Genomic DNA, 57,671 nt, shown 5'->3' with positions numbered 1-57,671 from the left:
GTATCAACATGGCTGGTGGCACATTCACTAGCACAGGTAGTGGGCTTACCATCAATACATCAAGTGCAACTGGTAGCAACTGTTTCAACTTAGTTGGTGGTACAAATGCCATCAATCTTAGTTGCACTAATACCACTCCATTCATAGCACTTGCTGGAAATAATGTAATTTTCCAAAACACTACTAGTGCCATTACAACCCTAGGTGGTAGCGGCTTCACACTGGGTACTGCATCTACAGGTGTGGCTTATGGGATATTTAACGTAGGTGCTGGTAGCTTTACCATTGGCAGTACGGTTGCCATAACAGAATACTTCGGTTATACTGCCGCAGCTGGCTCTGCTGCATCAGTGTTTACGAATGCTAGTGGAACAGTAACAGTAACGAATAATGGTAGCATTACAACAACCCAGGCTACTAACAATACGCAGACTGTTTATGGCATGTCATTGTCGGCAGCAAGTCTTGCAACAGCAACATTAAATAACAATGGTACTATTGCGTTGAACAGTAATTCTGTAGGCTTTGAATTCCGTGCAAGCGGCACGCCTACTAGTTCAAGCACCATTGGTACTGTTGTGTTCAACAATAATAGTGGGGCAACGCTTAATTTGAATTATAGTACTTCAAGCACTGGCGGCACGGGTAATCCATTCAGCAATTTTGCAGGGCAACAGAAGATAGCTTTCAACAATGCAGGCACTATCAATTTGGGCAATACAGGTGCCACAGGTAGTGGATCAAGCTTAGATAACAGTGGCTTCGTTAGCCCCAATAATTTAGTGTCATCAAGCAATGCCTTGACCAATACAGGCACCATTAATTTTTATGGCCAGGGCATATCTGGTAATTATAACCCAGCTTATGGCGGCTCCACACCATCTACTATCACCAATAGCACCAATGGCGTGATGAATTTCCAATTCGGTAGTTTTTCAAGAAACACAATTTATGTTGGTAGCAATTTCATTGCATCGAATGCTTACGTAATAGGAAATTTGGTTTATGCAAACAATAACCAGTTTATTTGTACCACAGCAGGCACATCGGCTGCTAGTGCGCCTAGTTGGCCAACAACTGCAGGCAGCACTGTAACAACTGGAGGGGCTACATTTACTAATATCACATTACCTACAATAACCAATAATGGGGGCACGATAAAAGGGTATTTAGCTACCTTCTTGCCAGGAACGCTAAACAATACGGGCGGTATATTGGCACCTAGCGCCAACGGCAGCGGCCAGGGTATCATAACCCTCCCTGATAACTTTGCCCTTACAGGTACTTTTGCGCCGCAAGTAACCAGCTTTACCGCTTATGGTAAAATTGCTGGCACAACCTTGAACCTAAGTGGTGCAGCTTTAAAGGTTACTACATCGGCAACCACCACTGCGGGCAATATTATTTATTTAACTTCTGCTAACCCAACAGGCAGCAATTTTGCCAGCACCGATTTGTCTGGGGCAAGTGGTTGGGGTGTTTACTATGCAACACCAGCCAGCGGCTGGGGCATTAAATATTTCACTACCCCTGGTGCGCCAACTGGCGTGGTAGGTACTGCTGGCGCTGGGCAGGTTTCGGTAGCCTTTACTGCACCTTCTACTGGTGGTGGCGTAACAAGCTATACTGTAACATCCAACCCAGGCAGCTTTACAGGCACAGGTGCTACCTCGCCTATAACGGTTACAGGCCTCACGAATGGCACGCCTTATACCTTTACTGTTACTGCTACCAATGCAGCAGGGACTGGTAGCGCAAGTGCTGCATCCACTGCTGTAACACCAGCAACAGTGCCTAATGCACCTGCAAGCGTGGCAGATACTGCAGATGATGCTAAGGCATTTATAACCTATACCGCACCAGCATTCAATGGCGGAGCAGCAGTAATAGATTACACTATCACTGCTATACCATCGTCTGGAAGCCCTATTGTAATGACAGGCATAACAGCCAACCCTTATACGTTCACTGGGCTTACAAACAATACCACCTATACCTTCACGGTAGCAGCCCGCAACAGTGCAGGCACAGGGGCAACAATTACTGCACCTGCAATTACGCCTTCGGCTAATACTACATGGAATGGTATTTCTTGGAGCGCAGGCGACCCTGACCCTACACAAAATGGTATTATTGCTGCCAACTTAAATGGCAACACTTTCACCACATGTAAGGCGCTTACCATCAAAAGCGGTGTAACGTTTACGCTTACACAGCCGCTTACAATAACTGGTGCATTGGTAGATACTGGTGCCATTAACGGGACTGGCACGCTGATATTTGGTGGTACAACCGCCCAAACTTATACCGGCACGGGTTCCGTAGGCAACTTCACGCTGAACAATAGCAATGGGCTTACTATAACAAGTGGTAATAAGCTGAATATCACGGGTGTATTAACCCTGCAAAGTGGTGTGTTGACAACCAATGGCAACGTGGTGTTCAAGTCTAACGGCATAGCCAGCAGCGGCACATTGGCCGCAGTGCCTATCTCGGGCAGCAGCATCAGCGGTACAGTAACCGTTGAACGCTACATACCTAAAGGCTACCGCAGCTACAGGGATATTGTTCCAGGCGTTTACAATGCTGCGAACACACTGTACAACACCTACCAAGAAAGCGGCAGCTACAGCAACAGTGGCTACGGCATGTTCATCACAGGTGGCACAGGGGTAGCGGGCAATACCGGCACTGCAAACAGTATTGATGCCAACCATTTTGACGTGAGTGCCAACGCAGTGAAAACGGCTTATACTTACACTAATGGCACATGGGCAACCGTTGCCAACACCAATGGCTTGGTAACGCCATTTACAGGCTACAGGCTATTGATAAGGGGCGACAGGTCTTTTAACCTTTATGGTACTGCAATAGACAACACGCCCCTAGGCTTGTTGATGTACAACGCCACAAGGCTGCGTGCAAGCGGAACATTGGTTACTGGCGATGTTACTTACAGCCCAGCAGGCGTGAGCAACGCAGTTACGGGTAGCACCTACGCCAATAGCACTTATGGCTTGAACAACCTTACAGACAGCAGCTTTAGCCTTGTGGCCAACCCTTATGTTTGCCCTGTTGATTGGCGTTTGCTTACCAAGGACAGCATAGAAAACTACTACTATAACCTAGACCCAACCCTTGGTGCAACAGGTGCTTATGTAGCGGGTAATTCAGGCAGCAACCAGTATATACAAGCTGGTCAGGCGATATTTATCCAGAACAAGAAAACGTTCCCTAAATACCCTGTGATTGGCTTCACAGAGGCATCTAAAGCACCAAGTTCTGGACATACGTTTGTATTTGGCAATATCAGCAAATTGCCTATTACCTTGTTTAGGGAGGAAGCAGCTGGCAAAGGTACTTATCACAAGATGGACGTGGCCAACATCGTGTTTGGCAATGGGTACAGCAATGGCTACAATGGCAACGAGGATGTGCCTAAGCTGACCAACAGTAGCGACAACCTGTCAATACACGAGCTAAGCACCAGCAAGGCACTAAGCATAGACGGCAGGCAGGCAGCCACCAAGGATGATATTATAGCTATTGAGTTGGCACAGGTATCAAAAGCCAACTACCAATTGCAAATAGATGCCACAAGCTTCAACAGCAATAACCTTGCACCTTATGTTTATGATGCTTACGCCAAGACCTACACGGCACTAAGCAGCAGCTTAAACACCATCAGCTTTGCGGCGGATAATACAGTTGCAGCAAGCTATGCAAATAGGTTCAAGATTGTGTTCAAGCCAACAGTGTTGGCAGTGAACAACATCAATGCTACTGCAATATTGAAAGACGGCGCAGCAACAGTAAGCTGGAATACAGTAGGAGAGGACAAGGTGGCAGGGTATGCAATTGAGAAATCAACCGATGGTACAGCATATACAGCAATAGGCACTGCAACAGCCAAGAACACTGCAACAGCGGCATACAGCTATGTTGATAACAGCGTAGCCAATGGTACTACCTACTACCGCATCAAAGCCACAAGTGCAGACGGAAGCATTGCGTACAGCAACATAATAAGTGTAAGCAAAGGTGTAGGAGTTATCTATAGTTTGTATCCTAACCCTGTAATAAATGGCAAGCTGAACGTGAAGCTGGATAATGTAAATGCAGGCAAATACACCGTAAGCATTTACAACAGCCTTGGTCAAAAAGTATATGCCGAAGTAGTAAGCCATAACGGTGGCACTGCAATGCATGGTTTGAGCATAACAGAAAAACTGGCCAATGGAGTTTATAATGTAACTATAAGTTCAGTAAGCAGCAAGCAAGTGGTTTATAATGGAAGTATAACGGTTCAGTAGTACACGCACCACAACCCCTATAGGAGGCTTTAGCCCTCTAATAAAATGTAAGGGTGTTAATGTGGGGCAGTTAAAGTTAAAGCATAAATCCTTCCGCCTTTTATCGGGGTCAAAGTCCCCCGTTAGGGGCGGAGGGGTTAATTTTTCTTCTTTTTTGTTCAATTATTAATATTAAATTAAAAAAAAATGCGTATCGTAAAATTTTACCTTTTAACAGGTTTGTTGGTTACAAGTTTTGTAGGGCTTAAAGCCCAGTTTACCGAGGGTAACTTGGTAGCCTTGAGAGTAGGCAATATCAATTCAGTAACAGGCCCAGTGTCGTTGCGTGAATTTAATACAAATGGTGACTCTACTTTTGCAGTAACAATACCCTCTGCCAACACAGCGGCCCCCAACCGTATGACTATCAGTGGCACAAACGCGTATGAAGGTCAATTGACATTGAGTGAGGATGGGCGTTTTTTAATTTTCAATGGCTACAATGCGCCCCCCTTTAGTGGCTACGGTATTTACACTACATCAAGCAAAGTAATTGGAAAAGTAGACTATACAGGTGCCGTTGATTTAACCAATAGGATTGGAGCTGATTCTGCTGGCCTAATTGTCAGGTCTGTAGTAAGCAGGGATGGACAATCTTTTTGGGCAGCCTCTAGTAATATGGGCTTGCGTTATTTAACTGTTGGTGATACTATTGGCACACGTATCAATTCCGGTGGTTATCGTTCACTTAATTTTTACAATGCCGTTTTGTATGCTTCTGCGGCAGGCATAGCCAAATTTGCTGGCGTGCCAACTACTTTTCAAGGCACAACTAGCACAGGTACCTACAATGCCACTTATACTGCCAACACGCAGTTTGTATTTGTGGATGCAGACCCTAATGTAGGATACAATGGCAGCCCTTACGATGTTTTGTACATGGGTGACGGTATAGGCAACAACAACAACGGTGAGGGCTTTGGCATCAACAAATATTATGTGAATGCTGCTGGCACCGCTTGGGTATATGCAGGTATTTATGATGTTAGTGGGGCTGGTTTAAAATTCCCTGCACTTACTGCAAAAGTAAATGCCCTTGGTCAACCAGTTATTTATGCAATAGAAGGCGACACACTAAACAACAGTATCATTTCAATAACAGATGCTTCTGGAAAAGCTAATATGTCTGCTGCAACTATTACTGTTAAAACCTTAGCTTCAGCTGGAATAACTGGCATATTTAAAGGCATTTCTTTTTCACCTTCTAAAACTGCCCTTCCTTTACCGCTTAAATTTGTATCCTTTACTGGTTCTGTTGTTAGCGGTAATGCATTGTTGAACTGGGTTACCACCAATGAAACAAATGTTAAATCGTTTTCTCTTGAGAAAAGTTTAGATGGGGTTAAATTTATGGCAGTAGGTACAGTTGCAGCAGCAAATAATATAGCTGGTGATAAATATACTTATACAGATAAATTAAACGAAGGAAAAAGCAATTATTACCGCTTGAAAGTGCTTGATAAAAACGGTGGTTATAGCTATAGCAGCGTTGTTGTTTTGAAAGCTGGCCTAGATAGCAAAGCATTAGGTATTTCTCCTAACCCGGTTATTGGCAATTCAATCACTGTAAAACACCCTGCAACCACTACCACAGGCGACATAATTTTAATATCTACGCTTGATGGTAAAAAGATAAAAGAAGTAGTTGTGGCTGAAGGTGCTTCACAAACAAGTTTTGATATCAGCAGTTTGCATACTGGCAATTACGTGCTTACATTCACCGATGGAAAAAATAGAACATCTACTGAATTTGTAAAATAAAAATAATAGTATCAAAACCCGATGTTTTCAGGCATTCAGTGCCTAAACATCGGGTTTTTTTGTACCCAAAATAAAGTGTAGCATGACAAAAGATTGTACAATTTTCAAATTGTAGATAAGAGAAGAAGTTTTTTAGTATTTAAAAGCCAATAATAACGACATCGGTTTTTTTCGTATCCCCAAATGTTGCTTGTCAATGGATAACTAAACTAGATCCGAAAACCACTATAATATCCACTATCGCCGAAATATATTAATTGCCATATAAATAAAAAATCATGCACTCTGCTTTTAAACTACTTATCTGGATAGCTTTTTTTACTATTATTACAGGGTTTAAAAAAACGAATCCTGAGGTTTCCCCGCTGAATAAGGAAAATAGATTTTTGGGTATAGATTCAACCGGAACGGGTACCCAATGGTATGTGGCTCCCGATGGTTCGGACAACAATAGCGGCTTGGATGTTATCCATCCCAAAAAAAATCCAAGAGTAGTTGGTGGCTTGGCACAGCCTGGGGATGTGATTAATTTAATGTCTGGGCATGGTGAATTTAAACGGATACCCCCCCAAGGCACATTAGTTACTTGCAATTCTGGCCGGGCAAATAATGCTATCACCATTAGAAGCTATCCTGTTGGTGGGGTTAAAACGGTTATTCGTGGCTACACTGTTTTTAGTACGGTTGGCTTTAACAATACTAGTTATCTAATTTTTGACAATATTGAAGTTGCTGGGGATATGAATGGTGTTTATGGTGGGCTTGTATTGACACAGGCTGGTGGCAATACAGTAGGCACAAATGCGCGTAATTATTATTTGGCACATGGCAATTCATTGTCGGGCTATGTTTGGGCGGATCCAGAGATTGCTTATCAAACATCTGGAATTGGCATTGACGGCAATTCTCACCATATCAAATTGTCAAATTGCATCATTCATGATTTTCCGGGTGGTGGTATTGGTGCAAAAAATGCCGACTATATTACCTTTGAAGATAATATAGTTTACAACTGTTCAAATTACTCTATTTATGGTAGTAGCGGCATCAGTTTCCTCACACCTTCTAATTTCGATGCCCATAGCCCTATAGGCGACAATGTATATGAAATGATTATCCGCAGGAATATTTGCTATAATAACAAAGGATTGGTAATATATTACACAACTGGTGCATTGTCAGACGGTAATGGTATCATTGCAGATGTCAACATAAATGGTGTTAGTGGATACACTGGCTCCTCCTATACAGGCGAAACCTTGATAGAAAACAATATCTCCTACAGGAACGGCGGGGGTGGGGTACATGCTGTTGGCGCCCAAAATGTGGTGGTACGCAACAACACTACTTTTGAAAATGGGCAGGTACTAGCTTATGCCGAAATGGATGCATCGTATGGCAGTAAAAACATGCGGTACACAAACAATATTGCTTGCGCCAAAAATGGTGGGAAGTGTATAGACAATGCCTATAGTCCAGGAGGGGCATCGTATTACAATGTGAATATCAATTACAGTAATAATATTTTTTACAATGGTAGCATCACACCAACATCAATGCAGGGGGTAACCAATATAAACTATTCAACAGGCATCCCCAATTTTGTAAATGTGGCTGTTGCACCATTTGATTTTCGGTTAAATACCGCCATCACTAGCCCCGTTAGTTCAGCAAAGAGTTTTGGATCAGCAGCTACAGGTTATTACTCCACAAGCGACATCCTAAATGTAACTAGGTCTGTTAGCAACCCCGATTGTGGTTCTTATGAATCTTTCATCCCTTCAGGTACCACTACATGGAATGGCACAGCATGGAGTGCTGGTTTGCCTACTGCCGCTTCAAGTGCCATAGTATCTGGAAATTTAACCACAGCCCAGTGGGGCGGGGCAACTTCTGTGGCATACCTTACGGTTAAAAGCGGATCAATATTTACGTTGTCAAATACATTAACTATTACCAATCCTACTTTCACCAACAATGGCACTATTGCTGGGAGCGGCACACTAATATTGGGGGGAACAGCACCACAAACCATTTCAGGCATTGGTACAGTCTCCAATTTTACTGTGAACAACAGCAATGGAGCCACTGTAACCAGTGGAAGCCAAACACTGTACATAACAGGTGTTTTAACCCTTCAAAGTGGGGTATTGACAACTAATGGTAATGTTGTGTTCAAATCGAATAGTATAGCCAATAGCGGCATATTGGCTCCAGTTGGCACTGGCGGCAATACTGGCAGCATCAGCGGCACGGTAACCGTGGAAAGGTTTATACCTAAAGGATACCGTGCTTACAGGGACATAGCCCCTGGGGTTTACAACGCATCTAACACGCTCTTCAACACCTGGCAGGAAAATGGCAGCTATACCAATACTGGCTACGGCATATTCATCACGGGCGGCAATAAAGACCTAACAGGTAACATGACCAACACGCCTAACAGGATTAATAGCGGCTCGGGTTTCGACAGCAGCCTGAACGCTGTGAAATCAGCCTACACCTACAAAGCAGGCGCATGGGCAACTATCCCCAACACCTATTTATCACTGAACCCATATCAAGGCTACAGGCTATTGATTAGGGGGGACAGGAGCTTTAATCTTTACACAACAGCTATAGACAACACGCCGCTAGGCCTACTCATGTACAATGCTACTAGGCTGCGTGCATCCGGTACTTTGATTACAGGCGATGTTACTTACAGCCCCGCAGGGGTTAGCAATACCGTTACAGGCAGCACTTATGCCAGCAGCACTTACGGGCTTAACAACTTGACAGACAGCAGTTTTAGCTTAGTTACCAACCCTTACGTTTGCCCAGTTGACTGGCGTTTGCTAAGGAAAGACAGCATACAAGGCTACTATTATTATATGGACCCCACTCTTGGCGCAACAGGTGCTTACCGTGCGGGCAACTCAGCTAGTAATCCTTACATACAACCAGGGCAGGCCATATTCATACAAAACAAGAAAGGCGTGGTTAGATACCCAGTTTTGGGTTTCACCGAAGCGGCCAAGGCATCAGGCAACCTAACAAGTGTATTTGGCTATAACAGCAAATTACTTATTGACTTGTTGAGGGAAGAAGCTGAAGGTAGTGGCAGCTACTATAAGATGGACGTGGCCACCATCTTGTTCGACAATGGGTTCAGTAATGGTTTTAACGGTAACGAGGATGCACCCAAACTGCCCAACAGTTCCGAGAACCTATTTATAAGGGAAGCCACCTTTGGCAAAGATTTGTGTATAGACGGCAGGCAGCATGCAACTAAGGACGACCAGATTTTTATACAGCTAGCACAATTAGCAAAGGCCAACTATCAACTACAAATAGATGCTTCATCTTATGATGGCGGAAGCTTAGTGGCATATATATACGATGCTTATACGAAAACCTACACGGCATTGGGCAATACTTTGAACACCATCAATTTTGTGGCAGACGATGTCGTAGCCGCAACTTACCAAGACAGGTTCAGCATTGTGTTTAAGCCTTCAGTCTTGGCAGTGAAAAGTATCGTTGCAAATGCAACATTAAAAGACAGCATAGCAATAGTAAACTGGAACACAGTAGGGGAGGATAAAGTTACTAGCTATACAGTAGAGAAATCAACCGATGGTACAGCTTACGCAGGAATAGGTACAGCTGCAGCTAAGAACACAGCCTCTGCCACTTATAGCTATAGCGACAAAACACCTGATGCAACCAACTATTATCGTGTGAAGGCAACCAGCGTGGAAGGTTCAATTAATTATAGTAATGTGGTAAAACTTACGACTTACGACTTACGACTTATGACTTGTTCCTTATACCCCAACCCCCTCGTTGGCAAAGTTCTGAACCTTAAACTGGAAAACATTGCGGCAGGCAAATACACAGTGATCATGTACAACAGCCTTGGGCAGATGGTGCATAAGGGAATAGCAGCACATACAGGCAGCAGTTCTGTAAATAAGTTGCGCATCAACAGACAGTTGGCAAAGGGCATTTACAAAGTAACCATCCGTTCGGCCAGCAATAAACAAGTTGTTTATGAGTCAAGTATAACGGTGCAATAATCACCCCCTTTAGGGGATGGGGGTATCTAGGCCTAAAGTCTCCCTTTAGGGGCGGAGGAGTAAGGCCATACAAGAAAAATACAACGAACATAGTACTTTAGATGTGTTTTTAGCGTCTATCTGTTACTTACCAAAAGGCCGAATACCTTGATAATTAGGGTATTGAAAATAAGCCTGATTAGTAACATATAATAGCTTAAATAAAACAATAATGCAATTTGCCGTAAAATTATTATTTAGTGTAGCTTTATTTGCTACTGTTTTTGCCTGCAAAAAAACAGACAACCCACCAGCCACCCCTGTTACGCCTACCCCAGTACCAGTACCAGTACCAATAGACTCCACAGGCACTGGCACTCAATGGTATGTAGCACCAGATGGCTCGGACAACAATAGTGGCAAAGACGATGCCCACCCCAAAAAAAGCCCAAGGGTTGTGGGTAGTTTGGCACAGCCTGGCGATGTTATCAACTTAATGTCTGGCCATGGAGAATTTAAAAGGATAGGAAGCCAAGGTGTTGTACTTGGTTGCAATTCTGGAAAACCATATAAAAACATTACCATACGCAGCTATCCTGTTGGTGGCCCAAGAACTGTAATCCGTGGCTATAATGTATTTAATACCGTTGGATTGGTAAATACCAGTTATGTAAATATTGAAAACATTGAAGTGGCTGGCGACATGAAAGGTATTTATGGCGGGCCTGCGTTAACACAGGCTGGTGGTGATGCCATAGGCGTCAATACACGCAATTATTACTTGGCGCATGGCAATTCACTGTCGGGCTATGTTTGGAAAGACCCTGAAATTGCCTATCAATGCAGTGGTATTGCCACAGATAGCCGTTCGCATCATATCAAAATATCTAACTGCATTATTCATGATTTCCCATGTGTTGGTATTGGTGGCAAAAATTCCGATTATATTACCGTGGAAGACAATATTGTTTACAACTGTGCTATATACTCCATTTATGGTGCTAGTGGCATCAGTTTCTTGGTGCCTTTTAATTTTGATGCCCATACACCCATTGGAGACGATAAATACGAAATGATTATCCGCAGGAATATTTGCTATAACAATAAATCGATAGTGAACTGTTACACTTCTGGCGGATTGACAGATGGTAATGGCATCATTGGCGATGTAAATATTTTTGATGTGAATGGCAGCACTGCCAATGCTTACACAGGCGAAACCTTGATAGAAAACAATATTTCCTACCGGAACGGAGGCGGGGGCATACACATGGTGAGTGCACAAAATTTGGTAGTACGCAACAATACTACCTTTGAAAATGGGCAAGTACTTAACTACGCCGAAATGGATGCGTCTTATGCTAGTAAAAATGTTAGATTCACTAATAATATTGCCTGTGCCAAAACTGGCGGTAAGTGCATAGACAACGGCTATACCAAAAGTGGGCCAGCCTATTATAATGTAAATATTTATTATTCTAATAATGTACTTTACAATGGTAGCATTACACCATCGTCTATACAGGGCGTAACCCTTGTAAACAATACAAGAGGTATCCCCAATTTTATAAGTGTGGCTACTGGAGCTTTTGATTTCCAGTTGAATACAGCTATTACAAGTCCTGTTAGTTCTGCAAAAGGTTTTGGTTCCACAGTGGCAGGTTATTACTCCGTAAAAGATATTTTGAATATCGGTAGGCCTTCCAGTAGCCCTGATTGTGGGGCATATCAATCTTTTTAGTAAAACAATGATATTCTTGCGAGGAGTATGATTTCAGAAAATTAAAATAGTGAGTTTTGCTATAATTTAATTTTCGTAATTCGTAAGTAGTAAAGCTATACATGTTACGTCATAGTGATAGATTATTTGGCATATCTTTTTTGGGATTTCCAATAATCACTAATGCCTTCTCTGTTTTTCTTGTCATAAACATTAAGTAATATGGGTATAGTAAAACGATTCTATTTTTTTATTCTCGGATCGCTTTTTTTCATTGGTTGCGATAAAATAGATTTGCCAAAGGATGTGGAGCAAGCAATGGTAGATGTTCCTGAAAAAGTGGACTATAATATTGACGTGAAGCCCATCCTTTCTGATAAATGCTTTAGTTGCCATGGGCCAGATGCAAAAAAACAAAAGGCGGATTTAAGATTGGATATTGCTGATTTTGCTTATACCAAAGTAACTGAAAGTGGCCTAAAAGCAATCAAGCCTGGCAGCCTAAGCAAAAGCGAAATCATACACAGGATACTAAGTGAAGATGCCGACTATCAAATGCCCACGAAAGAATCTCACCTGCAACTTACCCCTCAAGAAAAGGCTATATTGATAAAATGGGTGAAGGAAGGCGCAAAATACAAACCCCATTGGGCTTTTGTGGCGCCAGAAAAACCTGATGTGCCTTCTGTTCAAAACAAGGGATGGGCAAGGAACGATATTGACAAGTTTGTATTGAAAAGACTGGAAAAAGAAGGGCTGCAACCATCGGCTGAGGCAGATAAATACACTCTCATAAGGCGTGTAGCTTTTGATATTACTGGGCTGCCACCTACATTGGCAGAAATCAATCATTTTGTAAATGACACCCGCCCCAATGCATACGAATTGATGGTGGATGGGTATTTAAAATCGCCACATTACGGCGAAAGGATGGCAGCATACTGGCTAGATGTGGCCCGTTTTGCAGACAGCTATGGGTATTTGGACGATAGGCACCGTGATGCCTCGCCTTGGAGGGATTGGGTTATAAACGCCTATAACAAAAACCTGCCTTTTGATAAGTTTATTACTTGGCAACTTGCTGGCGATTTGCTGCACAATGCAACCCAAGAACAGATTTTAGCAACAGGGTTCAACAGGAACCATCGCCTCAATTCCGAAGCGGGCATTATAGACGAGGAATTTAGGGTAGAGTATGTGGTGGACAAAACAAATACCTTGGGTCAGGCATTATTAGCTACCAGCATTGGCTGTGCAAAATGTCATGACCACAAATATGACCCAATAAGCCAAAAAGATTATTACTCCTTGACAGCTTTTTTTAATAGCACCAACGAATCTGCAAACCCGAATATTGGTGATGACAATATTTTGCCTGGTCCAACATTATTGCTTACCAAAAAAGAAGACGACCAAAGGATAAAATATTTAAAGGGCTACATACAGCAACTAGAGGCTTCTTCAACAAACAAACCACTGTTGGCAAACACCAATATTGAAAATGGATTGAAAGAAAAATGCGTTGCTGCCCTCAATTTCGAGTCTATCAAGCCTGGTACAGCATTTAAAGATGCTTATGATTTGAAATCCCCTTTAGGGCCATATAGCAGTAAAGTATTTACAAACACTGCTAATCCTTCCCTAAGTGCAGAAGCAATATCGACAGAATCTGGGACAGGGATTTCAGGGAAAAGCTTGAAACTAAAAGACAATGACGAAACCTATGTGCATTTGCCTGCCTATAAGGTGGGTTACTTTGAACGCTACGAGCCTTTTGCAATGAGCTTTTGGTTGAAATTGCCCAAAAACTATGATGCTGCTACTGTTTTTTATTGTTCCGATTCAAGGCGTTATGGTTACCAAGGATATGATTTGATACTCAAAAACAACCATTTGGATTTTAGGCTAAGCCATGCTTTCCCCCATGATGCAATTAGTGTGTTGAGCAAAGATTCTTTGCAACCCAATACATGGTACCATGTAGCTATCAGCTACGATGGAAGCAGCAAAGCAGCAGGGGTTAATTTGTTCTTGGATGGGAAGAAAATACAAACGACAACTGAAATAGACCATCTTGTAAAAAACATCCGTTCGCAAGTGCACATTCAAAAGCAGCCTTACCCTTATCAAGGCTTTACGATAGGGGCAAGGGCTCAAGACAAAACTTTGCCAGGGGGTGAGATAGACGAATTGTTGATTTTTAATAACCAAATTGAACCAGCGGAAGCAGCTTTTTTGTATAACAGCAAAAAAATACTTTCTGGCAACATGCACGCAAAACAGAATGAAAATAGCCCATTGTTGATTGCAAGGAAACAATTGGCTTCCTTGTACGATTCTATACAAGAAGCGATGGTAATGGGCGATTTGCCTACACCAAGGCAGGCTTATGTGCTAAAAAGGGGATTGTATGACAGCCATGGCGACAAAGTGCAGCCTAGTACACCTAATGCTATCTTGCCTTATCCAAAAGATTTTCCACAAAATAGGCTTGGTTTGGCAAATTGGCTGTTTCTACCACAGCATCCATTAACGGGTAGGGTGGCCGTGAACCGGATTTGGGAACTGATTTTTGGAAGGGGTTTAGTAAAAACCACAGACGATTTTGGCAACCAAGGGGAAATGCCCACCCACCCAGAACTGTTAGATTATTTAGCAGTTACCTATAGGGAAAATGGATGGGACACGAAGGCAATACAAAAAATGATCTTGATGAGTGCCACTTATCGCCAAAGTTCAGTTATCACGAAAGAGCTGCTGGCAAAAGACCCTCAAAATAAATTGCTTGCAAGAAGCAGTCGATATAGGATGCCCGCCGAGATGATACGGGACAATGCCTTGGCCGTAAGCGGGTTGCTAGTAGATAAAATTGGCGGTAAAAGTGTTTATCCTTATCAGCCCGAAGGCTTATGGGATGCTTTGAACGACAAAAGGTGGCACTATATATATCTGCAACAAGATGGGGAAGGGCTTTACAGGCGCAGCATCTATACCGTGGTAAAGCGTAGCAGCGTGAGGCCATCCATGCAAATTTTTGATGCGCCCGACAGGAATTTCTGCACTGTGAAGCGCACCATATCGAGTTCACCATTGCAGGCATTGGTATTGCTAAACGACCCACAGTTTGTAGAAGCTGCAAGGCTATTAGCTATAAAATCGATGAAGGATGCTGGTGTTGAAAATGAGAAAAGATTTTCTTATATATTCCTAATGCTAACAGGGAGGCAGCCGACTAGGAAAGAGTTGGATGTTTTGCAAAATGTATATGCAGCAGAATTGGGGCATTACTCTAAAGAGCCAGCAAAAGCTAGCCAGTTCTTAAATGTTGGCTATCGCAAATTCACTATTAACCAGCCATCTGAATTAGCAGCCACTGCTGCTCTTTCTACACTTGCGCTTGACATTATGAATACAGATGAATTTTTAACAAGAAAATAAAACCCTTTTATATGAACGATTTGCAAAAAATGTTGATGCAGGAATCGAGGAGGAAATTCCTAAAAGGTAGTGTTTTAGGGCTTGGTGGAATAGCACTAAGCGGTTTGTTTGGCTGCAATTCAGCTTCGGACCATGTTGTTAAAAAAATAATTGCATCTACTGATGACAACCACCCTTTGGTGAACCCACATTTTTTGCCTAAAGCAAAGCGTGTCATATATATGTTTCAAAGTGGCGGCCCTTCGCAAATGGAGCTTTTTGATTATAAGCCAAGGCTAAATGCCATGCACGGGCAGGATATCCCACCCTCTGTTTTGGGCAATACCCGTATTTCCACCATGGTGAGCAACCAATCACATTTTCCTTTGGCAGGAGCCGCAGCCACTTTTTCAAAGCAAGGGGCAAATGGCACTTATATCAGTGATTTGCTGCCCCATACGGGCAAAATAGTAGATGATATATGCATTGTAAAAACAATGCACACAGATCAGATAAACCATGAGCCAGCCGTGCTTTTTACGCAAACAGGCAACCAAATAAGCGGCAGGCCAAGCATAGGGTCGTGGTTGAGTTATGGTTTAGGCACTTTAAACCAAAACATGCCCTCTTTCATCGTGATGGTATCTAAAGGAGGTGGCGACCAACCTATTTCCAACGCCGCTTGGAGCAATGGTTTTTTACCTACGCAGCACCAAGGCGTTCAGTTTATGAGTGGCAAAGACCCAGTATTGTACCTTTCCACACCCGATGGTATCGAGCAAATAGACAGGAGAAGGGCGTTGGATTTTATAAAGCAATTGAACCTGTTGCAAAATGAAACTTGGCATGACCCAGAAGTTGATAGCCGCATTACCCAATACGAAATGGCTTACAGGATGCAGATGGCCGTTCCTGAAATTACCGACCTAAGCAACGAGCCACAGCATATTTTAGATATGTATGGGCCTGATGTGAAAGTGCCTGGGTCATTTGCCCACAACTGTTTGCTTGCAAGGCGGTTGGCTGAAAAAGATGTACGCTTTATCCAGTTGTACCACCTTGGTTGGGATCATCATTCTTTTTTAACTTCTGGAATTAGAAAAGCCACTGCACAAACCGATCAGGCTTCCGCTGCTTTAGTAAAAGACCTTAAGCAAAGAGGCTTGTTGGATGACACATTGGTTGTTTGGGGCGGGGAGTTTGGCAGGACAAGCTTTTGTCAAGGTAAACTAACCCCAGAAGCTTTTGGTAGGGATCATCATCCAGCAGCCTATAGTATATGGATGGCTGGTGGCGGTGTTAAAAGCGGGTTTGTGCATGGCGAAACTGATGATTTTGCACATAATATTATCAAAGACCCCGTTCATGTACACGACTTTCAAGCAACTGTACTGCACTTGTTAGGTATTGACCATGAAAAGTTTACTTACAAAAGCCAAGGAAGGCGTTATCGGTTGACGGATGTTTCGGGTAGTGTTATCCATAACCTTATTGCTTAATATTTGGCGCATAAACAAAAAAGTAGAAAGGTAATATGGAACGCAAACAATTTATTCAACAGGCTGCTACGTTAGGTGCAGGCGCGTTATTGCTCCGTCCATTTTCGGTACTTGCCAAGAAAGCAGCAAACAGCGACATTATTGGGCATGGACATTTTAAATACAGGGTAAACAAGGAATGGGGCAATTTAAACCCATCTGATTACCCGGTAAACGATTGCCACGAAATGGTAATGGACAGCCAAAAAAGATTGTTCATGCTAACCAACGAACCTAAAAATAATATGCTTATCTATGATAAATCTGGTAAGCTTTTAGATAGTTGGACTTTGAAATTGACTGGTGCCCATGGTTTGACATTGCACAATGAAAATGGCACAGAATATTTATACATAACAGATTACGACCTTGGGGAAGTGTATAAAACCACTTTGGAAGGCAAAATTTTGCTTACAATACGCCATCCAAAATATGTGGGGGCCTACAGCGATTGCGATAAATTCAAGCCTACGGAAACTTGTATTGGCCCCAACGGCGATATTTACATTGCCGATGGGTATGGTAGCCAGTATGTACTCCAATACACAGCAAAAGGGGAATTTATAAGAAAGTTTGGTGGTGAGAGTATGGTGAAGGAAGACAAATTCAAGCAGGTGCATGGCATTGCCTTGGACACTCGGGATAAGGCTAACCCTACCCTTATTTGCACAGAAAGAATGAAAAACTGTTTTAAACGGTTCACTTTAGATGGGCAGTATCTTTCATCTATATATTTGCCGGGTGCATATATGAGCCGCCCAGTTTTTGATGGTGAAATGTTATATACTGGCGTATGCTGGTCTGCATTGGTGCATCATTACTTAACCCCCAATTCTGGTTTTGTAGCTATTTTAGATGGCAACAACAGGGTGGTGTCTAACCCTGGTGGCACTTATCCAAGATATGTACATAACGAATTGCAAGAAATGGTACAAGCGGCGCCCATTTTTAAACATTGCCACGATGTGTGCGTTGACGATGACAAAAACCTATATATACCGCAATGGAATGCTGGTAAAGTATATCCTTATAAATTGGAACGGGTATAAAGTGGGGCGGCTTGTCTATGCCTTTTCGAGCATAGTAACAATTACTTCATACTTCATACTTATCACTTCATACTTATCACTTCATACTTATCACTTCATACTTATCACTTCATACTTATCACTAATTGCAATATGTTTTTACTTGAAATAAATGCAGCCTCAGATTGGGAATTGTTTTTTGGACATTTCCATCCTGTAGTTGTCCACTTGCCTATCGGCATCCTCATTATTGCTTTCACGCTTGAAATGGTACGGATACGCGCCAAGAACGATTCTTTAAACAAAGCCGTAAGCATTTCGCTTTGCCTTGGTTTTATTTCAGCACTTATATCTTGTTTATTTGGTTGGTTACTTTCCTCCTCTGGCGGGTATAATGAAAGCACCTTGTTTTGGCACCAATGGCTGGGCATAAGTGTGGCTGTTGTTGCTGGCATTACTTGGCTACTGAAAAACAATGTTGCTTTTATTCAGGGCGCCATCATGTCAAAAGTATATGTTGGGTTGTTTTTGCTACTCATGTTCCTTCTCACTTTCACAGGCCACCTTGGGGGCAATATGACACACGGGGAAGATTATTTAACCATGAATACCCCCGAGCCATTCCGCAGTTGGTTTGAAATAGCTTCAAAATCGAGCAAATCGGCTAATAAAAAAATCACTGATATAAATGAAGCGGTTGTATATCAAGATTTAATTGCCCCCGTTATCGAAGCAAAATGTAGCAGTTGCCATAATGCCTCTAAAACCAAGGGTGGCTTGAGGATGGATACGGAAGTGCTGTTAATAAAAGGAGGCAAGCATGGGGCAGTAATTGTTCCAAAAGATGCAGAAGGAAGCGAATTGATAAAAAGGGTGCTTTTGCCAGAAAGTGATGAAAAAAGGATGCCCCCAAAAGGAAAACCAGCCTTAACCAATGAAGAAATAGCATTGATAAAATGGTGGATTGCCAATGGTGCTTCCATGAAAGCGAAAGTAAAAGAGTTGCCTAAAAAAGAAGAAGTAGCGGCTTATTTTAAAACCATGGGGGGCAATGCCACTTTGTCTACTAGTGCTGCTCCTAACGGCGACTCATCATCTAAAGAAACACCTGCTTCGGTAGTTTTTCAACAAAAAGTGTCTGAGGCAGCATCGGCTGATATAGATGCCTTGAAAAAGGAACACCTAATAGTTAGCCCCGTTTCGCAAAACCAACCATTCTTGGAAGTAAGTGCCGTGAATGATGCCAATTTGGATGATTCGAAAATGATGTTGATAAGTAAGATCCCGCAGCAATTGGTTTGGTTGAAACTTTTTAATACAAAAATTACAGATGGTGGGTTAAAGCAAATTGTAAACTGTAAAAATATCGTTAAGCTAAATATTGAAGGCACAGCAATTACTGGCAGTAGTGCTGCTACCATCAAGCAATTTCAAAATTTAGAGTATTTGAATGTGGTAAACACCAAGTTTGACGACAGGGGGCTGCTTGAATTGGCTACGCTAAAAAACTTGAAAGTAGTTTATTGCTGGCAAAGCCAAGTTTCACCAAAAGGTATTGAAGCTGTAAAAAAACTGAACCCAAAATTGATAGTTACAAGTGATAATTGATATTGAAGCCTTTTAAGTAAATGGGCTAAATGAATAAAATCATAAAAATAATGGCTTACTCATTTGAAAGTTTGGTTATTCTGCTACGAAGGCACGAAGTGGCACAAAGGTTTAAGGGAACAAGGAAAGAAAAAGAAGAAAAAGCATGTTACTAAATACCTTTCTACCTAGTTTTTCTTTGTTTTTCTGGGGCGCATTTCAAAATTTAGTTTTTTTTCTATTTGGCAGAAACAGGCGATGTTTAAGGGTGCATTTCAAAACTTCGCTAATTGTTTATCCTAAAATAGCTGTACCTACTTTACCCCTTAGAAGAGCTACTGTGCGGATACCTCTTTTTTTACCCTTTTTGGAGGTATTGCCACCCTTTGTTTGGTAGGGTATTTTGCCCCTGATTTTAAATTTTAGGCCTTCTGTGAACATAACTCATTGAAATACAGCATTTTATGGTTTTTATAAGTGAGTGTTTGGTGAGTGTTTTATGAGTGAAAAATGAGTGATTTGTGCGTGTTTTGTGCGTGAAAAGTGCGTGTTTTTCGTTTTTTTTTGAGTGGGAAATGTACATATTATAACTTTTTTATTTTGATGTTAAAAATAGTGCCACAAGGCTAAGGACGTATGCTAGCACAACTGGTTCGTTTGGGGGCCTGACTGTGACAAAGAGCGCCATGTACTGTAAAATTGGGAATAATTTACGGGATATTGAAAAGCACAATCCTATATGGGGGAAATATGCCCCCATGAGCATCCCAAATTTCCCCCTATATGGGGGCATATTTCCCCCATATAGGATTTTTATTTTGGGCTTTATACATATCCATGCCAACTTTATATTAAAATAGGAACTAGCCACATTAGCTTTAGCTCCTTCACAAGCTGGTATATCACTAGGGAAAATGATAATCCACCATCAAAATCTTATCAGTTTCTTATCAATAAATTATTATTCCATTATCAATATACTATCATTTTACTATCAATAAACTATCATAAAATTCACATAAATTATCATAAAAAACGCGGCTGAAAAAACATAAATAACTGAATATCAATGAGTTATAGGAAAAAAGAAAGATTCTAAAAAAAATAAATTGCGGAAAAAAGAAAAAAATCCATTTCAAATATTCGCTTAGTTCTTAGTATTCCCTCTTTTGTTCTTGCCCCATCTCCTTTCGGAGATAACTGGGGAGAGGGTGAGATTTAAATGCGGCTATAACCATCAATTATGTATGTTGCTGATATATAAAAAAGGGAATAAAAAGTGAAGAGTTGAAATGCCCCTTTTTTGTGCCTTTGTGGCAAAAAGGCATAACCAATTTTATGAGTAGTAGCAATAATTTTAATCAGAAGTAAAAGAAATATTCCACTGGAATGAGAATTTTATTTTAGTTTTGACTTATTATAATAAGTTTGAAAAACGTAAATAAATATATTTTTTATGGGTGTACTAAAGCCATTTTTAATGAAACTACCGGTTAAGAAGTTTATACTCATTGTTTTTGTCGTTTTTTTATACAATACCACTGCTTTCTCCCAAAAAAAAGAGTTGCTGCGCTTGCCATTCTCGCAATATGTGTTGAATGCAGATATGTACGATGGTACCACCAATTGGAAATATTCGGAAACATTGGAGCATAGTGAATCTGTTATCAACCCACCAAAACCGGGGGAAGACTGGGATACCTGGTACAAAAAAATAAAGGAATATCAAACCTATGTGCGTGAACACTTGAATGATACCTCTGCCTATTTTATTGAATTAATATTTAATAAAGTAAAGAAAACCTCCATAAATTTTAATAAAGTAGCTTTTGCCATGAAATTGGAGCCATCAGAAAAAATAGTGGTAGCTGGTATATTGGATGTAAAGCAAGGCCAAGTAAAAGTATTTATAGATTTTCAGTTCAAGTACAAAGGGGAGGAGATTTCTAACCCTGTGAGGAGAGTTGTTTCAGGAACAGACTATTTTTTGGCAGATGGTGAAATGTCTAATTTTAGTAGAGAAATATCAATGCCTGCGTTCAATGCCGATAGTTTTTCGGTGGTACCAGTGGTGCGGTTAGAAGCGGTTGACACTGCTTTGACAAAAGTAAATGTAAGGGGGCTTAGCTTGTCGTTCCCAACCAACCCTAGTCGTTTAAAACGCTACAACGAATTGGCGGTAATGTTCCACCCAAAATCCAAAGTCATTGATAGGCAATTGTACGACCGCCCAGAAATGCAGTGGCTGAAAAAGAATTTTATCATGGGCTTTGCCTTTATTTGGGACAATGATTTTTGGGATTACAAAGCTGCCAAGTACAAGGTGAAAGAATATTGCGATAAAATGAAACGAGAATTTGGCGGCTTTCAATCGGTAATGATTTGGCACAGTTACCCCAACATTGGCATTGATGAAAAAAACCAGTTCGATTATTTTAGGAACATGCCAAATGGTGGGGTAGAGGCTTTGAAAAATGTGGTGAGAGAGTTTCACAACAATGGTGTAAAAGCGATATTAATTTACAACCCATGGGATGTGGATACCCGTCATTCCGATACATCAGACTTTAAAACATTCCCTAGTATTATTGGAAAAACCAATGCCGATGGTCTTTTTATGGATGTGGGTACTTATGGTTTTGAATTTCAACCAGAATTGGACAAGTACAAACGTGGCGTAACCGTAGGCCCAGAATTAAGCCCATTGTTGCAAGTATGCCAAGGCACTAATGCAGTAACTACTTCATGGGCGCAAACCGTAAAGCCAATTAACAACCAAGGTGTTTTGGCTTTAAAATGGATTATCCCGGACCACATGCAACTGCGAATAAACCGTTTTGCCACCAATCGACAAAATGATATGGCATTTACCTGGATAAACGGGCAGGGCATTATCGTTTGGGAAAATATTTTTGGTATTATGAACAAATGGAATGCAAAAGACAGGCAAACAATCCGTAAAATGAACGCCATTTGGCAGCAATTTAATCTCCTATATACTTCCGATTCATGGAAGCCTTACTTGCCAACCAATAACTCAACAGTAAACGCCTCTTCTTGGGAAAATAGCGACATTAGAATATGGAACGTGGTGGCCAATACTGCTTTGGGCAATGTTACCGTTCAATTAGAGGTAGATAAAGCGTACACGCAATATTTCGATTTGTGGACTGGTGAAAAATTGCTTGTTGACAATGGAAAGATTAGTTTAAATATTGACAGGCTGGGCTGTGTGCTGGGCTTAAAAAACACCCCTTCAAAACCCATCTTGGCATTGCTTGAAAAGCAACACATTGAACAAACAACATCCTTGCCGCTTACCGATGAGTATGCCAAGGTCTTATCTATTAAATATGCCAAACTGCCTCCTGAAATTGCAAGCCCCGCCACCGCCAATAGCCATCAACAATTATTGCAAATAAAGGGTGGCAACTATAATTTTACCGTAAAACATGCACAAAGGGAAGGTGATTGTTACCCTGATGAGGATGCGGTTAAAGAAACCGATTATAAGTATGTTAAAGAAAATGGATACAATTTCATTATCCACCACCAGCATATTGCATTGCCCAGTTTTAGCATCATGCCCAAAGTGGTTACCAATGGCGAATTTGAAGCGTTCCTATTACAATCTAACTACAAACCTGCCAATACCGATAATTTTTTAAAACACTGGAACGGTAAAACCTGCCCCCATGCACTAAAGAATTTGCCAGTTGTGTATGTGTCTTTGGAAGATGCAAGGGCCTATGCAGCATGGGCAGGCATGCGGCTGCCCACCGAATGGGAGTGGCAAGCCGCCGCAGAAACGCAAGGTGACAAGTTTGTTTTCAACAAAGTTTGGGAATGGAATGAAAGCGAAAGGAATGATGGCTACAACAGGTTTATAACCCTGCGTGGCGGTTGCGAAAGTTGGCAGCTAAAAACATCCCGTTGGTACTTTGGCGGCGGCACATCTTACTTCAAATTGGCACCAGGTGGCAAGCAGCCCATTGATTTTCATTGCAAGTATTTTTTAATGTACGAAGGCATAGACAGGGCTTCAACATTGGGGTTTAGATGTATGCAATAGATTCTGCTTGGTGAGTAATAATTTTTTACTTACCAAGCAGAATATGCTTTTTCGCCACAAAGGCACAAAAACATGAAGAAACACGAAGAAAAGAAGATTAAAAGGTATTGATAACATATTTTTTCTTTTTCTTTTCTTCCCTTAAAAGTTTGTGCCTCTTTGAGTATTCATGCCTTCGTGGCAGATTAAACAAACCTGCAAATAACATTGCCTATTTCTTATGTATTATCTGCAGCACAGTCATTGCACTTTTCACTAATGTATTGGTGCTAGTCAGTATTACGAGTATGCCCACGCCAATCAATACTTTTTTCACGGGTATTTTGCCAACAAGCCTAGCGGCAATGGGGGCAGCTACCACGCCCCCAAGTATCAACCCCAGCACATCTAAAATAGGGATATGTTTTAAGAGTATAAAAAAAGTAGTGGCACTGGCAAACACCACAAAAAACTCTGCTAGGCACACGGAGCCTATTACATAACGGGTAGTCTTGCGTTTGGCAATCAACGTGCTGGTTACCAATGCCCCCCAGCCGCCACCTGCAAAGGCGTCTAAAAAGCCCCCTGCGCAAGCTAGCCAGCCAGCGTTTTTTACACTGTCTTGTACAATTTTTTTAGCAAAAGCCTTGCGGATAATATAATACCCAAGGTAAATGGTATAGAACGATAATGGGATGCGCACATAAATGGCATATTCCTTTGCAAAAACTGCTAGTGCTGCGCCTGAAATGGCACCTATAATGCCTGGGATAACCAAGGCGCTAAATAGTTTTTTATTGATATTGCCAAAGCGGTGGTGGCTATAACCGGAAACACCACTGCTAAACACCCTGGCCGAGTGTACCCTGCTGCTAACTATAGCAGGGTTAACGCCAATGGCAAGCAGGAAAACGGTAGATATAGTGCCATAGCCCATGCCTAGGCTGCCATCTGCCATCTGTGCCATAAAGCCTGCCAATACCATGAGGAGAAAAGAAGGTGTGTCAATATATTGCGGGATAACTTTAATGCCTGTAACCACAGTACCCAGTGGTACATAGAGGAATACAGCATGGCCAAGAAGCATGAAAAAAAATGCTAATAGCAGCCATTTTACTACATCCTGCCATAGTTTAAATGGTGGTCTGCCCTCAGGTATGTCTAGTTGTTTTACAATCAGGGTTTTGGTTACTTCGTTTAAAGTGTTTACTTTATTTTCAAAGTCGCCCTTCAGTTGCGCCCTGTAAGCTTGCATGTTGTTTAATAACTCGTCTATTTGTTCTGGTAATATCTCATTCATCATTTCCTTTACCCGCTTGGCTATCGTGGGCGATTTGCCATTGGTAGAAATAGCAATTTTTAGGTTGCCTTTTTTTACGATGCTGCCTAGGTAAAAGTCGCACAAATCTGGCTTGTCGGCTGCATTTATCAAAATGCCATGCTGTTTGGTGTCAGCAGTAATAGTTGTAGCTAATGATATGTCGTTCACTGCTGCTATAACTAAGTCTTTGTTTTGCAGGTCGCTTGTTTCGTAAGGTTTTTCAAGCAGTTTAATATTGGAGTACAATGCAGCTAGTGCTTTAATGTCATTGCTTATAGTAATGCCCACTAATGTAATGTCTGTTGCTGGCGAGTTATTAATAACCGCCTGTAATTTTTCAAGCCCAATAAACCCTCCGCCAACGATTAACAAACGAAGCTGCTCTAGCTTCAAAAAAACCGGGAATAATGTATTTGTTTGTTCCAATGAAAAATATATTATCCTACAAAATTAGTAGATTATGGTCTAAGTTGGAAAAGTTTTTTAGTATTTTTTTGCCACTAAAGCATAAAGGAGCACAAAGTTTTAAAGGAAAAGCAATGTATATAATTCATTGTCCTTTCTTTCTACTTTTCTTAGCGCTACTTTGAGTCTTCGAGCCTTTGTGGCAATGATTTAATGCCCACCTTCAATTAGCTTGGCAATGCCAAATGCAGCACCCGCCGCCGCAGCACCAATCAGCATTACTTTTAGGCCGCCCACCCAAGCGTTTATGCCTGTGAGTTTGCTTTTGAAATACCCAAAGATGAACAAGCACACTAAGGTAATGCCTACAGATACTTTTAATGCACCAACAGAATCATGTATAAAAAAATAGGGGCTAAGGGGTACTAGCCCGCCTACTATGTACGATACACCAATATTAAAGGCGCTTTTCCTAGCACGCTTTGGGTCGGGCTTGTCTAGGCCTAACTCATGCTTCATCATAAATTCTACCCATAGGTGTTTGTCTTTGCATATTTCTTCTACTGCTTGGTCTTGCAGGTTTTTACTAAAGCCCCATTCCCTGAAAAATTGCCTTACTTCTTCTTTTTCTACTTCTGTCTTGGTTTCTATTTCCTCGTATTCTGTTTTTAATTCGCTGTTGTAATGGTCTTGCTCGGTTTTACCGGCCAGGTAGCCGCCAAGCCCCATGGCTATGGAGCCTGCGGCTATCTCGGCAATACCAGCAATGGTAATGATGGTGTTGTTGTCCACCGCACCGCTTAGCCCTGCTGCTAATGCGAAAGGAACGGTAAGCCCATCACTCATGCCAATAACAATATCTGTAAGCAGGTCAGAACTTTTTAAATGGGTTTCAGGATGGTGCATTTTTTTGTTTTAGGTTTTAAGTTTTATGTTTTGAGTTTTAGCAGAAGCTGGAAAATGTTTTAAGTTTTGACAACACAAAACTTAAAACACAAAACACAAAACAAAACTATAGCTGCGAAAGCGCTTTTCCAATAATCTCCACGCTTTCCAATATCTGCTCTTTGTTTATTATCAAGGGAGGTGCAAAGCGTATTTTATCGCCATGGGTTGGCTTTGCCAATAGGCCATTGTCTTTTAATGCTAGGCATAAATCCCAAGAAGCATCAGGGTTTTTATGCTCTATTACTATTGCATTAAGCAAACCTTTTCCCCGGATTGTTTTTACAAAAGGCGACCTCAATTTTGCCAGTTCTTCCCTTAAAACAATACCCATTGCCTCGGCATTTTCTGCCATGTTTTCGTCTTTCAACGCTTGCAAGGCACTAATGGCCACCGCACATGCCAATGGGTTGCCGCCATAAGTGCTGCCATGCTCACCAGGTTTGATGGTAAGCATTATTTTGTCATCGGCCAGTATAGCTGCTACTGGCATGGTGCCACCACTCAAGGCTTTGCCTAAAATTAAAATATCTGGACGTACGTTTTCATGGTCGCAAGCTAGCATTTTTCCAGTGCGGCAAAGCCCTGTTTGCACTTCATCTGCAATAAACAATACTTTGTATTTAGAACACAAAGTCCTTACTTTTTTCAAGTAGCCCTTGTCTGGTATCACCACGCCTGCTTCGCCTTGTATGGGTTCTACCATAAAAGCGGCCACGTTGCTGTCTTGAAAAGCTTTTTCCAATGCAACAACATCGTTATAAGGCACTATTTCAAAGCCTGGCATAAAAGGACCAAAACCTTTGTAGCTGCTTGGGTCGGTAGAAGCAGAGATGGCAGCCAATGTCCTGCCCCAGAAATTACCCTCGGCAAAAATCACTTTTGCTTGGTTTTCAGGCACGCCTTTTTTAGTATAAGCCCACCTGCGGGCTAGCTTAATGGCTGTTTCTCCACCTTCCACGCCTGTGTTCATAGGCAATACCTTGTCGTACCCAAAATATTGGGTAATGTATTCTTCATACTCGCCCAGCATATTGTTGTGGAATGCACGGGAGGTAAGGGTAAGTTTTTTTGCCTGTTTGGTCAATGCACTAATGATGGCAGGGTGGCAATGCCCTTGGTTAACGGCCGAGTAGCCGCTAAGAAAGTCGAAATAACGTTTGCCATCTACATCTGTTAAATATACGCCCTTCCCTTCTTTTAGCACTACTGGAAGGGGATGGTAATTGTGTGCGCCAAATTTTTCTTCTAAATCTAGAAAGTATTGGCTCCTATCTGATAAATTTTCTGTCCTCATTGAGTTGTACGTTGTAAGTTATACGTTATAAGTTGTATGTTGTAAGTGATAAGACGTAAGTCATAAGTCATAGTTTTTTACTTACGACTTATGACTTACAACTATTCTGGGATGGTCGAGGAAATCTAAATTGAGGAGGAGAAATTTCATATATGTGGGTTATAACGGGTGCAATATAATTGATTGTGGTAGATTTTTTGCCACATAGATTAATAGGGGTATATAAAAGTTTTTTGCTTTTTTTACTAAAAAATCAACCTAACGGAACCTCACCCCTCCCGAAAGACCGGGACAAGTACCTAAAGGAAAAGGTAACAGGAACAGGGCAAGGTGACAATAATTGCATATTTTAATAATATTGATATTTCCTAGTGTTTTATTAAAATAGTTTCAGTTTTGCCATTTTTGTGGGATTTTTACGCTGTCTCTTTTTTCAAAAATCGTTACTTCCCTTGTAAGCCATTGATTATCAACAATAACATCAAATTTTTGTGCGTGATTCGTGCTTATTTTATGCTTATTTTATGAGTATTTTGTGCGTTATTTATGCTCATTTTGTGCTTGATTTGTGCGTATTTTACAGCCATAAATACAAGACCAAATTTTGGGACTACAACTATCTTAATATTAGTAAAAAAAGAGCTACGATTAGGATGCCAAGACACTAGTTTTGTAAGTTATTGGTATCAAGTGCATTTGTAGCACAAAGATAAGATTTTTATAGATTGGGGCGTATCAGGACAAAGCGAAAAAATTTTATGCAGCCGATTAATAGTGCCGCCTTATCCACCTACGCAATGGCGTTTCTATGTACTGGAAACTAAATGCAGCAAACAATATTAATACCACTAGGTAAACATAAAAAAATACCTGTGTATGCTGGTAGTAAAAAGGCTTTGTTATTTTATATACGATATTATACACAGGTATTTGCAAAATATAAATACCAAAACTAATTTCGCCTAAAAATATCAACGACTTGTGGTTGCTAATCTTGGTGAAAAAGCCATTATTCAGCGAGATGCACAAAATGATAACAGCAAACAAAATAGCCAAGAACCCATCGTGGTAGTTGGCATAAGGCACAGGGTATTTTAGCAAAGCGGCCGTAAAAGCCAATAATGCCACAACGACTAAATCTAAATTCCTAGTAAAATGGCCATACACTTTCAACAACACCAAACCAAACAAATTGCCCATTAAAAACTGGTTGAAGTGCAGGGGAGGGAAGTAGTAAAGCAGGTTGTGGTGCAGTTCGTCCGCTTTGTACCATGCCGAGGCAAGTAAATAGCTGCCTATCATTTGCGAAATAAGCCAAAAAGCCAATATGGCAATAGCAATGGGAACTAATTTGTATTTTGTATAAACATGGTTATACAAGCATGGGAAACTTAGGTAAAACAATACCTCCACCGAAAGTGTCCACCCTGGCCTGTTGATGACCAAAGTATATGGTGGAAGCCAGGACTGCACCATGAATATATTGAAGGGAATAGCTTCGGTTTTGATAGGGATATAGCATATCCACATGATGAGTAAAGTGAGCAGGAAAGCCAATAAGTAAACTGGGTATACCCGTGCAAAGCGGTTTTTGAAATAAATGCCAGGCTTGATGGGTTTGCCCGATTTACTATAAGCCACCACCATTACAAAGCCAGACAGTACAAAAAAGTAGCTGATGCCCACATTGCTGAACAAAAAAGAAACGGATGGATGCGTGAAAGGCGGTACTTCTAGCCCAAAATGGAACACCACTATAATAAGCGCAGCAAGGAAACGGGTAAAAGTTAATTGTTCAATACGCATACTAAAAAGTATTGTTGGGACTTAGGTATTATTTTGCCACTAAGGCACGAAGACACAAAGCGGCACAAAGTTTTAAGGGAAGAATAAAAAAAGAGGAAAATTATTTTATAAATACTTTTTAAACTTTTTTTTCTTTTTCAAACAAGCTATGTACCTATGCAGTAAAACCAACACTTGCACTCAAACAACCAACAAACTGCAACCTCTTATGTCGCTGTTATCCAGCCTTCCCCACACTTCAAAGCTGCCGTCTTCATATACAATTCCCACATCGTCGGTCGCAATAAAAGAGCAGCTATACAGGTTTGCAAGGTCTATTATGTTCAATACCCCTTTGCCAAAAGGCTTTATATCCAATGGGTCGTCTTCTGCCCTTACAAACACTTTCATCCAAGGAGGGCAAACAAAGCGGCCATCCCCAGCAGAATAAGCTTGGCTGAGCAGTTCAGTCATCCCATACTCCGAATGTACCTTTTCCACCCCAAGCCCATTGCTAATAATGTGATGCACTTCGGCCCTTGTCAATTCCCTTCGCCGCCCTTTCATGCCCCCAGTTTCCATTACCACCGTGTTTTTCAATTGCATTGGGTACTGCTCTGCAAAATCAAGCAAGGCAAAAGTTACCCCAATCAACAAGGTTTTTTGCTGTTTTGCTTCCAGTTGCTGCAAAACAATTTGTAATCCCTCTAAATCATTAAGATAAAAGCCACTATTAGGATGGTTCGATAATTTTATCAATGCGTCTGCCATCATTACCAATGATGAATTGCCCCTTTCTAAATAAGAAGGCAGCAAGCCAATAATGCACCATTCATTGATGTTTTCATAAAACAATTGAAAAGCTGTTAAAAAGCTTTGCCTGTAAATAGACAAGTCTTTTATCAAATGCTTGCTATTGATAGTATGTGTTGTGCCACTGCTTTCAAATATGGCTCCTGGCTCAAATTGTGTTGCAGCAACAACATGGCTTTTAAAAAAGGAGATGGGAAGAAAGGGGTAAGGGGTAAGGGATAAGGCGTAAGGTGCAGAAGTCGGGTGCAGTGACTTAACACTTAACACTGACCACTGCCCACTCACTAATCCAGCCCATTCCCCATAAACCAAATTCTCTTGCACTTGAAATTGGAAAACCTGATGGGCTACAGCATCGAAGTTTTCTGGTGTAACTGAAAAAATATTGTTAATGATAGTATCCTCCACAGGAATTTATATGAAGAGTTTAAGTAAATTTGATATAATTTTCGAAATATGAGGACAAAAATAGCATTACTTCTTTCGTTTGCAATTATTTGCAATGCTTGCAACAAGGATAAATATACGGACAGGCCTCAACTTAGCTTTAAAAGTTTGCCCTCATCTACAACGCTGGATGTACCCGATGCGTTTACTTTCGTGCTTGGGTTTACAGACAAACAAGGCGATATAGACAGTATTTTTATACAGCGCGTTTCCAAGGTTTGCCCAGACTCGCCTGTTGGGGCATTTAAGCTCAAAGAAAGTACTTACCAGTACCCCATCCCATATTTTCCTGCTACTAAAAACCAAGCCGGCGATATTAACCTTCCATTTGTTTATAGCTCAACATCCAAAGATTCAACTAGGATAGTTGTTGATGCCTGTATCAATGCATCTGGTAGAGCTGGAAAAACAGATACATCATCTTTCAGGTTTTGCTTAAAGGATAAGGCAGGACACCTTAGCGACACTTTAAAATCTCCTTATTATACGTTCTTACTAAATTAAACAATACAAATTGCCTTATCGATTTGTCCAGTCCCTCTTTTTCGGTAATTATTTTTATGGGCTTTGCACGGTATTGCTTTCCGTGGAAGGGAGCGTACAGCAATTTTCCCCATTAAATCAGCCTGGTTATTACCTAGGTGTGTTTGCTGCAACCGTTTTGTACTATACCAAGGCTTATATGCACGATACTTCGCCCGGTGCTAATGTATACAATGAGCGTACCTTATGGTATGCACACAATAAAAAATCTATATATTTCTCTCAGATTGCATTGGCCATTATATTGGCATTGTGCATGGTTTCTATTTTAGTTACTTCTTCTTTTCATTGGCAAAGCATCCCAGTTTTATATTGGTTTTTGTTAGCAATCTTTCCTACTGTTGCGGCATTGTATTACGGTGTACAGCTTCCTTCCTCGAGAGGCCATTTTAATTTAAGGGACACTGGCTGGCTAAAGCCGTTTGTTATTGGCTTTGTATGGGCGGGGGTTGTTACCGTGTATCCACTACTGTTCAGGGTTTTATTTAAACATGGCAATTATGTGTTCCATACCATTGCAGTGTTTTTGTTTATTAAAAACTTTATGTTCATCACTGTGCTGTGTATCATGTTCGACATCAAAGATTATGTGGCCGACCATAACCGCCAACTAAAAACATTTGTCGTTCGGTTAGGCTTGCGGAAAACGATTTTTTATATCCTTTTGCCATTGTGCATCATTGGCTTAGGCACGTTCCTTGGGTATGCTTTTACCCATCATTTCCCAGCCACCCGCATTGTTTTTAATACCATCCCTTTTATATTGTTAATAACTGTTGCCTATTCCATGCAACGCCGTAAGGGCATTCTCTATTACCTTGCAATTATAGATGGGCTAATGCTAGCAAAAGCAGTGTGCGGCATTTTGGGGATGTTGGTTTAATTGGGAATTAAGAATTAGGAATTAGGAATTTTTAGCATATCAATTAAATAAATTACAAAAAAACAAGTATCTTGTTTTTGTCATGGGAAGGCCCCCTTTCCTTTGTTGTTTCTTCCTCTCCATTTGGAGAGGGCTGGGGTGAGGTAGGGCGTGGGGTGAGGTCGGACAAAAAGTCTAAACAATTTTTACAATATTAATCAATCAAAAAATGGCAAAAGAAAAGAAAGCAAAAGAAACAGTAAAAGCAGCTAAAAAAGAAAAAGCAACTGCAAAGGAATCAATAGTTACTGCAAATGTGGAACAAAAAGCCCCCTCCGTACTTACGCAAGGTTCTTTGGAATTTTTAAGGAACTATATCAATACCCCATCCCCTGTTGGTTTTGAAAGCGGTGGGCAAAAATTGTGGATTGAATATGTTAGGCCATTTGTAGATACCTATTTTTCCGACCCTTATGGCACCGCCGTTGGTGTTATTAATCCTGATGCCGCTTTTAAAGTGGTAATAGAGGCACACTGCGATGAGATTAGCTGGTTTGTTAACTATATCAATGCAGAGGGTTTGATATATGTAAAACGCAATGGCGGTGTAGACCATCAGATAGCCCCGGCAAAAAGGGTATTGATACATGGCAAAAAAGGTGCTGTGAAAGCAGTGTTTGGCTGGCCTGCTATCCATACACGCATAGGTGGCGAAAAAGAACCACAAGCTAAGGTAGAAACCCTTTTTCTTGACTGTGGTGCCAGGACCAAAAAAGAAGTGGAAGATTTGGGCATCTATGTAGGCTCCGTTATTACCTATGAAGAAGGTTTCGACGAATTGGCAAATGGCTATTATATTGGCCGTGCCATGGACAACCGCATTGGTGGTTTTATGATTGCAGAGGTAGCGCGTTTGATAAAAGAAAATAACACCAAACTACCTTATGGCTTGTACATTGTAAATGCGGTGCAGGAAGAAATAGGCCTGCGTGGCGCAGAAATGATTGCCCGCCGTATAAAACCAGATGTGGCTATTATTACCGATGTTACGCACGATACCCAAACCCCCATGATCAATAAAATGATTGAAGGCGATGTGGCTTGCGGCAAAGGGCCTTCCCCTTGTTATGGGCCTGCTGTGCACAACAAATTACTGCAACTAGTGCAAGACGTGGCAGAAAAAAACAAAATACCGCTACAAATGCGCACCGTAAGCCGTAGCACAGGCACAGACACGGATAGCTTTGCTTATGCCAATGATGGCTGCCCAAGCGTGTTGATTTCTATACCGCTGCGCTACATGCACACCACGGTGGAAATGCTGCACAAGGACGATATTGACAGCACGGTGCAACTGATGTATAAAACTTTGTTGGAATTATCGCCTAGTACAAACTTGAGTTATTTTTAATAAGAGGGAAAGATAACTTCAGAGGATATTTTACCACAAGGTTCACAAGGAGCAAGAAACACAAGGAAAACAAAGTAATAAGGAGATTAAAAAGCACATTGCATTTCGCTTTCATAGATGCAATCACTGATGGCCTTGTATCCTTATTTGTAACGTACCAACTAAACATAGGGTATTTTACTAGTGTACTTTGTGTAAATCCTTTGTGTGCCTTGTGGTTTAATTTTTTTTCCTCTTCACAAAATTGTTTTTTATTTTCCGCAATAATTGCTACTTTGTCAACTTATAAGTATTTGATTCACTATTAACTGTAGGCTATATGCACCTCTCACCAAGAGAAACAGAAAAACTATTATTGTTCCTTGCGGGGGAACTGGCTGAAAAGCGCAAGGCAAGGGGCTTGAAATTGAACTACCCAGAATCCATTGCCCTGATAAGCTCTCGCTTGCAGGAAGCTGCAAGGGATGGCAAATCTGTGGCAGAATTGATGCAGTTTGGTGCCACTATCCTCACTCGTGAAGACGTGATGGAAGGCATACCTGAAATGATACACGATGTACAGATAGAAGCCACTTTTCCTGATGGGACCAAGTTGGTGACGGTGCATGACCCTATAAGATAGTTGTTTTGAGTTTTGTCTTTTAAGTTTTAAGTTACTTTAATTTCCTGAAACACAAATACAAATTTAATCCGCTCAAAACACAAAACATAAAACTTAAAACAAAAAACATGGTTCCAGGGGAATACATATTAGCAAAAGGGGATATTGAATGTAATGTAGGCCGTGCTACTGTTAGCCTAACCGTAGTAAATACGGGCGACAGGCCTGTGCAAATAGGCTCCCACTTTCATTTTTTTGAGGTAAATAGGCAAATGAAATTCGACAGGCCACTTGCTTACGGTATGCGCCTAAACATAGCTGCCGGAACAGCAGTTCGTTTTGAGCCAGGCGAAGAAAAAGACATAGAACTCGTAACTTTTGGCGTCAGCAAAACCATTGTTGGCTTCAACAACTTGGTAGATGGTGCATTAGAAGATGCGGCGGTGAAGGCAAAGGCACTTGAGCGGGTGAGGTTGTTTTAAGTTTTGAGTTTTGTGTTTTAAGTTATATTACACGAGCTTAGCACAAAACCTAAAACACAAAACTTAAAACAAATCATATAACTCAAAACTTAAAATTCAAAACAAATTAAAGTGAACATCAACAGGACAAAATACGCCAACATGTACGGCCCTACCACGGGCGATAAAGTGCGCTTGGGCGATACAGAGTTGTTTATAGAAATAGAAAAAGACTATACCGTTTATGGTGATGAAGCCAAGTTTGGCGGCGGCAAAACCATCCGTGACGGCATGGCACAATCTGCCACGGCCAAGCGTGCCGATGGCGTACTGGATTTTGTGATTACTGGCGTAATCATCATTGACCATTGGGGCATTGTAAAAGCAGATATTGGCATAAAGGACGGCAAAATTGCAGGTATTGGCAAAGCTGGCAACCCCGACACCATGGAAGGCATTACCCCCAATATGGTAATTGGTGCCAGCACAGAAGTGCATGGTGGCTTTGGCTTGATTGCAACGGCTGGCGGCATTGATACCCACATACACTTCATTTGCCCACAACAGATAGACCATGCCCTTTTTAGTGGCATTACTACCATGATTGGTGGTGGCACTGGGCCAGCCGATGGCACCAATGCAACCACAGTTACCCCCGGTGCATGGAACATACAAAAAATGCTGGAAGCAGCAGAGGCATTTCCTATGAACTTAGGTTTTTTTGGCAAAGGCAACTGTGCAAGCCTAGAACCTTTGGAAGAACAGATAGAAGCTGGGGCTTTGGGCTTGAAAATACACGAAGATTGGGGCAGCACTCCTGCCGTGATAGATGCTTCGTTAAAAGTAGCAGACAAATACGATGTGCAAGTTGCTATACATACCGATACTTTAAACGAAGGCGGCTTTCTGGAAGATACCATCAAAGCCATTGACGGCAGGGTAATACACACTTTCCATACGGAAGGTGCGGGTGGTGGACACGCCCCAGATATTATCAAGGCATCCATGTATCCCTATGTACTGCCTTCATCTACCAACCCCACCCGGCCTTACACGGTGAACACCATTGACGAGCATTTGGATATGTTGATGGTTTGCCACCACTTAGACAAGACAGTACCAGAAGATGTTTCTTTTGCCGATTCCCGCATACGCCCTGAAACCATCGCAGCCGAGGATATACTGCACGACATGGGCGTTTTCAGCATGATGAGCAGCGACTCCCAAGCAATGGGGCGTGTAAGCGAGGTAATCACCCGCACTTGGCAAACGGCACATAAGATGAAAGTACAACGTGGTGCATTGCCGGAAGATGAAAGCAGTGGGAATGATAATTTCAGGGTAAAACGTTTTGTATCTAAATATACCATCAATCCTGCCATTTCCCATGGCATTTCGGAATATGTAGGCTCGTTGGAAGTAGGAAAGCTGGCAGATTTTGTGCTTTGGAAGCCATCTATGTTTGGCGTAAAGCCAGAAATGATTATCAAAGGGGGCATGATTATCGCCTCTAGGATGGGTGACCCCAATGCTTCTATCCCCACGCCGCAGCCTGTTATTTACCGCCACATGTTTGGCTCCTATGGCAAGGCATTGTTTGCCACTTGTGCTACGTTTGTTTCGCAGGTATCGTTAGACAAAAAAATAGTGCAAGGCTATGGTTTAAGCAAGATGGTTTTGCCAGTAAAAAACTGCAGGAATATTGGCAAAAAAGATTTGATACACAACGATGCAACGCCCGATATAGAAGTGAACCCAGAAAATTATGAAGTGAAAGTGGATGGCAAGGTAATTACTTGCGAGCCTATGGCTGTGTTGCCTTTGGCACAACGGTATTTTTTGTTTTAAAATTTAAAAATGATGTACCTTTATAGCCATCACCCTAACAATAAGTGATTTTTTAATCATTCATTAATTGACCATACAAATGACAGAATATGTAGCAATAGACTCCACCGTGTTCGACTTGGTGGGCTACGATGAGAAAAGGCAAGTACTGGAAGTGCATTATATAGCCAGTGGCTATACGTTTGCGTATGAAGGAGTACCGATGGAGGAGTTTGAAAGCCTGTTGGATGCGAAGTCGAAGGATAAATATTTGCAGTATATAACCGATAGCTACGAAGGCTACAGGATAAATGCGAAACAAAGCAGGTAAAATAATTAGGAATTAAGAATGAGGAATTAGGATTGCCCCGACGGTTCTTTATTCTTTTTTAAATTCCTAATTCCTAATTCTTAATTCCTAATTAATCAAAGTTGTTAATCCAAGAAAAAAAAGGCAACCTACATACTTATGCAGGCAATAAAAACATTGATTGGCTGCCTTTGGAGTGGTTCGAGACCAACAAACGCATACAGCGAAAAAAAACAACTGCGGGTATAGAAATTAGTTTGAAGTTCTTGAATGAAAACCCCAAGCTTACCCAAGGGGATATATTGCACGAAACCGAGAACAGCTTAATTGTTGTGGAAGTATTGCCTTGCGACTGCATAGTAGTACAGCCCAAATCCATGTTTGAGATGGCTTCGGTTTGTTATGAGATAGGCAACAAGCACCTGCCCCTGTTTTTTGAAAATGATGCGGTGTTAGTTCCTTTCGAAATGCCATTGTATAGGCTGTTGCTGGCACAAGGCTACCAAGTGTTACAAGAAAAACGGAAATTGATACAACCATTAAACACTACTGTGTCTTCCCACGGGCATCCAGAAAGCAACAGCTTATTTTCTAAAATAATGAAAAGCTTGCCTGCTTGACAAAGATTCGACAACTTTCAAAAAGTTGTCGAATCTAAACCATCATTTGCATTATGAATAGCCTCTTACACCTACTTCACCTCACTGACCCTACCCTGCCCATCGGTGGTTTTTCGCACTCGGCAGGCTTGGAAACTTATGTGCAAAAGAATGTGGTAAAAGATGCCGCTTCGGCCAAACTCTTTATTACCCAGATGCTTAGCAACAACTTGTTTTACAATGATGCGGCTTTTGTGTCCTTGGCTTTTGATGCAATCCAAGCCGGGGATATAGATGCACTTCTTTTATTAGACGAAGAATGTACTGCTGTAAAACTCCCCCGTGAAATGCGGCAGGCAAGCCAAAAGCTAGGCCTGCGGCTGATAAAACTATTCCAACCCCTGTGCAAGCATCCTTTGCTCGATAAATATGCCGCTACCATCAAGCAACAAACAGCCACGGGGCATTATTGCATCGCTTTTGGCTTGTGTGCTGCCATACTGGAAGTTGCCAAAATAGATGCTTTGACAGGCTTTTTGTACAATGCTGCAGTTGGCTTAGCTACCAATAGTGTAAAACTAATCCCCCTAGGCCAGCAGGATGGGCAGGCAATCTTGTTTTCCCTGCAACCGTTAATTAGCCAGTTAGCCACCAATAGTATGCAGCCCGACAAAGACCTGATTGGTCTTTGCTGCGCTGGTTTTGATATTAGTTGTATGCAGCATGAGCGGTTGTATACTAGGCTGTATATGTCGTAATATATATAGCTTAATTTTAATTACACAATCACAAAATCAATAGTTTATAATGACTGAAGACAACATAGTTAAAGAAAAAAGCAGTTTAAGGAAACGTGCTGATAAAATAAAAGATGATCGATGCATCAACTTAATAGCGGTGCTTGAAGAACCGGGCGACCCAAAAAACATTGGCACTGTTATTAGGAATATCAATGCCCTTGGGGTAGAGAAGTTGTATATTGTTGATAGCCGAAACCTAGTGCCAAAAGATTGGCAAGAAATGAGGGAGGAAAAAACGCTATTAAAAACATCCGTATCTGCTATCAAATGGAGCTTTGTAAAAATATTCAATAGCACCGAGGAATGCTTTCAACACCTAGAGAAAAACAAATTTACTTCCATCGTAACCTCCCCTCACATCAAAGGCAAAACAAACGTTATATTACACGAAGGCAACTATACGCAAAAAAGGCTTGCGGTATGGTTTGGCACTGAGACAATCGGGATAAGCGATTTAGCTGTTGAACGTAGCAAAGCCTGCATTAATATTGAAATGTTTGGCATTGTAGAAAGTTTAAACTTAGGTACATCCACAGGCATTGTTTTATACGAAATAGCTAGGCAAAGACGGGCATTCCAAAAAATGAATATACGCAATAGAAAGAAGGATGAACCATTTAAACCTGAATAAGGATATGGGGTGCATTTCAAAATTTCGGTTTTTGATTTTTTCTATTTGGCAAAATCCGGGTTCAACAAACATCCTATATGGGGGAAATTTTGATACTCATGGGGGAATATCTCCCCCATATAGGATTTTCATGTTGGGCTATATTCCTATCCATGCTAACTTTACATTAAAACAGTAACTAGCCACATTTGCTTTAGCTCCTGCCCAAGCTGGTAATTGGCTGGGGAAAATGATAATCCACCGTCAAAATCTTATCAGTTTATTATCAATAAATTATCAGTTTCTTATAATAAAACTATCATTCCATTATCAATAAACTATAATAAAATTCACTTAAATTATAATAAAAAAAGAGGCTTAAAAAATATAAACAACTGAATATCAATGAATTATAGGCAAAAAGGGAAATGGTAAAAAAAAATAAATCACGGAAAAAGAAGAAAAAACCATTTTAAATCTTGGCTTAGTTCTTCAATTTCCCCTCTTTCCTTCTCCCTCTACAAAAGGTGAGGTTGAAGGGTTTATGCAGATATTACCAAAAATCCTGTATGTTGCTTATAAATAAAAAAAGGATAATAAAAAGCGAAGATTTGAAATGCACCCGAATATGGCCAAAATGGGCTGATATGAATTTGATTCGTATATACCTTCCTTCGATTTAAAACTTAGTGCCTCTTTGTGTTTTGAGCCTTTGTGACATATATAATTTTTGCACATTGCCCAATCTTTTCCTATTTTGCGTAGCAAGGAAAAAAGAAATATGGATAGGAATTATATTAAAATAGGCATAGCGGGCCCTGTAGGTTCAGGCAAAACAGCATTGATAGAAAGGCTAAGCCGCCAAATGGCTGCTGAATATAGCCTAGGCGTAATAACCAATGATATTTATACAAAAGAAGATGCAGAGTTTTTAACCAAAAACAGCCTGCTACCGCCGGAAAGGATTATTGGCGTGGAAACAGGGGGTTGCCCACACACTGCCATCAGGGAAGATGCCAGCATGAACCTAGAAGCCGTGGATGAAATGGCACAAAGAATACCCGACGTGCAGCTCATTTTTATAGAAAGCGGTGGCGATAACCTTTCGGCGACTTTTAGCCCCGATTTGGCAGACTTGGCTATTTTCGTAATTGATGTAGCCGAAGGCGATAAAATACCTCGTAAAGGCGGCCCTGGCATTACTAGGAGCGATTTGCTGATCATCAACAAGATAGACTTGGCACCTTATGTACATGCCGATCTTGGTGTGATGGAACGTGATGCCCGAAAGATGCGGCAAGGCAAGCCATTTGTGTTTACCAACCTGATGAGTGGCGAAGGCCTGCAAACAGTGATAGGCTGGATAAAAAAATATGCCCTGCTGGAAGAAGCGGAAGAACCAAAATTGTGGAGATGATAGCACAACTGCACATAACTACCGCTTTGAGAAACGGTATCACTTATTTGAAACACAGCTATTTCACCCCACCGCTGAAAATAGCCAACATCACGGAAGACAAGACGGTTAATAACCTACAGATTTCTATAATGAGTTCATCGCCGGGTATATTGGATGGTGATGATTACCAATTGAAAGTAGAACTGGATGCTGGTTGTGCCATGCAATTGCATACGCAAAGCTACCAGCGGCTGTTTAATATGAAAACAGGAGCAAGGCAATTAATGGAAGTGCATTTGAAAGAAGGAGCTACTTTTACTTATCTGCCCCACCCTTCAGTACCACATGAAAATGCAAGTTTTGTTACTAAAAGCAGCATATACCTACAAGCTGGTTGCAGCTTAGTCTGGGGCGAGGTATTAACCTGTGGTAGAAAGCTGAATGGCGAATTGTTCCAATTTTCTAAATATCATAGTATTACCCAGGTATTCCTGCAAGGGAAATTGGTTATCAAAGAAAACCTGCTGATGCAGCCAGCCCTTATAGATGTAAATGCCATTGGCCAGTTAGAAGGGTTTACGCATCAAGCAAGCCTTATATTTTTAGATGAGAATGCAGATTGCATACCATTGAGTGATGGCATTTATGAATACTTATCCCAACAAAAAGGGATTGCTTTCGGCGTTACTGCTGCACCAATAAATGGGTTGATTATAAGGATATTAGGGTATAAGGCTGAACAATTGTACGATTGCCTAAAAGCAATTGGGCTGTATCAAATTTATCAGATAACCGAAAAGGCATCTTAAATTCCTTTAAACGATATAACCAACCGTTGTAAAACTGCGTACTTTAATTATTTTTGCATCAGAATTAAACATTATTTTATGGATACAATAGTTGCTTCACCAATAAAATTTACCGCTCATGCGGTTACGGAAATAAAAAGGTTAATGGCGGAAGAAGGTTTTGACGCTACGCAAAAGCTGCGCATTGGCATAAAAGGCGGTGGTTGCAGTGGGCTTACTTATGTGCTTGGCTTCGATGAGCAATTGCCAGAAGATGAGGTATATGATGCAGATGGGTTGGAATTTATCATGACACCCAGCCACCAAATGTATTTGTTTGGAATGCAGGTAGATTGGCACGATGGCCTAAATAGCCGTGGCTTTACATTTACCAATCCCAATGCCAGCAAAACCTGTGGATGTGGCACTTCTTTTAGCGTGTAACCAGTTCATATATGGCTTGTATAGCCAGAAAAGCACGAAAACACAAAGTAGCACGAAGAATTAAGGGAAAGAAGAAAGCAAGAGGATTATTTTTTGTAGTAACAAATTCTACAATCTTCAAATCCCACAAATCCTAATCCAGACACTATTATACTTATAACAAAAAAGGCTTCTTCAAAATTTTTGAAGAAGCCTTTTCTAATTATATCAACCCGTTGTTTTATTTTTTGTCTTCGCCAGAACCCAATGGTTTGTCTTTGGCAAAGTCAACCAAGATAGGCGCTGCTACAAAAATGGAGGAGTATGTACCTGTAAACACACCCACAAGCATTGCAAACGCAAAACCCCTTGTAACCTCGCCACCAAAGATGAACAAGATTAAGATGGTAAGGAACACGGTTAACGATGTCATTACCGTACGGCTAAGGGTTTGGTTAATCGCTTTGTTGATGATGGTTGCATTGCTTTCACCACGCATCAATTTGCTGTCCTCCCTAATCCTGTCATATACAATCACGGTATCGTTCATCGAGAAACCTATCACGGTTAGCACCGCCGCAATAAAGTGCTGGTCAATTTCTAATGGGAAAGGGACAATCTTGCGTGCAAAGCTGAACACTATCAAGGTTACAAATACATCGTGCAACAAAGATACAATAGTACCCAAACTGTACCTCCAATCACGGAAACGGATGAATATGTACAGGCAAATAGCTATCAAGGCGAAAACAGTAGCTTGTGTAGCACCAGCTTTCAACTCCTCAGATATGGTAGGCTGTACTGTTTGTGAACCTTGCTTGTACTTAGTATCAAAATCAGCGTAAGAAAGCCCTTGTGGCAAGTAGTTTTTAAGCCCTTCATACAATTTGGTTTCTACCTCTTTGTCAAGGCTATTATCTTTATTGTTTTCAGTGATTTTGTAAGCGGTAGTGATGTTCAATTGCGTAGAAGATCCAACTGTTTTAATAACAGGGGTTTCACCATTGAATGCTTTTTTCAAGTCATCACGTATAGCATCTGTGCTTACTGCTTTGTCAAACTTAACGGTATAGCTACGGCCACCTTCAAATTCCACGCCTTTGTCAAAGCCATTGAAGTATGAGGCAATGCCCAATACCAACACTACTGCAGATATTCCGTAAGTTACTTTCCTATATTCAATAAACCTAAATGAAGCATGTTGGAAAATTGACCTAGAAATACCAGTGAAATAATCGAAGTGGCGGTTTTTGTTCATGTACAAGTCTGTAACCAAGCGCGAAACAAGGATACCGCAGAACAAAGATAAAATAATACCAATCATTTGCGTGGTGGCAAAGCCAAGTACAGGACCTAAACCAAAGTAGAACAAAATTGCCGCCGTAAGGAATGTGGTAACGTGGGCATCCAACACAGGCGCCAACGAACGCCTGTAACCTTCTGTTACAGCAGCTTGATAATTCTTGCCCTTAGTCAATTCTTCTTTAATCCTTTCAAAAATAATTACGTTGGTATCCACAGCCATGCCAATGGTTAATACCAAGCCAGCAATACCAGCAGCCGTTAATGTAAAGTTTAAAGCGGCTAAAATACCAATGGTAAACAATAAGTTTAAAATCAAGGCAATGTTTGCAACCCAGCCAGCAGTATTATAATACACCAGCATCAAAGCAAATATGACAAGGAAAGAGATTAAAAAAGATAGTAAACCACCTTTTGCTGCAGCCTGGCCAATAGTTGGCCCGATTACTTGTTCCTGAACAATACGGGCAGGGGCAGTTAGCTTTCCACTGGTTAATATTTCAGACAAATCTTGTGCTTCCTTGGCAGAATAGTTGCCGCTTATTTGCGAGCTACCTGTGGTGATGGCATCGTTTACATTAGGGGCAGAGTAAACAAAATTATCAAGTACAATGGCAATAGGCTTGTCAATATTGCGGGCTGTCATTTTAGCCCATATATTAGTACCTATCTTGTCCATGTTCATTTTAATAGCCACTTTGCCACGCTCGTCATAATCTTGCTTGGCTTCTGTTACATGCTCGCCTTCTAGCTCTGCTTGACCATTGTCAAGGGTTTTAACTGCATATAATTGTAAAACGTTTCTTGCTTTAGGATCGTCAATATCTACCTTTCCATACATGAAAGAAAGGTTAGCTGGGAACTTAGCTTTTACAATGTCCATCCTTAAATAACCATTCAAAAGGCAAGTATCGGAACTTTGGATATAGCCAATAGAAGAAGGGAAAATGGTTTTGCCATTCTTGCCTTGGTAAGGCTGTTCAAACTGAATTATCCTTCTTATCGGGGCTTCGTTCAATTTGTTTTTACTTGTGTCGGCCTTTGCAATAGCTTTCGTGCTGTCTTTTACCTTAGCAGTATCTACCACAGTAGCTTTTACGCCATTCAAATAATCCTGCACGGCTTTGTCTGCATTCTTGATGCCTTCGCCAATTTCGTTCAGGTTATATACTTCAAAAAATTGAAGGTTGGCAGTAGATTGCAAGTAATTACGCACCCTTTCTGGGTCGTTTGCACCAGCCAACTCAATGCTTATAATTGCCTTGGCGGGGTCTTGATTGATATTTGGGGAAGCAACACCAAATTTATCGATACGGGTACGCAGGATGCGGTAGGTGTTGTTAAATGCTATGGTAGCTTGCTCCGTAAGGTAATTGGCAACAACGGCATCGCTTGCATCGTATTTTACCTTGCCATTGCTTTTAGCAACAAAAAAAGGTGCTAGAGGGGTAGAAGGGTTTTGTTGCTTGAATGCAGTGGTGAAAAGCGTTATTAAATCTGCTCCACCATTTGCTTTTTTGCTAACTGCCTCGTCCAAAGCCTTGTTGAAAGCTGCATCCTTAGTATAGTTTGCCAACGATTTCAGCAAGCCATCCAGCCCTACTTCCATGGTTACGCTGATACCACCCTGCAAATCCAAGCCCAGCATTAGTTCCTTGTCTTTTGCACTACGGTAAGTAGTCAGGCCTAGTAGGCCTATCTTGGTGTCTTTTGTACTGTCCAGCAAGCGTTGTAGCCTTACCCTTTTCAGTTCTTTCAGCGTGTCGGCATACAGAGCCTGCAAGTCGTTATTGCCTGCATATTTTATTTCGGGCTTGGGGTAGGCAGAAAGCCATTTGTCTGCCTTGGCTTCCATATTACTTTCGTGGCTGCGAACAATCCAGGTAAATGACAATTGGTAAACACAGATTAAAATAAGTGCGATGGCGAAAAATCGTACTAAACCTTTCAGTTGCATATAAGCGGGAATTTAACTAGTTTATTTTTTAAAAGTCGGCAAAGATAGGGGAATGGGTAGAAAAAAAACCATAGTGATTTTTTGGTAATTTTTGAGAGGGAATTTTGGCTTTTTGTGGAAATTGATATTGCCTCTAAGGCATAAAAACTATAAACAGGCATTATGGATGTATCGCTGTTTTGAAATTTCTTGTTGCTAAAAGCAACAAATTAGGGTTATAATGCTACAAGGGTTATACAGACAAGTGAAATTATTACAGAAGCTAAAGTTGTTTTGTCTACAATGATATTAACCATATTTTGAAAAAGAATTAGTTTTATATAATGCAGTGCTTCACATGAACAAACTTATAGAGTTAGCTTTGTCAAGTAAATGGAGCAAGTTTTTGTAAAGTGTTGCCAACCTTAAATAGATTGGCAACACTTGTTAAATGGTATCAATCAACTAAGGTTTTGCCGCTTCTTTGCTTGCATCAGTTTTCATTTTATCATTTGCCGATATTACAAACTGAACGTTGCGGTTTTGTGCTTGCCCTTCCTTAGTATCGTTGCTATACTGTGGGGAGTCTGCACCGAAACCTTTTGAAGTAAGCCTAGATGCATCTATCGCATTACTTACAATATATGCTTTTACAGCGTCTGCCCTTTGCTGCGACAATTTTAAATTGTATGCTGCAGAGCCTGTGTTGTCTGTATGCCCTTGTATTTCAATGTTGGTGTCTGGGTATTTTACCAGCACAGCTACTAATTTGTCTAGGCTTGCTTTTGCTGCAGGAGAAAGGTTGTATTGGTTGATAGAAAATAAAATTTTATCGCTAAATTCTACTACTATGCCCTCACCAACCCTTTCTACTTTTGCATTGGGAAGGTCTTTTTGGATGTCAGCAGCTTGCTTGTCCATTTTATGGCCAATAATGGCACCTGCTCCACCGCCAACAGCAGCACCAATAATGGCACCAACGCCCACATGGCCAGACAAGCTGCCAATAATGCCACCTAGCACTGCGCCGCCACCTGCACCTATAGCTGCGCCTTTCTGGGTTTTGTTGGCAGAACTACAACCTTGTAATACTACTGCGGCAAGTAATAAAAGAACTAGAACCTGTTTCATTGTTTTCATAAATGTGAAATTTTAGACGGCAGCAGGTATCAATTATTTGCTGCTCTTTTTAATAAAAAATCTTTTAAGCGACTTGTAAATGAATTTGGGAAGTCGGTGAAACAGCAAATTTAATGGGTAAATGGGCTATAAGTGAAGGAAAGGTTGCTTTGGGGATAATTTAATGGGGTTATGCCTAAAATGGAATACTGGCTTTTACCATCCTATCCTTGCCTTGCAAGTCTTTTTTCAGTTCAGTACTATAGCCGCAACTGTTGAATAAAGCCACCGTTTCTTGCCCAAGAGCTTCATTTATTTCCACAAAAATATGCCCACCTTCGACAAGGTGCTGCTGCCCAAAAATGGCAATTTTCCGGTAAAAAATCAATGGGTCGTTATCGCTTACAAACAACGCCATATTGGGCTCAAACAGCGTTACATGCTGGCTCATGCTGTTTTTTTCCGATTGCTTTATATACGGCGGATTGCTAATGATGATATTGTAAATGCCCAGCTTGCCCCAGCCAGACTCGTCTAAAAAATCTATTTTCTGTAAATGGATGGCGGCTTGTAAGTTGTCCGCATTTTTCCTTGCTACTGCAAGTGCTTGGTGGCTAATATCAATAGCGTTAACATCTGCCTGCGGCAGTTTCTTTTTTAGTGCAATAGGTATGCAGCCACTGCCTGTGCCAATATCTAAAATGGCCAACCGGGAAGGTGTAACCATCGTTGCCTTGGCTTGCTCAACAGCCCACTCTACTAATTCATCCGTTTCTGGCCTTGGTATTAGCACTGCTTCGTCAACATAAAATTTCATCCCAGCAAACCATGCTTCCTGCAGTACATATTGCACTGGGCGGTACTGCAACAGTTGTACGGTTATGCCTTCCAGTTGCTTTGCTTGTTCTGCATTTATGGATTGGGTTTTATGGATTATCCTTTCTATTTTAGTTTGCTTTGTTACATATTCCATCACCCAGTCGGCAATGTTGGTTGCCTCACGGTTGTTGTATAATTCACACAACTGGTTTTGTAATTGCTGGTATGCTGAGTGGGTGGTCATAAAAGGGCAATAATACTACCATTTCGGTTATATTCGCAGCTGTCGCTAAACGGCTTACCGTAAACCGCTCACCGAAAGTCGCTATCGGTTAACGGTGAACCGTGAAACAAAAACTCCCCAATGAATCTACACCAACCATACATGCGCCGTTGTTTGCAGCTTGCCCAATTGGGCAGGTGGGCGGTTGCGCCAAACCCAATGGTTGGCAGTGTATTGGTGCACGAGGGAAGGATAATAGGGGAGGGCTACCACCAGCAATATGGGCAGGCACATGCCGAGGTAAACTGCATCAATAGCGTAGCAGAAAACGACAAGCACCTCATCCCTTTGTCAACTATATATGTAAGCCTAGAACCATGTGCCCATTTTGGCAAAACACCCCCTTGTGCCGATTTAATTATCAAGCATCAAATCCCCAAGGTAGTAGTGGGGTGCAGGGATAGTTTTGAAGCAGTTGATGGCAAAGGCATTGAACGATTGAAAGCAGCAGGTATTGACGTATTGGTGGGTGTATTGGAGGCTGAATGTAAAGAACTGAACAAACGTTTTTTTACATTCCATGCTAGAAAAAGGCCTTTTATTGTATTGAAATGGGCGGAAACAGCTAATCATTTTATAGGTAGCCACTCAACAAAGAGGTTATTGATTAGCAATGATATTACCAACAGGCTGGTACACAAATGGCGAAGCGAGGAAGCGGCTATATTAGTAGGCACAAATACTACTTTGCAAGACAACCCATCCTTATCTAACCGCTTGTGGAGTGGCAAGCAGCCAATAAGGTTGGTGATTGATATGGAATTGGCGTTGCCAACTTCGTTGCAATTGTTCGACCAGCAACAGCCTACTATTGTTTTTAATTACTTGAAGCAGGAAGAAAAAGAAAACCTCATATATTATCAATTGAAAAGGGAAACAGCTATTTTGCCGCAAATAATGAATATGTGTTATAAAAAAAATATCCAAAGCATATTAGTAGAAGGGGGGAGCAAAACACTGCAATCTTTTATTGATTACCACTTGTGGGACGAGGCAAGGGTAATAACCAATACCCAACTTTCTGTTGCAGATGGCGTGCATGCACCAATACTTTTTAATGCAGCAATTGAAAAATCGTTTATGGTTGATAATGATAGGATACAAGTCGTAAATTATCAGTTGTAAGGCATTATTTGATAAGTATATAGTGGTGAATAGGGTGCCTTAACTCATAATTCATAATTCATAACTCATAATTAATTTGTACTACTTTTCCATCAACAAAGCAACTATTGCAGAATACAAAGACCGGGGTAGCCGCTTTATAGCTTATGCGTATCCTTTTGCCGACCCGGAAGATTTAAAAAAAATAATACAGGGCTTAAAGAAAGAACATGCAAAAGCTGTGCACCACTGCTTTGCCTACAGGGTAGGCTTGGGCAACAAGGTTTTTAGGGTAAGCGATGATGGGGAACCTAGCGGTTCTGCGGGCAAGCCCATTCTGAATGCCATAGACAGCAAGCAATTGACAAATGTATTAATAGTAGTAGTTCGCTATTTTGGAGGCACTTTGTTGGGTGTGCCGGGATTGATTAATGCTTACAGGTCTGCCGCTTCCATGGCTCTGCAACTAACCCCCAGCATACAATACCCCGTAGAAATAAAATATCAGCTTCAATTTGATTACACCATGATGAACGAAGTAATGATGATAGTAAAGCAATACAATTGCACTATCCTAAAACAAGAAAACCAATTGTTCAATATCCTAGAAATAGGTATCCCCAAAGCCCATTTAGCAGAAGCCACAAGCAAACTAAAAGAACTGCATACGGTGGAAACAAAGAAGTTATGAATTATGAGTTATGAGTTATGAGTTATGAGTTATGAGTTATGAGTTATGAGTTATGAGTTATGAGTTATGAGTTATGAGTTATGAGTTATGAGTTATGAGTTATGAGTTATGAGTTATGAGTTATGAGTTAAAAAATTCAAATTCATAAAGATAGTTAAGAAAATATACTAAATGCCGTAGGCATCACACATAAGTCTAAAATTCATAACTCATAATTCATAACTCATAATTAATTTACGCTTTCCCCGTCAACTTATACATTGCCACGCCCACCATCTCCCTTATCAAGCCTGCCCAAGCATAAATGGTGCCTATAGATGGCCATACATAATCAGTCCAGTTATATTTTTTTTCAGTAGCGTTAAAAGCAGAGGGGTAGGCTACCACAGGCAGGCCAGCTTTTTTAAATACCAGCAATGCCCTAGGCAAGTGCATAGCAGAACTAACCAAAACAAAAGGGCCTTTAAGTTGCAAGGAGTCAAGGATGCGCTTTGAAAAACTAGCATTTTCAAATGTATTCCTCGATTTGTTTTCAATAAAAATTGCCAAGGCAGGCACGTCAGATTTTAGCAGCACGTCTGCTAAGAAATCAGCTTCCCCTGGTTCGTCTTGCTGCAAGCGGGCAGTGCCGCTGCTTACAATAATCCTTTTGATAATGCCTTGGTGGTACAGTTTGTTTACTTCTATAAACCTGTCTGCCGCCCCGCTGAAATGGGCAACATTGTGTTTGTCGTAGCCCGCCATGCCACCTAGCAATATGCCTGCTTCGTATTGCTTGCCTTGCTCCAACCCACTTTTGTTTACCTGCCACGCTAGCTCAGCTTCATTTTGAAGGAATGGGTTTGAAAAAACGATTGCTACTACTGCCAAGGCAACGAGCAGCTTTTTTTTTATTTTTTTATTTTTCACTATTAACCAGCCAATAAATAAAAACAATACCCAATTGCATGGCTCAAGGAAAAAAGAAAAAAGCTTGGAGAGAATGAAAAACATATACAATTAGGAATTAAGAATTAGGAATTACGAATTGAGCTTACTCTTCATGGTTTTAAGAATTGAACCAATTATTTTCAACAACTCATCACAGTCTGCTAATATACTGTTAGATTCAGTTTCAGTTAAATAATTTGTGTCACGCAATAACCTAATCCAATAATGTGTTTCACGGGCTTCTTTGTAAGCAACACATAATTTAGCATAAAAATCCTTCTCTGATTGGCCCCCTAAGCCTTCTTCTATATTTGCACCAATAGATGTGCCGCTACGAAGCAGTTGTTTGGTAAGCACAAATTCTTTTTTCTCTTCCCTGATATAAGCAGCTAGTTTTACAATCCTAATAGCAAAAACATAGCTTTTGGTTTGAATAATATTATCGTTCTTCATTTCTTCAAAATCTAAAATAAAAAATAATTCCTAATTCTTAATTCCTAATTAGATATGGTGGTATTTCTCATTCCTCAAAATAGTGCAAGCCCTATATACCTGCTCGGCTAATATCAAGCGTACAATCATATGCGGGAACACCAGTTTTGATAAGGCCCATGTAAAATTGGCACGCTTAAATATGGCCTCAGCTACACCAAAAGCCCCACCGATTAAAAAAACTATGCGTTTGTTACTTTCATTCCCCCGTTGCTGTATCAAGGAAGCTAATTCAGGAGAGCTAATGTTTTTGCCCCTCTCGTCCAATAAAACTATGTAATCGTCTTTGGCAAGCTGTTGCAGTAGGGTAGTGGCTTCTGCTTTTTTTAAATCATCAGCGCTTAATACACCCGCATTTTTAGGTGGGGCAATAATAAGCCAATCTGTTGGGTAGTAGTTGGCTATGCGTTTTGAAAAATCTTCAACGGATTGTTTCAAGGCTGCATCGTGGGGCTTGCCAATACTGCAAAGGGTAATCTTCATGTGGTAAAAATAAATGGTTGGGTTTTACAACCCAGTACTTATTTTGCCACAAAGACACAAAGGCTCAAAGTAGTACGAAGAAAAGCATAAAAGGAGTTTTTTTTCTTTTTTCCTTAAACCTTTTGCCTCTTTGCGCCTTCGTGGCAAATTGCTTTAAATTGCATCTGAATCGCAACGGTTGGTTTTATAGTTATATTACATTGTTGCCTGCATTACCACAAGACAATAAAACAAACTGAAATATGAGGAAATATACTTGGCTATTTATAATTACAGCTTTTTTGCTTTGCCATGATTTATATGGTCAATACCCACTAGTGAAGCAATTGGTAGATGCCGATTCGCTGCGGCTGGTAGAGATATACAAAGACATCCACCAGCACCCAGAACTGGGCTTTACTGAAAAAAGGACTTCGGCAATTGTTGCAAAAGAATTACAGGCACTTGGGTATGATGTGGTTACAGGCTTGGGCAAAACCGGCGTGGCTGGGGTATTGCACAATGGGGATGGCCCAGTAGTAATGTACAGGGCAGACATGGATGCCTTGCCCATGAAGGAAACAACAGGGCTGCCGTATGCCAGCACGGAAACAACTAAAAAAGTCGATGGCACAGTAGTGCCATTGATGCACGCTTGTGGGCATGATGCCCATGTAACCTGGCTATTGGGCGTAGCCAAAGTAATGGTAAACATGAAAAATATTTGGAAAGGGACTTTGGTTTTTGTAGCCCAGCCCGCGGAGGAGTATATACAGGGTGCAAATGCCATGGTAAAAGACAACATGTATGCTAAAGGCGTGCCTTTGCCCGATTACTTATTTGGGATGCACACCACGCCTTATGCCGTAGGCTATGTGGAGAATATTGCAGGCAACCGCATGGCAGGCTCCACGGGTATGGAAGTTATTTTCAATGGCATCGGCGGGCATGGTTCTGCCCCGCACCTTGCCAAGGATCCTGTGATAATGGCCGCAACGGCTATTCTGGAATATCAAGCCATTGTAAACCGCAGCATTTCTGCCCTTAACCCGCATGTAATCACAGTTGGCTCTGTGGAAGCAGGCACGGTGGCCAATATCATCCCAACAACAGCCACGTTGAAAATCACCACGCGCTGGTACAACGATGCCGACAGAGACTTAATGGTAAATGGCATCAACCGGGTTGATAGCAGCATTGCCTTCGCCAATAACTTGCCGCCCGATTTGTACCCAACCGTAAAAATGGGCGGGTCGGTGTACCCAGTAAAAAATGACACGGCCATGGTAGATAAAATAAATGCCGGGCTGAAAAAAAACCTCCCCAATATCAAGCAAATAACGGGTACGCCGCCAACAATGGGTGCAGAAGATTTTCCTTTATTGGTAATCAACAGCAAGAAAAACCCTGTTTACGATTTTATGTTTGTAGGCATTGGCAACCCAGAAGTGTGTGCCAAACACAGTAAAAGCGGCAAAGCATATCCGTATAACAACCACAACCCCAATTTTGCTGTAGACCTAAGTGCCATCCCATTAGGGGCAATCATTGGTAGCAATGTGCTGTTGGAGCTGTTTAAATAATAACTGTTTATTTAGTGTTTCAGTACTAGCAGTTTTTGAAACCTCAGAGGTAGGCTGTTCAGAATAGGCTTTAAACACTTCGTACAGTTTTAAGCTATTCCTTCGCTTTCTGCATCCTCGTCATTTCGAATTAAGCATCTGGCACACCAGAAAAAATGGTTAATGACGGCTTGTAGGGGCGTAATGCTTACGCCCATTCGCGTTCATCATCCCCGTCATTGTAACGCAGGAGAAATCTCACCAAATATCGGCACGTAATTGTAAGGCATGAAAAATCTAATCGCATAAAGGGATTCAATGATTTATAAGGGTAAGCCTTTATAAGAATCAATCGAGCAAGGTATTGCCTGCAGGCAGGGGCATAGCGCTGGGCCAGCCCGGAACCAAAGCCCAATGATTGCAATATTGCCGATGTTTTTTCCATAGCCAAATATATAACCTCACGACCGAACTAAAGCCGAGTGAACGACCTTTGTAAAACCACAAAGTTTATGAAAAAGTAAAACTTTTTGAAAGACCAAAGCGTGCCGTATGCCTACTTTTGTGTTCTTTTCAGGGTTGTATTTTTTAATTTTCAATTTTTTAGGTTGTTCATTTGCTGTAACTCATTGATATACAGTTGTTTTGTTCATAATTGACGAAGGTTTTACCGTGATTTAATGGTGATTTAATGATGATTTATTGTGTATCAATGTGGATTTATCGTGTATCAATGATGATTTATCATGTATTAAAAGTGCTTATTTTTAGGTTTCCAAGTCCGCCTATTGGTAAACTACTGTAAATTAGTTTACTGTCAGGGATTGTCCAAAAGTAAAATCCTATATGGGGGAATATTTCCCCCATGAGCATCCCAAAATTCCCCCATATAGGTTGGGGACAGGGGAGACTTTGTAAAGCTACAAGCTGTGTCAACCTATAAATAATTTTTGTTCCCCGAAGTGCCTGGTCAGGTTGTGGCCGCAGGTTTTGCCAAGTTGCTTTTGTATGCTGTTTGGGATTGTCCAACCAGTTTTGCTGTGTCATATTTCCCCCTGTGTTGTATAGTGCAAAACTGTTTTGTTTGTCGCCGAAAGTTGCAAAAGTGGTCTTTGAAAATGGCTACCAACACTGCTACATCCGGTTAGATTTCTCCTATCGTTACAATGACGGGGATGGGGTATCTGAAATGCAATGACTTGAACCAAAATACAGCTAAAAACTGTACGAATCAGGCTGCCTGATGCTGAACAGCCTACCTGCAACTGTTGGAATTTGCCAAGTACGTACTCGGCAAGGCGCAACCCACTGCCGTTGCCACGGTACTGGCGGCTAGCCACAACGTATCTGCCGCAGACATTACAGACCTTTCCGGCAACATCACTTCCTTCGAGGCCATTATTGCTAAGCCCCTGCAAAGCAAGGCCGAAACCCAAGCCTACGGCAAAATGGTGGAGCTAAACTTGGACGATTTGGACGACATCCTGGACAAGATAAGGCAGGACATGCGCAGCTACCGCAAAACCAACCGTCTACTGTTTGAAACCTTCGAGGCCACCGATGTGCTGGACGTTTACGGTAAGGGCAGCAGCACTAGTGTATACAGTGGCAGCCTAAACGCAGGCGAAAGCAAGGCAGTAACAACCTTCGTTTACGCAAGTAGCACCCCGGTAACGTTGGAAAGCACGTCTAAGCAAGCGGTCGATTTTCAGTTGTACAAGAAAGGCGTGGCCGTAGGCACGGCTTTTACCGTGCAGGGAAACACAGCTGCCACTACCACGCTAGGCAACATTGCCGCCGACGGCGATGCCTTGTTTGTAAAAAACAACAGCACAACGGGCGGTGCATCTTGGAAAGTAACTTTGTAATTTTTTGCTGGTGGAAACTTAAACTTCCCGAAAGTTTAAACTTTCGGGAAGTTGTCCAAAAGAAGTGGCAGCGAGTACAAGCACTTGGGGTGGCGGGGAAATTACCGCTGCCCCAATTGCTTTTTAAAGGTGCATCAAAAAAATACACGAATACATCCATATTAGGATAGTGTACATCAATTTTGGGATAGTGTACTTCTATTTTGGAAGAATTTACGTCAATTTTAGTAGAATACGCATCAATAAAAGGAGAGTGTGCATCTAAAAACGGATAAAAAATAGAAAAATAGTTTTAACCCGGATTATGCAGTTGACTTCGTTATGAAAGGCTCAAATGCAATAAATACAAGTATTTGAGCCGAATTTTTGGTCGAAAACATAGTGTACTATGACTAGGCCAAAAAATCAAGCAAATGCTTGTGTTTGAAGTAGTTGGGGCTTGCAATAGATTTCAACTGCAAAATCCGGGTTTAATATTGTGTTGCAGGCCTTGCAAACAAGGCTACAGCCATTATAAACGAACCTAAACAGCAGCAAAACATGGGGCCATTTTTTACTTACAGCCAGGTTCAAAAAGAAATAAACGAACTGAACCTACCCGTTTTTGTGCGGAACTACGCAAACGACAGCAACCTGAGCCTATCCGCCCTAAGCAAGCGCATGGGCAAAGACGTTAATTTTCTGAGCAAACAGTTGGCCAACAAAAACACCAATATTAGCCTGCTTTACTGCCTCAGCCAACAGTTAGGCCGTAACCTGTTTGAGCCACCCCAAACCCTGCTGCCCGAAAACATAAGCACCACCACCGCCGAAAAAGCCCTGCAACAACAAATAGTTGATTTACAAAAGCAGCTTGCCGATGCCCAAAAAGAAGTTGCATTGTTGAAGGAGGTTTTGAAGAGGTAGGGTGGGGATTATGATAAGACTTTTGTAATATATGGCATTACTCTTATTTTTGGAACTGAATTGCAAAGGACGTTTATTTATGAGTTAGAGAAGTTAAATAAAATAATTGTAATAAATGAGATTTAGATTAAATAAAATTCAAGTAGAAGATGACAACTACCAGACTGATCAAATTGAATTAGTTAATATTAGTAATGATAAAAAATCTAATCACATCAGCTTAATTGTTGGAAATAATGGGACGGGAAAAAGTAGATTACTTGGTAGTATTGCTAGGGTATTAAATGGAAATTTTAAATCTAAAAATAACGATTTATTCTTTTTTTCACATTTTGAAACAGAAAATAGCCCTAGTAAACTTATTTCTGTTTCCAATAGTCTTTCTGACAAATTCCCCATGGACAATTCTTATCGATTTAAAGATGGGGAAGATTTTAATTATCGTGAAGAAAGATATAATTACTTAGGTACAAGAGGGCGAATGGGTGCTTCCTCAAGAGTTCTAATTAGAAGAGCAATTGATATTCTATTGGAAAATTATGCAAACAAAAATGTATCTAAATGTTATAGGCACGTTTTTGACTATTTGGACTACCAACCAGTAATAAAACTTGAGTATACCATTATTCATAGGGAGTTGACAGAATTACAAACTGAAGAAATTCAACCTCATCATTTGATTAACTACATAAATAAAAACTCTTCTTACTCAGGACTAAATAAAAGTATTTTTAATACTATTGAGGAAAGATATAGTGATAAGTTTTTGGAGATATGTAGTTTCCTTAACATGCTGCGACATCAAGAAAGTAGAAAATATGAATTAGAAATTGATTTCTCAACAACCAAAATAAATAGAATAGTAAGAAATAATAAGCTATATGAAGAAGATCTAAGAATTTATGAAATCTTGAACATTCTTCGTAAACTCAATATGATAAGAGGATTTGATGTCAATCTCGTAAAAAAAGGTGATCGGCCGTTCAATTTTACTGCCACAAGTTCCGGTGAAGCAAATATTCTTACGACTTTAATTGCATTGATACCTCTAGTTGAAGACAATTGCTGTGTACTTATAGATGAACCTGAATTAAGTTTGCATCCTTCTTGGCAATACAGATATATTGAGTTATTAAATAAAATATTCGATAATTTCAAGGGTTGTCATATAATAATTGCCTCTCATTCTCATTTTATAGTTTCTGACCTTCCAACTGATAATTCTTCTGTAATCATTCTTAAAAAAGAAAGCGGCACAATTACCTCAAAGTTATTGCCTGATAGTACATTTGGTTGGTCAGCAGAAGATATTTTACTAAACGTATTTGAAATGCCTACTACTAGAAATTATTACGTTTCAAACTTGGTAACAGAATCGTTAGAATTAATTGGTAAAAACAAAAAGAAAGAGAAAAGATTCATAGAGTTGAGAGATCAGTTGTCAGTTTTATATTTAAAACTAAAAGAACAAGATCCTCTTAAACTAGTAATTAGTTCAATTTTAAAAATATAAATATATGAGTAATAAAATTGAAAACCCTTATACGCTTACTGATGAAGACCTTTTATTAATAAAAGATAATTTTATAAGTCATGAAGATTGGGACAAAAATGTTTTTAGTAGCCTAAAGACTAGAATAAGAGATTTTTTACGACCACAACAAGAAAATAAATGTTGTTATTGTAAAAAAGAGCTTGGCTTTGATATAAAAGATGTTGATATAGAACATATTATACCTAAGGCTACATATTCTGATTTTACATTTATAACAAAAAACTTAGCTCTCTCTTGCCCAGCGTGTAATACAATAAAAGGAGACAAAAAAGTATTGTCTAAAGATGTAAAAAGATATCCAAACCATTCAAAAAATATGATGATTATACATAGTCACTATGACAACTATAATACGAATATTCTAATTAAAGATGGATGTGTATTTGAAGCAATTAGTAAAAAAGGTAGCCATACCATTACTGTTTGTGAATTATTTAGACTTAAAATAGTGGAGGAAAAAGCCAAAGCTGCTCTGAAAAGTAAAACGCCAGAAAGTAAGTTAATAAATTTTATAATGAAAGCTACAAAAGAAGAGCTAACACAAGCTATGGCAGAACTTATGAAACGAATACAATAACAAAGACTCAGCTAGTCCCAGCTAGCGCACGAGGCTAAATGAAAAGTGGGCTGGTAGTGCACGGCTTTGAAGTGCCTTCTCTTAGGTCGTGTGCAAAGTACTCAGCCAGCACCAGGATAGTGAATACGAAAATTCTCTTTGCTATTACCCTCGCTACAATCTTCGCCGATGTTGTGTCTCTGACCAACATCAATTCAGGCTAGTAGTTCGTTGTTGGTCGGGAGACACAACAACGGCGAAGAACGGAGCGAAGACCAAAAAGGGCGAAAAAATATTTTACCTTATTTTATCAAAATTATGTTTGGACAAGAATTTGAAAACCTTCCTTTTGGACAATGGAAAATTTTGCAAGAGATAAAGATAAGAGGACGTTTTCTCTCTCTATCAGCCGACTTGGAATATTACATTATTAAGATTATAGTTTATTGCGACGCAAAAAATCCTGAAATTGTTCGAAAGTTTAAAAGATGCTTGCTTGGCATGAAACTTAAATGGTTGAAGGAAGATTTTGAAAAGCATTTTCCCGAAAAATATAAATTGCTATCCGTCACTTTAGACTTGTTAGAAACTAAACTCTTGACAATAAGAAATCATATAGCTCATTGCCAAATTTTTTTTGATGAAAATGAACAAGACCGTTCGTTTATTGAAATACTTGACATACAATTTATAGATGGCGAAAATAAATTCGAGAGAGTTATTTATCAAATAGATGAATTGCAGACTGCTGTTGAAGAATTCAAAAAAATAAACACTGACTTGTTGCAAGTTTGGAAAGACTTAGTAGATGATTATAATTTGGATAATCCCAATTCTTTAATAACAACTTGACTCCAGTTAGTCGTAGAGTTCTTAGCATAAAACGCTCGGCATAGCCCCGCTAGCGCACGTTACTAAAAAAGTGATGCTACCGCACGTCTGTGA

General features: G+C 40.7%; 41 protein-coding genes (1 of these 41 running past the window's edge). 30 read left to right on the top strand and 11 right to left on the bottom strand.

Annotated features, from left to right (window positions below; all coding sequences use genetic code 11):
* From ACHFIY_RS15270 to ACHFIY_RS15230, 9 genes are all read left to right on the top strand, one after another.
* Positions 1-4,313: the 3' portion of a fibronectin type III domain-containing protein gene (locus tag ACHFIY_RS15270; RefSeq protein ID WP_410846979.1), read on the top strand. The gene continues 5,356 nt to the left of window position 1, outside the view; only the last 4,313 of its 9,669 coding nucleotides appear in the window; the start codon falls outside the window, past its left edge; the stop codon is at positions 4,311-4,313.
* A 186-nt stretch (positions 4,314-4,499) separates the two neighbouring features.
* The gene (locus ACHFIY_RS15265) at positions 4,500-6,113 is read left to right on the top strand and encodes a T9SS type A sorting domain-containing protein (protein ID WP_410846978.1); all 1,614 of its coding nucleotides are present in this window, start codon (positions 4,500-4,502) and stop codon (positions 6,111-6,113) included.
* Between the two features lie 278 nt (positions 6,114-6,391).
* Positions 6,392-10,174: a T9SS type A sorting domain-containing protein gene (locus ACHFIY_RS15260; RefSeq protein ID WP_410846977.1), complete on the top strand. Its 3,783-nt coding sequence runs from the start codon at positions 6,392-6,394 to the stop codon at positions 10,172-10,174.
* A gap of 211 nt (positions 10,175-10,385) precedes the next feature.
* Positions 10,386-11,894 (top strand): right-handed parallel beta-helix repeat-containing protein, encoded by a 1,509-nt coding sequence (locus tag ACHFIY_RS15255; RefSeq protein WP_410846976.1) that lies wholly within the window; start codon positions 10,386-10,388, stop codon positions 11,892-11,894.
* Between the two features lie 201 nt (positions 11,895-12,095).
* Entirely contained in the window at positions 12,096-15,311 is a 3,216-nt protein-coding gene (locus tag ACHFIY_RS15250) for a DUF1553 domain-containing protein (protein ID WP_410846975.1), read from the top strand.
* An 11-nt stretch (positions 15,312-15,322) separates the two neighbouring features.
* Positions 15,323-16,789, top strand: a complete 1,467-nt coding sequence (locus tag ACHFIY_RS15245) for a DUF1501 domain-containing protein (RefSeq protein ID WP_410846974.1) — start codon at positions 15,323-15,325, stop codon at positions 16,787-16,789.
* Between the two features lie 35 nt (positions 16,790-16,824).
* Positions 16,825-17,877, top strand: coding sequence for an NHL repeat-containing protein (locus ACHFIY_RS15240; protein WP_410846973.1), 1,053 nt, complete (start codon positions 16,825-16,827; stop codon positions 17,875-17,877).
* Between the two features lie 132 nt (positions 17,878-18,009).
* The gene (locus ACHFIY_RS15235; protein ID WP_410846972.1) at positions 18,010-19,464 is read left to right on the top strand and encodes a c-type cytochrome domain-containing protein; all 1,455 of its coding nucleotides are present in this window, start codon (positions 18,010-18,012) and stop codon (positions 19,462-19,464) included.
* Positions 19,465-20,923: 1,459 nt separating this feature from the next.
* Positions 20,924-23,515, top strand: a complete 2,592-nt coding sequence (locus ACHFIY_RS15230; RefSeq protein ID WP_410846971.1) for an SUMF1/EgtB/PvdO family nonheme iron enzyme — start codon at positions 20,924-20,926, stop codon at positions 23,513-23,515.
* 211 nt (positions 23,516-23,726) lie between these two features.
* Here the strand turns inward: ACHFIY_RS15230 and ACHFIY_RS15225 are convergent, their stop codons facing one another.
* From ACHFIY_RS15225 to ACHFIY_RS15205, 5 genes are all read right to left on the bottom strand, one after another.
* Positions 23,727-25,241, bottom strand: a complete 1,515-nt coding sequence (locus ACHFIY_RS15225; protein ID WP_410846970.1) for a TSUP family transporter — start codon at positions 25,239-25,241, stop codon at positions 23,727-23,729.
* A 189-nt stretch (positions 25,242-25,430) separates the two neighbouring features.
* Complete coding sequence (locus tag ACHFIY_RS15220; RefSeq protein WP_410846969.1) at positions 25,431-26,126, bottom strand: VIT1/CCC1 transporter family protein; 696 nt, start codon at positions 26,124-26,126, stop codon at positions 25,431-25,433.
* A gap of 106 nt (positions 26,127-26,232) precedes the next feature.
* The gene (rocD, locus tag ACHFIY_RS15215) at positions 26,233-27,462 is read right to left on the bottom strand and encodes an ornithine--oxo-acid transaminase (RefSeq protein ID WP_410846968.1); all 1,230 of its coding nucleotides are present in this window, start codon (positions 27,460-27,462) and stop codon (positions 26,233-26,235) included.
* A 768-nt stretch (positions 27,463-28,230) separates the two neighbouring features.
* Positions 28,231-29,268, bottom strand: coding sequence for an acyltransferase family protein (locus tag ACHFIY_RS15210; RefSeq protein ID WP_410846967.1), 1,038 nt, complete (start codon positions 29,266-29,268; stop codon positions 28,231-28,233).
* Between the two features lie 180 nt (positions 29,269-29,448).
* On the bottom strand, positions 29,449-30,468 hold the full coding sequence (locus ACHFIY_RS15205) for a LuxE/PaaK family acyltransferase (RefSeq protein WP_410846966.1): 1,020 nt from the start codon (positions 30,466-30,468) through the stop codon (positions 29,449-29,451).
* A gap of 48 nt (positions 30,469-30,516) precedes the next feature.
* Between ACHFIY_RS15205 and ACHFIY_RS15200 the strand changes: the two genes are divergently transcribed.
* From ACHFIY_RS15200 to ACHFIY_RS15140, 13 genes are all read left to right on the top strand, one after another.
* A complete protein-coding gene (locus ACHFIY_RS15200) occupies positions 30,517-31,011 on the top strand; it encodes a hypothetical protein (protein WP_410846965.1) in 495 nt (164 codons plus the stop codon).
* Between the two features lie 10 nt (positions 31,012-31,021).
* Entirely contained in the window at positions 31,022-31,933 is a 912-nt protein-coding gene (locus ACHFIY_RS15195; protein ID WP_410846964.1) for a UbiA prenyltransferase family protein, read from the top strand.
* Between the two features lie 208 nt (positions 31,934-32,141).
* On the top strand, positions 32,142-33,323 hold the full coding sequence (locus ACHFIY_RS15190; RefSeq protein WP_410846963.1) for a M42 family metallopeptidase: 1,182 nt from the start codon (positions 32,142-32,144) through the stop codon (positions 33,321-33,323).
* A 319-nt stretch (positions 33,324-33,642) separates the two neighbouring features.
* Positions 33,643-33,945 carry an urease subunit gamma gene (ureA, locus tag ACHFIY_RS15185; protein ID WP_410846962.1) on the top strand — a complete coding sequence of 101 codons (303 nt, stop codon included), beginning with the start codon at positions 33,643-33,645 and terminating at the stop codon, positions 33,943-33,945.
* A 107-nt stretch (positions 33,946-34,052) separates the two neighbouring features.
* Positions 34,053-34,406, top strand: coding sequence for an urease subunit beta (ureB, locus tag ACHFIY_RS15180; RefSeq protein ID WP_410846961.1), 354 nt, complete (start codon positions 34,053-34,055; stop codon positions 34,404-34,406).
* A 111-nt stretch (positions 34,407-34,517) separates the two neighbouring features.
* Positions 34,518-36,233 carry an urease subunit alpha gene (ureC, locus tag ACHFIY_RS15175; RefSeq protein WP_489685648.1) on the top strand — a complete coding sequence of 572 codons (1,716 nt, stop codon included), beginning with the start codon at positions 34,518-34,520 and terminating at the stop codon, positions 36,231-36,233.
* A 79-nt stretch (positions 36,234-36,312) separates the two neighbouring features.
* Positions 36,313-36,543, top strand: a complete 231-nt coding sequence (locus ACHFIY_RS15170) for a KTSC domain-containing protein (protein WP_410846960.1) — start codon at positions 36,313-36,315, stop codon at positions 36,541-36,543.
* 101 nt (positions 36,544-36,644) lie between these two features.
* Positions 36,645-37,142 carry an urease accessory protein UreE gene (ureE, locus tag ACHFIY_RS15165; protein ID WP_410846959.1) on the top strand — a complete coding sequence of 166 codons (498 nt, stop codon included), beginning with the start codon at positions 36,645-36,647 and terminating at the stop codon, positions 37,140-37,142.
* A gap of 53 nt (positions 37,143-37,195) precedes the next feature.
* Entirely contained in the window at positions 37,196-37,879 is a 684-nt protein-coding gene (locus ACHFIY_RS15160) for an urease accessory protein UreF (RefSeq protein WP_410846958.1), read from the top strand.
* A gap of 49 nt (positions 37,880-37,928) precedes the next feature.
* The gene (locus ACHFIY_RS15155) at positions 37,929-38,552 is read left to right on the top strand and encodes a TrmH family RNA methyltransferase (RefSeq protein WP_410846957.1); all 624 of its coding nucleotides are present in this window, start codon (positions 37,929-37,931) and stop codon (positions 38,550-38,552) included.
* Positions 38,553-39,312: 760 nt separating this feature from the next.
* A complete protein-coding gene (gene ureG, locus ACHFIY_RS15150) occupies positions 39,313-39,948 on the top strand; it encodes an urease accessory protein UreG (protein WP_410846956.1) in 636 nt (211 codons plus the stop codon).
* Complete coding sequence (locus ACHFIY_RS15145) at positions 39,945-40,739, top strand: urease accessory protein UreD (RefSeq protein ID WP_410846955.1); 795 nt, start codon at positions 39,945-39,947, stop codon at positions 40,737-40,739. Before ureG ends, ACHFIY_RS15145 begins: the two co-directional genes overlap by 4 nt.
* Positions 40,740-40,817: 78 nt before the next feature.
* Positions 40,818-41,162 (top strand): HesB/IscA family protein, encoded by a 345-nt coding sequence (locus ACHFIY_RS15140; RefSeq protein ID WP_410846954.1) that lies wholly within the window; start codon positions 40,818-40,820, stop codon positions 41,160-41,162.
* A 220-nt stretch (positions 41,163-41,382) separates the two neighbouring features.
* Here the strand turns inward: ACHFIY_RS15140 and secDF are convergent, their stop codons facing one another.
* The 3 genes from secDF to prmC form a co-directional block, all read right to left on the bottom strand.
* Entirely contained in the window at positions 41,383-44,400 is a 3,018-nt protein-coding gene (gene secDF / locus ACHFIY_RS15135) for a protein translocase subunit SecDF (protein ID WP_410846953.1), read from the bottom strand.
* A gap of 444 nt (positions 44,401-44,844) precedes the next feature.
* Positions 44,845-45,519 (bottom strand): YiaD family glycine zipper/OmpA-like lipoprotein, encoded by a 675-nt coding sequence (locus ACHFIY_RS15130; RefSeq protein WP_410846952.1) that lies wholly within the window; start codon positions 45,517-45,519, stop codon positions 44,845-44,847.
* 175 nt (positions 45,520-45,694) lie between these two features.
* Positions 45,695-46,561: a peptide chain release factor N(5)-glutamine methyltransferase gene (prmC, locus tag ACHFIY_RS15125; RefSeq protein ID WP_410846951.1), complete on the bottom strand. Its 867-nt coding sequence runs from the start codon at positions 46,559-46,561 to the stop codon at positions 45,695-45,697.
* A 120-nt stretch (positions 46,562-46,681) separates the two neighbouring features.
* Here prmC and ribD point away from each other — a divergent pair, with 120 nt between their 5' ends.
* Entirely contained in the window at positions 46,682-47,725 is a 1,044-nt protein-coding gene (gene ribD / locus ACHFIY_RS15120) for a bifunctional diaminohydroxyphosphoribosylaminopyrimidine deaminase/5-amino-6-(5-phosphoribosylamino)uracil reductase RibD (RefSeq protein ID WP_410846950.1), read from the top strand.
* A 76-nt stretch (positions 47,726-47,801) separates the two neighbouring features.
* The gene (locus ACHFIY_RS15115) at positions 47,802-48,395 is read left to right on the top strand and encodes an IMPACT family protein (RefSeq protein WP_410846949.1); all 594 of its coding nucleotides are present in this window, start codon (positions 47,802-47,804) and stop codon (positions 48,393-48,395) included.
* Positions 48,396-48,629: 234 nt separating this feature from the next.
* Here the strand turns inward: ACHFIY_RS15115 and ACHFIY_RS15110 are convergent, their stop codons facing one another.
* The 3 genes from ACHFIY_RS15110 to ACHFIY_RS15100 all read right to left on the bottom strand — a co-directional run bounded on the left by ACHFIY_RS15110 (position 48,630) and on the right by ACHFIY_RS15100 (position 50,300).
* On the bottom strand, positions 48,630-49,265 hold the full coding sequence (locus ACHFIY_RS15110; RefSeq protein ID WP_410846948.1) for a YdcF family protein: 636 nt from the start codon (positions 49,263-49,265) through the stop codon (positions 48,630-48,632).
* Positions 49,266-49,415: 150 nt separating this feature from the next.
* Entirely contained in the window at positions 49,416-49,778 is a 363-nt protein-coding gene (locus ACHFIY_RS15105) for a four helix bundle protein (RefSeq protein WP_410846947.1), read from the bottom strand.
* 48 nt (positions 49,779-49,826) lie between these two features.
* Complete coding sequence (locus tag ACHFIY_RS15100) at positions 49,827-50,300, bottom strand: 23S rRNA (pseudouridine(1915)-N(3))-methyltransferase RlmH (protein ID WP_410846946.1); 474 nt, start codon at positions 50,298-50,300, stop codon at positions 49,827-49,829.
* A gap of 242 nt (positions 50,301-50,542) precedes the next feature.
* On the opposite strand from ACHFIY_RS15100, the gene ACHFIY_RS15095 reads away from it, so the two are divergent.
* The 6 genes from ACHFIY_RS15095 to ACHFIY_RS15070 all read left to right on the top strand — a co-directional run bounded on the left by ACHFIY_RS15095 (position 50,543) and on the right by ACHFIY_RS15070 (position 57,578).
* Positions 50,543-51,862: an amidohydrolase gene (locus tag ACHFIY_RS15095; RefSeq protein WP_410846945.1), complete on the top strand. Its 1,320-nt coding sequence runs from the start codon at positions 50,543-50,545 to the stop codon at positions 51,860-51,862.
* Positions 51,863-53,109: 1,247 nt separating this feature from the next.
* Positions 53,110-53,709, top strand: a complete 600-nt coding sequence (locus ACHFIY_RS15090; RefSeq protein WP_410846944.1) for a hypothetical protein — start codon at positions 53,110-53,112, stop codon at positions 53,707-53,709.
* A gap of 540 nt (positions 53,710-54,249) precedes the next feature.
* The gene (locus ACHFIY_RS15085) at positions 54,250-54,615 is read left to right on the top strand and encodes a hypothetical protein (protein ID WP_410846943.1); all 366 of its coding nucleotides are present in this window, start codon (positions 54,250-54,252) and stop codon (positions 54,613-54,615) included.
* Between the two features lie 115 nt (positions 54,616-54,730).
* Positions 54,731-56,128 carry an AAA family ATPase gene (locus tag ACHFIY_RS15080; protein WP_410846942.1) on the top strand — a complete coding sequence of 466 codons (1,398 nt, stop codon included), beginning with the start codon at positions 54,731-54,733 and terminating at the stop codon, positions 56,126-56,128.
* Positions 56,129-56,132: 4 nt separating this feature from the next.
* Complete coding sequence (locus ACHFIY_RS15075; protein ID WP_410846941.1) at positions 56,133-56,747, top strand: HNH endonuclease; 615 nt, start codon at positions 56,133-56,135, stop codon at positions 56,745-56,747.
* A 297-nt stretch (positions 56,748-57,044) separates the two neighbouring features.
* Positions 57,045-57,578 (top strand): hypothetical protein, encoded by a 534-nt coding sequence (locus ACHFIY_RS15070; protein ID WP_410846940.1) that lies wholly within the window; start codon positions 57,045-57,047, stop codon positions 57,576-57,578.
* Positions 57,579-57,671 lie beyond the last annotated feature (93 nt).

It is taken from the genome of Parasediminibacterium schistidii, from assembly GCF_046546515.1.
Classification (GTDB): Bacteria; Bacteroidota; Bacteroidia; order Chitinophagales; family Chitinophagaceae; genus Parasediminibacterium.
This window is presented reverse-complemented; position numbering and strand designations above follow the sequence as displayed.

What these genes read in the sequence shown, in the direction of transcription:
- ACHFIY_RS15140 (WP_410846954.1), top strand. Translation starts at nt 40,818, where the DNA reads ATGGATACAATAGTTGCTTCACCAATAAAATTTACCGCTCATGCGGTT.
- ACHFIY_RS15170 (WP_410846960.1), top strand. Translation starts at nt 36,313, where the DNA reads ATGACAGAATATGTAGCAATAGACTCCACCGTGTTCGACTTGGTGGGC.
- ureG (WP_410846956.1), top strand. Translation starts at nt 39,313, where the DNA reads ATGGATAGGAATTATATTAAAATAGGCATAGCGGGCCCTGTAGGTTCA.
- ACHFIY_RS15230 (WP_410846971.1), top strand. Translation starts at nt 20,924, where the DNA reads ATGAAACTACCGGTTAAGAAGTTTATACTCATTGTTTTTGTCGTTTTT.
- ACHFIY_RS15220 (WP_410846969.1), bottom strand. Translation starts at nt 26,126, where the DNA reads ATGCACCATCCTGAAACCCATTTAAAAAGTTCTGACCTGCTTACAGAT.
- prmC (WP_410846951.1), bottom strand. Translation starts at nt 46,561, where the DNA reads ATGACCACCCACTCAGCATACCAGCAATTACAAAACCAGTTGTGTGAA.
- ACHFIY_RS15155 (WP_410846957.1), top strand. Translation starts at nt 37,929, where the DNA reads ATGACTGAAGACAACATAGTTAAAGAAAAAAGCAGTTTAAGGAAACGT.
- ACHFIY_RS15240 (WP_410846973.1), top strand. Translation starts at nt 16,825, where the DNA reads ATGGAACGCAAACAATTTATTCAACAGGCTGCTACGTTAGGTGCAGGC.
- ACHFIY_RS15190 (WP_410846963.1), top strand. Translation starts at nt 32,142, where the DNA reads ATGGCAAAAGAAAAGAAAGCAAAAGAAACAGTAAAAGCAGCTAAAAAA.
- ACHFIY_RS15235 (WP_410846972.1), top strand. Translation starts at nt 18,010, where the DNA reads ATGTTTTTACTTGAAATAAATGCAGCCTCAGATTGGGAATTGTTTTTT.
- ACHFIY_RS15095 (WP_410846945.1), top strand. Translation starts at nt 50,543, where the DNA reads ATGAGGAAATATACTTGGCTATTTATAATTACAGCTTTTTTGCTTTGC.
- ACHFIY_RS15085 (WP_410846943.1), top strand. Translation starts at nt 54,250, where the DNA reads ATGGGGCCATTTTTTACTTACAGCCAGGTTCAAAAAGAAATAAACGAA.
- ureA (WP_410846962.1), top strand. Translation starts at nt 33,643, where the DNA reads ATGCACCTCTCACCAAGAGAAACAGAAAAACTATTATTGTTCCTTGCG.
- ACHFIY_RS15250 (WP_410846975.1), top strand. Translation starts at nt 12,096, where the DNA reads ATGGGTATAGTAAAACGATTCTATTTTTTTATTCTCGGATCGCTTTTT.
- ACHFIY_RS15265 (WP_410846978.1), top strand. Translation starts at nt 4,500, where the DNA reads ATGCGTATCGTAAAATTTTACCTTTTAACAGGTTTGTTGGTTACAAGT.
- ACHFIY_RS15160 (WP_410846958.1), top strand. Translation starts at nt 37,196, where the DNA reads ATGAATAGCCTCTTACACCTACTTCACCTCACTGACCCTACCCTGCCC.
- ACHFIY_RS15070 (WP_410846940.1), top strand. Translation starts at nt 57,045, where the DNA reads ATGTTTGGACAAGAATTTGAAAACCTTCCTTTTGGACAATGGAAAATT.
- ACHFIY_RS15105 (WP_410846947.1), bottom strand. Translation starts at nt 49,778, where the DNA reads ATGAAGAACGATAATATTATTCAAACCAAAAGCTATGTTTTTGCTATT.
- ACHFIY_RS15130 (WP_410846952.1), bottom strand. Translation starts at nt 45,519, where the DNA reads ATGAAAACAATGAAACAGGTTCTAGTTCTTTTATTACTTGCCGCAGTA.
- secDF (WP_410846953.1), bottom strand. Translation starts at nt 44,400, where the DNA reads ATGCAACTGAAAGGTTTAGTACGATTTTTCGCCATCGCACTTATTTTA.
- ACHFIY_RS15145 (WP_410846955.1), top strand. Translation starts at nt 39,945, where the DNA reads ATGATAGCACAACTGCACATAACTACCGCTTTGAGAAACGGTATCACT.
- ACHFIY_RS15080 (WP_410846942.1), top strand. Translation starts at nt 54,731, where the DNA reads ATGAGATTTAGATTAAATAAAATTCAAGTAGAAGATGACAACTACCAG.
- ACHFIY_RS15245 (WP_410846974.1), top strand. Translation starts at nt 15,323, where the DNA reads ATGAACGATTTGCAAAAAATGTTGATGCAGGAATCGAGGAGGAAATTC.
- ribD (WP_410846950.1), top strand. Translation starts at nt 46,682, where the DNA reads ATGAATCTACACCAACCATACATGCGCCGTTGTTTGCAGCTTGCCCAA.
- rocD (WP_410846968.1), bottom strand. Translation starts at nt 27,462, where the DNA reads ATGAGGACAGAAAATTTATCAGATAGGAGCCAATACTTTCTAGATTTA.
- ACHFIY_RS15260 (WP_410846977.1), top strand. Translation starts at nt 6,392, where the DNA reads ATGCACTCTGCTTTTAAACTACTTATCTGGATAGCTTTTTTTACTATT.
- ACHFIY_RS15210 (WP_410846967.1), bottom strand. Translation starts at nt 29,268, where the DNA reads ATGCGTATTGAACAATTAACTTTTACCCGTTTCCTTGCTGCGCTTATT.
- ACHFIY_RS15075 (WP_410846941.1), top strand. Translation starts at nt 56,133, where the DNA reads ATGAGTAATAAAATTGAAAACCCTTATACGCTTACTGATGAAGACCTT.
- ureB (WP_410846961.1), top strand. Translation starts at nt 34,053, where the DNA reads ATGGTTCCAGGGGAATACATATTAGCAAAAGGGGATATTGAATGTAAT.
- ACHFIY_RS15255 (WP_410846976.1), top strand. Translation starts at nt 10,386, where the DNA reads ATGCAATTTGCCGTAAAATTATTATTTAGTGTAGCTTTATTTGCTACT.
- ACHFIY_RS15200 (WP_410846965.1), top strand. Translation starts at nt 30,517, where the DNA reads ATGAGGACAAAAATAGCATTACTTCTTTCGTTTGCAATTATTTGCAAT.
- ACHFIY_RS15100 (WP_410846946.1), bottom strand. Translation starts at nt 50,300, where the DNA reads ATGAAGATTACCCTTTGCAGTATTGGCAAGCCCCACGATGCAGCCTTG.